The organism is Idiomarina sp. PL1-037 (assembly GCF_034422975.1).
In the GTDB taxonomy this organism is placed as follows: domain Bacteria; phylum Pseudomonadota; class Gammaproteobacteria; order Enterobacterales; family Alteromonadaceae; genus Idiomarina.
The window spans coordinates 1,148,075-1,205,126 of the sequence record NZ_CP139873.1 but is presented as its reverse complement, the minus strand read 5'-3'; the positions used below and the strand labels follow the sequence as shown (position 1 = coordinate 1,205,126).

The 57,052-nt window shown below is 46.5% G+C and carries 59 protein-coding genes and 1 pseudogene (2 of these 60 cut by a window edge); 21 read left to right on the top strand and 39 right to left on the bottom strand.

Annotation, left to right across the window (positions count from 1 at the left end):
• From U0358_RS05540 to rcsF, 7 genes are all read left to right on the top strand, one after another.
• Positions 1–1,804, top strand: the 3' portion of a protein-coding gene (locus U0358_RS05540; RefSeq protein WP_322407330.1) for an acetyl/propionyl/methylcrotonyl-CoA carboxylase subunit alpha. Its footprint begins 167 nt before the window's first position; the window shows 1,804 of its 1,971 coding nt (coding positions 168–1,971); its start codon lies off the left edge, out of view; the stop codon is at positions 1,802–1,804.
• A 32-nt stretch (positions 1,805–1,836) separates the two neighbouring features.
• Positions 1,837–2,736 carry a hydroxymethylglutaryl-CoA lyase gene (locus U0358_RS05535; RefSeq protein WP_322407329.1) on the top strand — a complete coding sequence of 300 codons (900 nt, stop codon included), beginning with the start codon at positions 1,837–1,839 and terminating at the stop codon, positions 2,734–2,736.
• Positions 2,737–2,758: 22 nt separating this feature from the next.
• Positions 2,759–4,702: an acetoacetate--CoA ligase gene (locus tag U0358_RS05530; protein ID WP_322407328.1), complete on the top strand. Its 1,944-nt coding sequence runs from the start codon at positions 2,759–2,761 to the stop codon at positions 4,700–4,702.
• Positions 4,703–4,705: 3 nt separating this feature from the next.
• Complete coding sequence (locus U0358_RS05525) at positions 4,706–6,922, top strand: putative bifunctional diguanylate cyclase/phosphodiesterase (protein ID WP_322407327.1); 2,217 nt, start codon at positions 4,706–4,708, stop codon at positions 6,920–6,922.
• 17 nt (positions 6,923–6,939) lie between these two features.
• The gene (locus U0358_RS05520) at positions 6,940–8,589 is read left to right on the top strand and encodes an electron transfer flavoprotein-ubiquinone oxidoreductase (RefSeq protein ID WP_322407326.1); all 1,650 of its coding nucleotides are present in this window, start codon (positions 6,940–6,942) and stop codon (positions 8,587–8,589) included.
• 324 nt (positions 8,590–8,913) lie between these two features.
• Positions 8,914–9,330 (top strand): H-NS family histone-like protein, encoded by a 417-nt coding sequence (locus tag U0358_RS05515; RefSeq protein WP_322407325.1) that lies wholly within the window; start codon positions 8,914–8,916, stop codon positions 9,328–9,330.
• Positions 9,331–9,512: 182 nt separating this feature from the next.
• Complete coding sequence (gene rcsF / locus U0358_RS05510) at positions 9,513–9,809, top strand: Rcs stress response system protein RcsF (RefSeq protein WP_317496642.1); 297 nt, start codon at positions 9,513–9,515, stop codon at positions 9,807–9,809.
• Here rcsF and U0358_RS05505 read toward each other — a convergent pair.
• The gene (locus U0358_RS05505) at positions 9,806–10,447 is read right to left on the bottom strand and encodes a hypothetical protein (RefSeq protein ID WP_317496641.1); all 642 of its coding nucleotides are present in this window, start codon (positions 10,445–10,447) and stop codon (positions 9,806–9,808) included. The genes rcsF and U0358_RS05505 overlap by 4 nt on opposite strands.
• A 211-nt stretch (positions 10,448–10,658) precedes the next feature.
• On the opposite strand from U0358_RS05505, the gene tsaA reads away from it, so the two are divergent.
• Both tsaA and U0358_RS05495 read left to right on the top strand, forming a co-directional pair.
• Entirely contained in the window at positions 10,659–11,366 is a 708-nt protein-coding gene (tsaA, locus tag U0358_RS05500; protein WP_317496640.1) for a tRNA (N6-threonylcarbamoyladenosine(37)-N6)-methyltransferase TrmO, read from the top strand.
• Between the two features lie 78 nt (positions 11,367–11,444).
• Entirely contained in the window at positions 11,445–13,148 is a 1,704-nt protein-coding gene (locus U0358_RS05495) for a proline--tRNA ligase (RefSeq protein ID WP_317496639.1), read from the top strand.
• Positions 13,149–13,227: 79 nt separating this feature from the next.
• Here the strand turns inward: U0358_RS05495 and gpt are convergent, their stop codons facing one another.
• Complete coding sequence (gene gpt, locus U0358_RS05490; RefSeq protein ID WP_317496638.1) at positions 13,228–13,713, bottom strand: xanthine phosphoribosyltransferase; 486 nt, start codon at positions 13,711–13,713, stop codon at positions 13,228–13,230.
• Between the two features lie 7 nt (positions 13,714–13,720).
• Positions 13,721–15,013 (bottom strand): NCS2 family permease, encoded by a 1,293-nt coding sequence (locus tag U0358_RS05485; RefSeq protein WP_322407324.1) that lies wholly within the window; start codon positions 15,011–15,013, stop codon positions 13,721–13,723.
• A 108-nt stretch (positions 15,014–15,121) separates the two neighbouring features.
• Between U0358_RS05485 and U0358_RS05480 the strand changes: the two genes are divergently transcribed.
• Complete coding sequence (locus U0358_RS05480) at positions 15,122–15,442, top strand: 2Fe-2S iron-sulfur cluster-binding protein (protein ID WP_317496636.1); 321 nt, start codon at positions 15,122–15,124, stop codon at positions 15,440–15,442.
• 12 nt (positions 15,443–15,454) lie between these two features.
• On the opposite strand, the gene U0358_RS05475 is transcribed toward U0358_RS05480, so the two are convergent.
• From U0358_RS05475 to prmB, 5 genes are read right to left on the bottom strand one after another with little or no spacing between them, the layout of a single operon-like run.
• Positions 15,455–16,597, bottom strand: a complete 1,143-nt coding sequence (locus U0358_RS05475) for an ATP-NAD kinase family protein (RefSeq protein WP_317496635.1) — start codon at positions 16,595–16,597, stop codon at positions 15,455–15,457.
• Between the two features lie 2 nt (positions 16,598–16,599).
• Positions 16,600–16,728, bottom strand: coding sequence for an entericidin A/B family lipoprotein (locus U0358_RS05470; RefSeq protein ID WP_110012565.1), 129 nt, complete (start codon positions 16,726–16,728; stop codon positions 16,600–16,602).
• 20 nt (positions 16,729–16,748) lie between these two features.
• Positions 16,749–17,288: an elongation factor P hydroxylase gene (locus tag U0358_RS05465; protein WP_322407323.1), complete on the bottom strand. Its 540-nt coding sequence runs from the start codon at positions 17,286–17,288 to the stop codon at positions 16,749–16,751.
• Between the two features lie 6 nt (positions 17,289–17,294).
• The gene (aroC, locus tag U0358_RS05460) at positions 17,295–18,383 is read right to left on the bottom strand and encodes a chorismate synthase (RefSeq protein ID WP_322407322.1); all 1,089 of its coding nucleotides are present in this window, start codon (positions 18,381–18,383) and stop codon (positions 17,295–17,297) included.
• Positions 18,383–19,312 carry a 50S ribosomal protein L3 N(5)-glutamine methyltransferase gene (gene prmB, locus U0358_RS05455; RefSeq protein WP_322407321.1) on the bottom strand — a complete coding sequence of 310 codons (930 nt, stop codon included), beginning with the start codon at positions 19,310–19,312 and terminating at the stop codon, positions 18,383–18,385. The genes aroC and prmB overlap by 1 nt, the downstream gene beginning before the upstream one ends.
• A gap of 86 nt (positions 19,313–19,398) precedes the next feature.
• On the opposite strand from prmB, the gene smrB reads away from it, so the two are divergent.
• On the top strand, positions 19,399–19,962 hold the full coding sequence (gene smrB / locus U0358_RS05450) for an endonuclease SmrB (RefSeq protein ID WP_317496631.1): 564 nt from the start codon (positions 19,399–19,401) through the stop codon (positions 19,960–19,962).
• A 3-nt stretch (positions 19,963–19,965) separates the two neighbouring features.
• Here the strand turns inward: smrB and sixA are convergent, their stop codons facing one another.
• Genes sixA through U0358_RS05435 form a run of 3 tightly spaced genes read right to left on the bottom strand, consistent with a single transcriptional unit; the run spans position 19,966 to position 21,246 of the window.
• Positions 19,966–20,448, bottom strand: a complete 483-nt coding sequence (sixA, locus tag U0358_RS05445) for a phosphohistidine phosphatase SixA (protein ID WP_114981509.1) — start codon at positions 20,446–20,448, stop codon at positions 19,966–19,968.
• Entirely contained in the window at positions 20,445–20,822 is a 378-nt protein-coding gene (locus tag U0358_RS05440) for an RnfH family protein (RefSeq protein ID WP_322407320.1), read from the bottom strand. The genes sixA and U0358_RS05440 overlap by 4 nt, the downstream gene beginning before the upstream one ends.
• Positions 20,800–21,246 (bottom strand): type II toxin-antitoxin system RatA family toxin, encoded by a 447-nt coding sequence (locus tag U0358_RS05435; RefSeq protein ID WP_153849005.1) that lies wholly within the window; start codon positions 21,244–21,246, stop codon positions 20,800–20,802. Before U0358_RS05435 ends, U0358_RS05440 begins: the two co-directional genes overlap by 23 nt.
• Before the next feature lie 107 nt (positions 21,247–21,353).
• On the opposite strand from U0358_RS05435, the gene smpB reads away from it, so the two are divergent.
• Positions 21,354–21,833, top strand: coding sequence for an SsrA-binding protein SmpB (smpB, locus tag U0358_RS05430; RefSeq protein WP_034820895.1), 480 nt, complete (start codon positions 21,354–21,356; stop codon positions 21,831–21,833).
• Here smpB and U0358_RS05425 read toward each other — a convergent pair.
• The 13 genes from U0358_RS05425 to queE form a co-directional block, all read right to left on the bottom strand.
• Positions 21,775–22,287: a hypothetical protein gene (locus tag U0358_RS05425; RefSeq protein ID WP_322407319.1), complete on the bottom strand. Its 513-nt coding sequence runs from the start codon at positions 22,285–22,287 to the stop codon at positions 21,775–21,777. The genes smpB and U0358_RS05425 overlap by 59 nt on opposite strands.
• Positions 22,241–22,633, bottom strand: a complete 393-nt coding sequence (locus U0358_RS05420; RefSeq protein WP_322407318.1) for a DUF192 domain-containing protein — start codon at positions 22,631–22,633, stop codon at positions 22,241–22,243. Before U0358_RS05420 ends, U0358_RS05425 begins: the two co-directional genes overlap by 47 nt.
• A complete protein-coding gene (locus U0358_RS05415) occupies positions 22,630–23,418 on the bottom strand; it encodes a type II secretion system F family protein (protein WP_322407317.1) in 789 nt (262 codons plus the stop codon). The genes U0358_RS05420 and U0358_RS05415 overlap by 4 nt, the downstream gene beginning before the upstream one ends.
• A complete protein-coding gene (locus U0358_RS05410) occupies positions 23,415–24,266 on the bottom strand; it encodes a type II secretion system F family protein (protein WP_317496626.1) in 852 nt (283 codons plus the stop codon). The genes U0358_RS05415 and U0358_RS05410 overlap by 4 nt, the downstream gene beginning before the upstream one ends.
• Positions 24,248–25,471, bottom strand: coding sequence for a TadA family conjugal transfer-associated ATPase (locus U0358_RS05405; protein WP_322407315.1), 1,224 nt, complete (start codon positions 25,469–25,471; stop codon positions 24,248–24,250). The genes U0358_RS05410 and U0358_RS05405 overlap by 19 nt, the downstream gene beginning before the upstream one ends.
• Positions 25,468–26,682, bottom strand: coding sequence for a type II and III secretion system protein family protein (locus U0358_RS05400; RefSeq protein ID WP_322407314.1), 1,215 nt, complete (start codon positions 26,680–26,682; stop codon positions 25,468–25,470). Before U0358_RS05400 ends, U0358_RS05405 begins: the two co-directional genes overlap by 4 nt.
• Positions 26,667–27,374 (bottom strand): Flp pilus assembly protein CpaB, encoded by a 708-nt coding sequence (cpaB, locus tag U0358_RS05395; RefSeq protein ID WP_317496623.1) that lies wholly within the window; start codon positions 27,372–27,374, stop codon positions 26,667–26,669. The genes U0358_RS05400 and cpaB overlap by 16 nt, the downstream gene beginning before the upstream one ends.
• A 184-nt stretch (positions 27,375–27,558) precedes the next feature.
• Positions 27,559–28,065 carry a hypothetical protein gene (locus U0358_RS05390; RefSeq protein ID WP_322407313.1) on the bottom strand — a complete coding sequence of 169 codons (507 nt, stop codon included), beginning with the start codon at positions 28,063–28,065 and terminating at the stop codon, positions 27,559–27,561.
• Positions 28,066–28,154: 89 nt separating this feature from the next.
• Entirely contained in the window at positions 28,155–28,655 is a 501-nt protein-coding gene (locus U0358_RS05385; RefSeq protein WP_322407312.1) for a hypothetical protein, read from the bottom strand.
• Positions 28,656–28,657: 2 nt separating this feature from the next.
• Positions 28,658–29,035, bottom strand: a complete 378-nt coding sequence (locus U0358_RS05380) for a hypothetical protein (protein ID WP_322407311.1) — start codon at positions 29,033–29,035, stop codon at positions 28,658–28,660.
• Positions 29,036–29,183: 148 nt separating this feature from the next.
• The gene (locus tag U0358_RS05375) at positions 29,184–30,407 is read right to left on the bottom strand and encodes a TadE/TadG family type IV pilus assembly protein (RefSeq protein WP_322407310.1); all 1,224 of its coding nucleotides are present in this window, start codon (positions 30,405–30,407) and stop codon (positions 29,184–29,186) included.
• Complete coding sequence (locus U0358_RS05370) at positions 30,404–30,682, bottom strand: Flp family type IVb pilin (protein ID WP_011234161.1); 279 nt, start codon at positions 30,680–30,682, stop codon at positions 30,404–30,406. Before U0358_RS05370 ends, U0358_RS05375 begins: the two co-directional genes overlap by 4 nt.
• 95 nt (positions 30,683–30,777) lie before the next feature.
• Positions 30,778–31,449, bottom strand: coding sequence for a 7-carboxy-7-deazaguanine synthase QueE (gene queE, locus U0358_RS05365; RefSeq protein WP_416183000.1), 672 nt, complete (start codon positions 31,447–31,449; stop codon positions 30,778–30,780).
• A gap of 62 nt (positions 31,450–31,511) precedes the next feature.
• On the opposite strand from queE, the gene queC reads away from it, so the two are divergent.
• Positions 31,512–32,168, top strand: a complete 657-nt coding sequence (gene queC / locus U0358_RS05360) for a 7-cyano-7-deazaguanine synthase QueC (protein ID WP_322407308.1) — start codon at positions 31,512–31,514, stop codon at positions 32,166–32,168.
• Between the two features lie 15 nt (positions 32,169–32,183).
• Here queC and nagZ read toward each other — a convergent pair whose 3' ends face one another.
• The gene (gene nagZ, locus U0358_RS05355; RefSeq protein WP_322407307.1) at positions 32,184–33,176 is read right to left on the bottom strand and encodes a beta-N-acetylhexosaminidase; all 993 of its coding nucleotides are present in this window, start codon (positions 33,174–33,176) and stop codon (positions 32,184–32,186) included.
• 130 nt (positions 33,177–33,306) lie between these two features.
• Between nagZ and U0358_RS05350 the strand changes: the two genes are divergently transcribed.
• Complete coding sequence (locus tag U0358_RS05350; protein WP_322407306.1) at positions 33,307–34,659, top strand: S41 family peptidase; 1,353 nt, start codon at positions 33,307–33,309, stop codon at positions 34,657–34,659.
• Positions 34,660–34,690: 31 nt separating this feature from the next.
• On the opposite strand, the gene U0358_RS05345 is transcribed toward U0358_RS05350, so the two are convergent.
• The 10 genes and pseudogenes from U0358_RS05345 to hemA all read right to left on the bottom strand — a co-directional run bounded on the left by U0358_RS05345 (position 34,691) and on the right by hemA (position 46,565).
• Entirely contained in the window at positions 34,691–37,030 is a 2,340-nt protein-coding gene (locus tag U0358_RS05345; protein WP_322407305.1) for an acyl-CoA dehydrogenase, read from the bottom strand.
• Positions 37,031–37,093: 63 nt separating this feature from the next.
• Positions 37,094–37,720 (bottom strand): TetR/AcrR family transcriptional regulator, encoded by a 627-nt coding sequence (locus U0358_RS05340; RefSeq protein ID WP_011234169.1) that lies wholly within the window; start codon positions 37,718–37,720, stop codon positions 37,094–37,096.
• A 116-nt stretch (positions 37,721–37,836) separates the two neighbouring features.
• Positions 37,837–39,324, bottom strand: a complete 1,488-nt coding sequence (locus tag U0358_RS05335; protein ID WP_322407304.1) for a TrkH family potassium uptake protein — start codon at positions 39,322–39,324, stop codon at positions 37,837–37,839.
• Between the two features lie 10 nt (positions 39,325–39,334).
• On the bottom strand, positions 39,335–40,177 hold the full coding sequence (gene kdsA / locus U0358_RS05330; RefSeq protein WP_416182997.1) for a 3-deoxy-8-phosphooctulonate synthase: 843 nt from the start codon (positions 40,175–40,177) through the stop codon (positions 39,335–39,337).
• Between the two features lie 15 nt (positions 40,178–40,192).
• Positions 40,193–41,463 (bottom strand): annotated as a pseudogene (locus U0358_RS05325) (DUF819 domain-containing protein).
• Between the two features lie 15 nt (positions 41,464–41,478).
• Positions 41,479–41,853 carry a SirB2 family protein gene (locus U0358_RS05320; protein ID WP_322407302.1) on the bottom strand — a complete coding sequence of 125 codons (375 nt, stop codon included), beginning with the start codon at positions 41,851–41,853 and terminating at the stop codon, positions 41,479–41,481.
• A 24-nt stretch (positions 41,854–41,877) separates the two neighbouring features.
• Positions 41,878–43,350, bottom strand: a complete 1,473-nt coding sequence (locus U0358_RS05315; protein WP_322407301.1) for a DUF3369 domain-containing protein — start codon at positions 43,348–43,350, stop codon at positions 41,878–41,880.
• The gene (gene prmC, locus U0358_RS05310; RefSeq protein ID WP_322407300.1) at positions 43,350–44,198 is read right to left on the bottom strand and encodes a peptide chain release factor N(5)-glutamine methyltransferase; all 849 of its coding nucleotides are present in this window, start codon (positions 44,196–44,198) and stop codon (positions 43,350–43,352) included. The genes U0358_RS05315 and prmC overlap by 1 nt, the downstream gene beginning before the upstream one ends.
• Positions 44,195–45,289, bottom strand: coding sequence for a peptide chain release factor 1 (prfA, locus tag U0358_RS05305; RefSeq protein ID WP_404398775.1), 1,095 nt, complete (start codon positions 45,287–45,289; stop codon positions 44,195–44,197). Before prfA ends, prmC begins: the two co-directional genes overlap by 4 nt.
• Before the next feature lie 4 nt (positions 45,290–45,293).
• A complete protein-coding gene (gene hemA / locus U0358_RS05300; RefSeq protein WP_317496607.1) occupies positions 45,294–46,565 on the bottom strand; it encodes a glutamyl-tRNA reductase in 1,272 nt (423 codons plus the stop codon).
• Between the two features lie 132 nt (positions 46,566–46,697).
• Between hemA and lolB the strand changes: the two genes are divergently transcribed.
• The 6 genes from lolB to ychF all read left to right on the top strand — a co-directional run bounded on the left by lolB (position 46,698) and on the right by ychF (position 51,651).
• Positions 46,698–47,333, top strand: a complete 636-nt coding sequence (lolB, locus tag U0358_RS05295) for a lipoprotein insertase outer membrane protein LolB (RefSeq protein ID WP_322407299.1) — start codon at positions 46,698–46,700, stop codon at positions 47,331–47,333.
• Positions 47,315–48,175 carry a 4-(cytidine 5'-diphospho)-2-C-methyl-D-erythritol kinase gene (gene ispE / locus U0358_RS05290; protein WP_322407298.1) on the top strand — a complete coding sequence of 287 codons (861 nt, stop codon included), beginning with the start codon at positions 47,315–47,317 and terminating at the stop codon, positions 48,173–48,175. Before lolB ends, ispE begins: the two co-directional genes overlap by 19 nt.
• Before the next feature lie 15 nt (positions 48,176–48,190).
• Positions 48,191–49,138 (top strand): ribose-phosphate pyrophosphokinase, encoded by a 948-nt coding sequence (locus U0358_RS05285; protein ID WP_016341307.1) that lies wholly within the window; start codon positions 48,191–48,193, stop codon positions 49,136–49,138.
• A gap of 138 nt (positions 49,139–49,276) precedes the next feature.
• A complete protein-coding gene (locus U0358_RS05280; protein ID WP_317496604.1) occupies positions 49,277–49,942 on the top strand; it encodes a 50S ribosomal protein L25/general stress protein Ctc in 666 nt (221 codons plus the stop codon).
• A gap of 14 nt (positions 49,943–49,956) precedes the next feature.
• Entirely contained in the window at positions 49,957–50,553 is a 597-nt protein-coding gene (gene pth, locus U0358_RS05275; protein ID WP_322407297.1) for an aminoacyl-tRNA hydrolase, read from the top strand.
• A 6-nt stretch (positions 50,554–50,559) separates the two neighbouring features.
• Positions 50,560–51,651, top strand: coding sequence for a redox-regulated ATPase YchF (gene ychF, locus U0358_RS05270; RefSeq protein ID WP_322407296.1), 1,092 nt, complete (start codon positions 50,560–50,562; stop codon positions 51,649–51,651).
• Between the two features lie 45 nt (positions 51,652–51,696).
• Here the strand turns inward: ychF and U0358_RS05265 are convergent, their stop codons facing one another.
• The 4 genes from U0358_RS05265 to U0358_RS05250 are packed head-to-tail and all read right to left on the bottom strand — an operon-like array spanning position 51,697 to position 55,928.
• Positions 51,697–52,104, bottom strand: coding sequence for a group I truncated hemoglobin (locus U0358_RS05265; protein WP_322407295.1), 408 nt, complete (start codon positions 52,102–52,104; stop codon positions 51,697–51,699).
• Between the two features lie 9 nt (positions 52,105–52,113).
• Entirely contained in the window at positions 52,114–52,968 is an 855-nt protein-coding gene (locus tag U0358_RS05260) for a DUF3034 family protein (protein ID WP_317496601.1), read from the bottom strand.
• A 6-nt stretch (positions 52,969–52,974) separates the two neighbouring features.
• The gene (locus tag U0358_RS05255; protein WP_322407294.1) at positions 52,975–55,272 is read right to left on the bottom strand and encodes a bifunctional diguanylate cyclase/phosphodiesterase; all 2,298 of its coding nucleotides are present in this window, start codon (positions 55,270–55,272) and stop codon (positions 52,975–52,977) included.
• Positions 55,272–55,928 carry a methylamine utilization protein gene (locus tag U0358_RS05250; protein WP_322407293.1) on the bottom strand — a complete coding sequence of 219 codons (657 nt, stop codon included), beginning with the start codon at positions 55,926–55,928 and terminating at the stop codon, positions 55,272–55,274. Before U0358_RS05250 ends, U0358_RS05255 begins: the two co-directional genes overlap by 1 nt.
• A gap of 197 nt (positions 55,929–56,125) precedes the next feature.
• Here U0358_RS05250 and U0358_RS05245 point away from each other — a divergent pair, with 197 nt between their 5' ends.
• Positions 56,126–57,052, top strand: partial view of a class II fumarate hydratase gene (locus U0358_RS05245; protein WP_322407292.1) — the 5' portion only. The gene runs 456 nt beyond the window's last position; only the first 927 of its 1,383 coding nucleotides appear in the window; the start codon lies at positions 56,126–56,128; the stop codon falls past the right edge of the window.

Genomic DNA, 57,052 nt, shown 5'->3' with positions numbered 1-57,052 from the left:
CACTGACAGTTATCTGCGTGCCGATAAAATTATCGCCGCTGCTAAACAAACCGGTGCTGAAGCCATTCACCCGGGCTATGGTTTTCTCTCAGAGAACGAAGACTTCGCTGACCAATGTGAGCTGAACAACATCATTTTTGTGGGACCACCGGTATCGTCTATTGCCGCTATGGGCTCTAAGAGCGCGGCTAAATCCATTATGCAGGACGCCGGTGTACCTCTGGTTCCGGGTTACCATGGCAGCGAACAGGATATTGAAACGCTAAAAGCCGAAGCTGAGAAAGTTGGCTTCCCATTACTACTAAAAGCGGCGTACGGCGGCGGTGGTAAAGGTATGCGTGTGGTAGAAAACATGGGCGAATTCGACGACGCCCTGAATTCTGCCAAACGCGAAGCGAAGTCCTCTTTCGGTAACGATAAAATGCTGATGGAGCGTTTTATTCGTAACCCCCGTCACGTGGAAATTCAGGTGTTTACCGACGAACATGGTAACGCCGTTTACCTGGCGGAACGCGACTGTTCGGTGCAGCGCCGTCACCAAAAGGTGCTTGAAGAAGCCCCTGCTCCGGCATTGACTGAAAAAACGCGCACAGAAATGGGCGAAGCTGCAATTCGCGCAGCCCAGGCAATAGATTATGTTGGTGCTGGAACGGTTGAGTTTTTGTTTGATCAAAGTGGCGAGTTCTACTTCATGGAGATGAACACTCGCTTACAGGTTGAGCATCCGGTTACGGAAATGATCACCGGCCAGGATTTAGTCGAATGGCAATTGCTGGTCGCTTCAGGTCAACCACTACCTCTGGCGCAAAATGACATTCAAGTAAACGGTCACGCATTCGAAGCACGGATATACGCCGAAGATCCGGACAACGATTTCTTGCCCTGCACTGGTACTATTAAACATTTACGTACGCCTGCAGAAAAGAGCGGCATCCGCATTGACACCGGCATTGAAGAAGGCGACGAGATATCTGCTTTCTATGACCCAATGATAGCCAAACTGATTGTCTGGGACACCGACCGTACCCGCGCCCTGTTGCGTCTGCAAAAGGCTTTGCGTGAATATCGTTTAACCGGCTTAACGACTAACGTCGACTTTTTACATCGTTTAGCTTCACATCCCGAATTTGTGAAGACCAACCTCACTACTGAGTTTATTCAACAACATCAAGAGGAGTTGCTGCCCGATAGTTCAGTGAATTATCAGCAAATTGCGACGGAAGCGGCTTTATTTGATATTTGTCAGCGCCAACAGCAACGAGGCAGTTCACCATGGCAAAGTGGTAATGCGTTTAGAATGAACTCAGCAGCCACACATACAGTTTCACTGCAATTCGGCGAAGAAACTTACCCTATTTCACTAGTCGAAGGCGCTAACGGAGAATTCCTGCAGCAAATTGATAACGAAAGCATACAATGGCAGGCGTCTTTAACCGACGACAAACTCACGCTAACTTCCGGTAGTATGCGCTATCATCGCTACGTCAGTGCCGACCACCAGCAAATTACGGTATTCACTGATAACGGCCCTATGACTTTCCATCGACACCGTGTGGCTGATACGCTGTCGGATGAAGCGGCTCACGGTGGTCACGTTGCCCCAATGAACGGAACCATCATGGAAGTACTGGTTGAAAAAGGTGACACGGTCAAGAAAGATCAGCCGTTGGTCATTATGGAAGCCATGAAAATGGAGTACACCATTAAAGCTGGCCATGAAGGTGAAGTCACCGATGTCTTTTTCGCCGCAGGAGATTTGGTCAGTGACGGCGATGAACTGCTTGCAGTGAACGAAACCGAATAATAAAAAATAATCAGAAGTGATCAGGAGTGACTATGGCTATTGCAGAACAGATAAAAATCGTCGAAGTTGGTCCTCGTGACGGCTTGCAAAATGAAACTGCTGTTTCTGTTGATGCAAAAGTTGCCTTAATTGGAGCGCTGGCAGAAGCCGGCGTTTCTTATATCGAAAGTGCCAGCTTTGTCAGCCCCAAATGGGTGCCACAAATGGCTGACAGCACTGCCGTTATGGAGCAGATTAAACGTCGTCCGGGAATCACTTACGCCGGTCTAACGCCAAATTTGAAGGGCTTTGAAGCGGCAGTTGCAGCCGACATGGACGAAGTCGCAGTGTTCGGTGCAGCGTCGGAAGCTTTTACCCAAAAGAACATTAACTGCAGTATCGACGAGTCGCTGGAGCGTTTTAAGCCAGTTATTGCCGCAGCTAAAGAAAAAGGCATTCCCGTCAGAGGTTATGTTTCCTGCGTTTTAGGTTGTCCCTACCAGGGTGAAGTTCCGCTAGAAAATGTGGTTAAAGTTGCAGAAGCCTTATACCACATGGGCTGTTATGAAATATCGCTGGGCGACACCATAGGCGTCGGTACGCCGTTAAAAGCCCAGGAAATGCTTGCCGCTGTTGCAGAGAAAGTCCCCATGGACAGGCTAGCGCTGCATTTTCACAATACTTACGGGCAAGCTTTGGCTAATATCATAGCCTGCCTGCCACTAGGCGTTGCAACTATTGACTCAGCCGTAGCTGGTCTGGGTGGCTGCCCATACGCTAAAGGCGCCAGTGGCAATGTTGCCACTGAAGATGTGGTTTACATGTTAAATGGTATGGGCATAAAAACCGGTATTGACCTGAACAAGTTAATCGCGGCCGGAGCAGGTATTTGCCAGCATTTATCGCACGGCGCTCGCTCTCAGGTCGCAATAGCAGAATTGGCAAAAGCTTAATTAGCAAAATAAGGGGATTAAAATGACTTCAGAAGCTTTATGGCAACCGTCAGCAGATACCATTGCTAATGCCCGCATGACAGACTTTCTACAACAAGTGAATACCGAAAAATCTGCCGCGCTGGCCAATTACCACGACCTTTATCAGTGGTCCGTCGACAACGACGAAAGTTTCTGGTCTATGATATGGGACTACTTTGATGTTATTGGTGAAAAAGGCACTACGATAGTCACCGATAAAGAAAAGATGCCCGGCGCTCAGTGGTTTCCTGATGCCAGCCTAAATTTTGCCGAAAACCTGCTGCGTCATAAAGACGACCATATTGCTCTAATTTTTCGCGGTGAGAATGGCACACGCCAACAGCTAACTTATGCCGAACTCAACCACGAAGTTGCTGCTTTTGCCGAAGGCTTACGCCAACGCGGAGTTGAAGCCGGTGACCGTGTTGCTGCCATGATGCCTAACTGCATTGAAACCATCATTGGTATGCTGGCAACCACCAGTATCGGCGCTATCTGGTCGTCTTGCTCGCCAGACTTTGGCGTTCAGGGCGTACTTGACCGTTTCGGTCAGATAGAGCCTAAAGTTCTGATTACTGTTGATGGTTATTTTTATAACGGCAAAAACATCAATATAAAAAACAAAACCGCCGATATCATCAAACAAATTCCAAGCATTGAAGCCACGGCATTGGTTAATTTCAGTCAACAAAAAGACCGTATAGAAGGCGACAATGTGTTTTCATGGAGCGATTTTGGAGATGCCGAACAAACACAGATAGATTTCGCTCCGCGCAACTTTAATGACCCCCTCTATATTATGTTTTCGTCGGGCACTACGGGCGTTCCTAAATGCATTGTTCATGGTACGGGCGGTACTTTATTGCAGCACTTAAAAGAGCACGGTCTGCATACCGACCTAGACCGTGACGACAATCTGTTTTACTTCACCACCTGCGGCTGGATGATGTGGAACTGGCTGGTCAGTGGTCTGGCTGTGGGCGCGACCCTAACCTTATTCGATGGTTCGCCCTTTGCGCCTGAGCCTGAGTTTTTATGGGACGTAGCTGACGAAGAAGGCATTACCGTATTTGGTACCAGTGCCAAGTATTTAGCAGCGCTTGAGAAAGAAGGCGTTAAACCGGGAGAAAGTCATAACCTGGAAAACCTGCGCAGCATCTTAACCACGGGGTCGGTACTACCTCCAGAAAGCTTTGACTACGTTTACCGCGACATTAAAACAGACCTGTGTCTTTCCTCAATATCAGGTGGTACAGACATTGTCTCCTGCTTTGCCCTTGGCTGCCCTATTCTGCCGGTTTACCGGGGCGAACTACAATGCCGGGGCCTTGGTTTAGCCGTTAACGTTTATGACGAGAACGGAAAACCGGTTAAAGGTGAAAAAGGTGAACTGGTTTGCGAAAACTCGTTCCCCTGCATGCCCGTAAGCTTCTGGAACGACGAGAATGGCGAGCGTTATTTTAATGCGTATTTCGATCGATTTAAAAATACCTGGGCACATGGTGACTTTGCCGAGCTCACCAAGCATGACGGCGTTATTATTTACGGTCGTTCCGATGCCGTTCTTAACCCGGGCGGCGTGCGTATTGGCACCGCTGAAATTTACCGTCAGGTAGAAAAGGTTGATGACGTGCTGGAGAGTATTGCTGTCGGTCAGCAGTACGAAGATGACGAACGCGTCGTTCTCTTTGTAAAACTCAGAGACGGCAGAGAGCTAAATAACGAACTTCGCCAAACCATTGCGAAAACCATTCGTGCTAACGCGACTCCACGGCACGTACCTGCTGTAATTTTGCAGGTTGACGACATACCCCGTACTATAAGCGGTAAGATAGTCGAATTAGCGGTACGTAATGTGATTCACGGTGAGCCCGTGAAAAACACGGATGCTCTGGCAAACCCAGAGGCACTGGATTACTTCCGTGATAGAGAGGAGTTGCGTTAATCCATGATGTTCCTGCACGGATCACGGCAGGCTGTTATAGCAGCCCTTGTTGGTTTGGTTATTACGGTTACCGCTTTTAGCTATTTGCGTTATCAGGAAAATCAAGTTGTCCACGATGCCCTCGAAGCGGAAACTTACAACTTGCAACGAGACATTCGGCAAAGCCTGGTCTCTCATTTATTTGTAGCTGAACTGTTAGCGCGCGAGTGGGAACGCAATGCTCTTTCTATAGAAGAACGCTGGAAAGACAACGCCGATATCGTGACTCTTTACTATCAGAACGTAAAAGGCATCACTTGGCTCAATGATGAACTGGATATTGAGCTTATCTACCCTCCAAACGGGCAGCCTGAGCTACTGGGAACGCCTTTTGCTAAGACACCATTGCTGGAAAAATTAAAAACGTCTGAAGGAAACCGTCATGCGATGATGGGCCCTGCCGGCAATTTAGGCCGTATTAGCAGCGACATAGCTATTTTCGTCCGTGTAGAGCAAGAGCAAACCCACGGCTTTCTGGGGTTTGTGATAAGTCTGCAAAGCCTGTTTAATAATGTTGTGCGCAGCAACATCAGTGAAGGCTTCCAACTCAGTGTTCGCAGTAACAACGACATACTGTATCAATTTGCCGGCGATACCTCATTACGCGAAGAATGGTCGCATTTTCATTCACTGCAATTGGTGGGGAATAGCTGGGAGCTCTCAGTCTGGCCAACCGCTGATCACCTGGAGCAACTCCGTGGGGGCATTTCGGTAGCTGCGTTAATTGCCAGCTTACTCGTCACTGGCATGCTAACTTTTGTACTTTATATTTTAGGTCAAAGCCGCTTTAAGGCACAGCAGCTCGCCGATTCCAATATTGAACTTTATAGTGAAATTGATGAGCGCGAACGCATTGAAAAGCAAATGGCTTACCTTGCCGAACATGATTCTCTTACCGGCCTTGTAAACCGAAACGCCTTAAAACGCATTCTGGGTGAGTGGTTAGAAACCGAGTCACCCTACAAAAAAGCCGCTTTGTTGTTTATTGATTTAGATAGGTTTAAAGAGGTCAATGACGCATTGGGTCATACAGTTGGTGACGAATTGCTCCGCCGGGTTGCGCGGCGCATCACAAAATTAGCGCCTAAAGGTAGTGTTCTGGCAAGATCCGGCGGTGATGAGTTTTTACTGGCAATAGCAAAGCCTGATAGTCGTGAAAGTGTTATTAAGCTTTCGGAACAACTGCTTCAGGCGCTCGACACGCACTTTTTCGTGGACGTCTATGAGCTCTTTATTAGTGCCTCTATTGGCGTCACTTTTGCGGATGATGCCGATTTCAACGCTGAATACTTTATTCGTAATGCAGACACTGCGCTTTATCAGGCAAAAGAACATGGCCGCAATACCTATAAAGTTTACGATAAAGCCATTCATCGTGACTTAACCAAAAAACTGGAGCTGGTTAAACGGCTACGCCATGCCGTTTCCAAGCAGCAGCTTACCGTTTATTACCAGCCTAAAGTCGAACTTGGTAGTCGCCGTATCAGTGGTTTGGAGGCTCTGGTTCGCTGGGTTGATGACGATGGCAGTATCATTCCTCCGGATGAGTTTATTCCACTGGCTGAAGATACCGGCCTCATTATTCCAATATCGGAATATGTGATGGAAGAAGCCTTTCTCCAATTAAAGCAATGGCACCAACTTGGCTTCGAAGAATTGAGCATTGCCATCAATATATCAGGAAAGCAGCTACACTTAGCTGATTTGGTCGATGACATTATGGAACGGGTGAACGAAGCCCAGATACCGCCAAACAAAGTAGAATTAGAGCTAACTGAGCAAGTGTTTATAGAAAACATTCAGTCTCATACCCGCTTCATGCACTCGGTGCGTGAACAGGGAATGTCACTGGCTATAGACGATTTTGGTGTGGGCTATTCATCACTGTCATATTTAAAGAATTTCCCGGTTACTTCGTTGAAAATAGATCGCTCTTTTGTCAGAGATTTACCACACAACGAAGACGACGCAACCATTACCCAGGCCATTATTAGTCTGGCACGTAATTTAAATCTGCAATTGGTTGCTGAGGGTGTTGAAACCGAAGAACAAGTCGAATTTTTATTACAACGTGAATGCAGTACCGGACAAGGCTTTCTTTTCAGTAGACCGGTTCCGGCGCGGCAAATCACTGAACTATTGCAGCAGTATAAAGGGCTTATCCCTATCCAGATAGCCTGAATATAGTGGAGGTTAACGTGGAACGCGAAAGCATGGAATTTGACGTCGTTATAGTCGGTGCGGGCCCCTCGGGGCTGGCAACCGCTTGTCGACTCGGACAACTCGCACAGGAAAATGAGCAAGAGCTCATGATATGCGTGGTTGAAAAAGGTGCTGATATCGGCGCTCATATCTTATCCGGCGCGGTGTTTGAACCACGAGCCCTGAACGAGCTTTTCCCTGACTGGAAAGATCGCGGCGCTCCGCTCAATACCGAAGTTACCGGCGATGATGTTTTATTGCTAAAAGACGAAAATAACCACAGTCGCCTGCCGGACTTTAGTGTCCCTAAAACCTTCCATAATAAAGGCAACTACATTGCCAGTATGGGTAACCTGTGTCGCTGGATGGCAGAACAAGCCGAACAACTGGGTATTGAAATATTCCCGGGATTTGCGGCCTCTGAAATTCTGTATAACGATGATGGCAGTGTTGCCGGCATTCAAACCGGAGACATGGGCGTTGCTAAAGACGGCAGCGAAAAAGACGGCTATATGCCGGGCATGGAACTGCGTGCTAAATACACCTTATTCGCAGAAGGTTGTCGCGGTCATTTAGGCAAAGAGCTGATTAGCAAGTTTGAACTGGACAAAGACAGCACCCCGCAACATTACGGTTTAGGCTTTAAAGAAATTTGGGATGTGCCAGAAGACATGCACGAGCCCGGCAAAGTGGTTCATACCGCCGGCTGGCCACTAACCGACAGTGACGCCACTGGCGGGGGTTATCTTTATCATGCCGAAGACGGACAAGTGTACTTAGGCCTTATTGTTGATCTTAACTACGCTAACCCTTACCTGAATCCATTTCAGGAGTTTCAGCGGTTCAAAACTCACCCGGCTATTAAGCAAGTTATAGAAAATGGTAAGCGAGTGTCCTACGGCGCGCGTGCTATTGCGAAAGGTGGCTATTATTCGTTACCGAAAATGACCTTTCCCGGAGGTTTGCTGGTTGGCTGTAACGCAGGCACCTTAAACTTTGCCAAAATTAAAGGAAACCATACCGCAATGAAGTCGGGGATGGTGGCTGCTGAATGTGTATTTGAACAGCTAAAAAATGGTAAAGCCAACGACGACATTACCCGCTACAAAGAGGCGTTTGAAAAGTCCTGGGTATTTGATGAATTGTATCGCTCACGCAATTTCGGTGGTGCTGTACATAAGTTAGGCACAATACTTGGTGGCGCTTACAATATGGTCGATCAAAATTGGTTTGGCGGTAAATTACCCTTTAAATTTAAAGAGTGGACGCCAGATTATAAAGCGACAGGTAAAGCCGAAAACTATACGGAAATCGACTATCCAAAAGCAGATAATAAACTGACATTTGACCGTCTGTCATCGGTATTTTTGTCGAATACTAATCACGCAGAAGATCAACCCTGCCATTTAAAGCTTAGTGACGCTAATATTCCATTAGAGGTCAATTTGCCGAAATATGCGGAGCCTGCACAACGCTATTGCCCTGCTGGGGTTTATGAAGTTGTTGAAGAGGACGGTAAACAAGTTTTTCAAATTAACGCGCAAAACTGCGTACATTGTAAAACTTGCGATATTAAAGATCCTAGCCAAAATATCACCTGGGTTGTACCTGAAGGTGGCGGCGGACCTACCTACCCTAATATGTAAATAAACACTTCGTAAAATGAATAACAAAAAACACCAAAGCATGATAAATGTTTTGGTGTTTTTTCGTTTTTGGAACTGAAAATTATAATTTTTCGACTTATTTAAGTGATAGATTTACTTGCAAATGAAGCACACAAAGGAAGCGAGAGCAGTATTGATAGTAATTATAAATAATTGTTAATAAATAACACTAGACTGTGGCTTTAATCCATTCCCTCTATTTCTATGTACTTATTCAATAAAAAGAAGTTTCAACTTAAACTGTAATAACAGCTACAATGAAGAGAAACCAATATTTAAGCAATCAAATAAGGTAAGCAAAAAATGAGTGAAGTCATTAACATTCTTCGTCACGAACGCCGTTTAAAAGCCGCATTAAAAGAACTGGACTTAAACGAGCTGGAAAGTATTAAAGCTAAATTTGATTCTGTTATTTCTCAGCGTCGTGAAGAAGAGGCTGAAAAGCAACGCAAGAGCGAAGCAAAGCAGAAAAAGATTAATGAATTTAAAAATGCCATGGCTGATGCCGGTATTGAGCTATCCGATATATTAGAGCAAGAGCTGGGTGGCGAACCTATTGTTAAAACTACTCGTAAAAAACGAGCACCTAAGCCTCCTAAATACGAATACACTGACGAAAATGGCGAGAAACAAACCTGGACCGGCCAGGGACGCATGCCAAAAGCCATAAAAACGGCCGTTGATAGTGGCACGCCCTTAGAAAGGTTTTTAATTAAATAGCATAAATACGGCGTAATCGATACGAATAGGGAGTATTGATTACGCTTTTTGTTGAACAATAGGCTCAGCTTGATTAGGCTATAGAAAATTCAAACTGGCAAGGATCGACATTGCGCTATCGTTTCATAGCATTCGTATTAACGCCATTATTCGGCCTTTCTGCCTGTAGCATCTTACCTCAGATGTCAGGAGGGTCTCATCGGATCGATTCAGGTGACATTGAAATTTACCGTGACGACGATAAGCCATCGCGCGCATACGAATTAATCAGTATTGTAAATGGTGAAAGCTGCCAGCGACAATTTAAAGGCGCAGAAGCCTCAGCTAACGATGCAGTTAAAACCCTGCGGGAAGACGCTGCGCGGTTTAAAGCTCATGCGGTTATCAGCACTCAGTGCTTTTCTTTTAAGCCCGAAGCCGACTCCATCTGTTACAGTGAAGTCAGCTGCGTAGGTCGTGCTGTTCAGTGGCGTGATTAATGACCTTGTTTCAAGGTCACGTCGCCAACGCCAACTTCCACCTGAACTCTGACAGAGCCATTACCCTGATAACGCGACTCAGATGTCACTATCATTCTGTCTTCCTGAGTATTACCGAAGTTCTTTAAACTAGTATCGCCGACTCCTACTGAAGCTTCTACCTGCTTGTAGTTTCCCTTCGCCAGATTCAAAGATACATCACCAACACCTAAATCAACTTTTAAATCGTTGAATGGTACGTCACCTTCAATCTGCCCAACACCGAGGTCTATCTCCAGCAACCGGCTACGCGGTACCGATACTATCCAGTGTTGTGACATGTCGTCATCCGGCGTAGCAGAAATCTCCAGACGATTCCCGTCTCGCTCACCTTTTATAATCACTTTGTCGAGCTCACCACCACCGACAAACCAGCCGTCGTCATCCGACTCTACAAGAAGCTCAATTCCAACCGTATCACCGTCGGTTACATTTAGCTCAACCGTTCCCACTGTTGCGTCTAAATGAATTTCGGTGTCGTCGCTAACGATGTAACTGCTACTTAACGTACGTTCACTTTCAGCAGAAAACGCAGCTGTACTTACCGTAACCAAACCAATAAAGCCTAAAGTTAAAGGCCAAATTTTGTGTTTCATCATTTTTCTTTTCCTATTGTTATTAAAGGTATTCATGCTAACCCCTAAAGCACTAAAAGTTGCTTATTACTAGCTTTTGCAACGCCTGTGCCAAAAATAAAAACTATTTAAAATCATGCGGTTAAGATATCTTTAATTTTAGTGGTTAGTGAATTTGCAAACTATGTGGTGAAATTGGCTACCACAGTTTTGGATATTCACTAGCGGAGGCAGAATGAAAAGCCAGCAGCAATTAACACCCATCGCTATCATTCGTACGCCTTTTCCCGAAAAGTTTAGTGTTCCCCGGCAACCTGGTTTGGCCCCCTCTGCATTGGCTCAGATTGAGTTAGTTGGAAATTACCAACATGCACAAGCCATAGCGGGAATAGAGCAGTTCTCTCATCTTTGGTTAACCTTCGAGTTTCATCAGCACAGTTCGTGGCAAGAGCGCGTTCGCCCGCCCCGGCTTGGCGGTAATGAACAGCTGGGCGTCTTTGCCACCCGCTCGCCCTTTCGGCCGAATCAATTAGGCTTATCTGTGGTTGAGTTAGTTGCAGTAGAAACCGAACCTAAGGTGGTGTTGACGGTACGCGGAGCTGACTTAGTGGATAACACCCCTATTGTTGATATAAAACCTTACATTCCCTATGTAGACGCCATTAGTGACGCTCAAGCAGGGTTTGCTCAGCAAAAACCGGAAGAAAGCTTAAAGGTGAAATTTTTGGAGGCTGCGGAATCGACTCTTACCAGAGAGTCAGAGCGCACTCCTGAGCTTAAAGCGCTGATTACTGAGGTACTAAGACAGGACCCCAGACCCGCTTACCATAAGTCACAGGAAAATCAGAGAAATTACGGCACAGCGCTTTTGAATTACAATATTCGCTGGTATGTACAACAAAACACCGTTTTTGTTGAAGAAATCTCATTAAAACAGCTGTAAAAGGCTTTTGGGCTGAGTCAGACACTGCTAAACTTCGCTCTAATTTCTGACCACTATAACTTGCAGAGACGCCGGACTATGCGCAGCAGCAAATATTTATTATCAACGCTTAAAGAGACACCTTCTGATGCTGAGATCGTGAGTCATCAGCTGATGTTGCGGGCAGGTATGATCCGTAAAGTCGCCGCCGGGTTGTATACCTGGACGCCAACCGGTTTGCGTGTAATGCGCAAAGTTGAAAACGTTGTGCGTGAAGAAATGGAAGCCGTTAACGCGTTGGAAATTTTAATGCCAATGGTGCAACCCGCCGATCTTTGGCAGGAATCAGGACGCTGGGATGACTACGGCCCGGAGTTACTGCGTATAAAAGATCGTAACCAGCGTGACTTTTTACTGGGGCCAACCCACGAAGAAATTATCAGTCAACTTGTACGTAAGGAAGTGAGCAGCTACAAGCAACTGCCGTTAACCTTATTCCAAATACAGACTAAATTTCGTGACGAAATCCGCCCTCGGTTTGGCGTGATGCGTGCGCGCGAATTTCTGATGAAAGACGCCTACTCTTTCCATTTGACCGACGAATCTCTGCAGAAAACGTACGACGATATGTATCAGGCCTACTGCCGTATTTTCGAGCGTCTTGGTTTAGATTATCGTCCGGTCATAGCCGACACAGGCTCAATTGGCGGAAGTCACTCGCATGAGTTTCATGTGCTGGCAAGCTCGGGCGAGGACGCCATCGCGTTTTCTGACTCTTCAGATTACGCGGCAAACGTGGAAATGGCAGAAGCGCTGGCTCCTGCCGGTAAGCGCCCTGCTCCGAATCAAAAAGTAGAAAAGCATGAAGTACAAAGCGACGAGCTTGCTGCTGTTCTGCAGCCTTTGTCGGTAGAAAGTCAGCAGGCAACCAAGTCTTTTATTGTTAAAGCAGCGGACGACATTGATTCTGAATACGTTCAACTCGTTCTTCGCGCTGACCATGAACTGAACACAGTAAAAGCCGAGAAACTGGCTCAAGTCGCGGCTCCGCTGGAAATACTGACTGAAACAGAGAAAGCCACCGGCGCAGAAGCCCCTTACATTGGTGTTGTAAACGCGAAATTACCTCTGTTAGTTGACAGCAGTGCAGCGCACCTTGCCGATTTTGCCTGTGGTGCCAATGAAAATGGTCAGTGGCTAACCGGTGTTAACTGGAACCGTGACACGGGTGATTTCAGCGTTGTCGATATTCGCAACGTCGTTGCCGGTGACCCGAGTCCTTGTGGTCAGGGCAAAGTCAAAATTGCTCGCGGTATTGAAGTTGGTCATATTTTCCAGCTCGGAAAAAAATACAGCGACGCTATGAAAGTTGGAGTGTTGTCTGAAAGCGGTAAGCACGAAACCTTAACCATGGGCTGTTATGGTATAGGTGTTTCGCGCATAGTCGCTGCCGCCATAGAGCAGAATAACGATGAGCGCGGTATTTGCTGGCCTGAAGCTTTAGCGCCTTTCCAGGTTGTTATTGTGCCAATGAATATGCACAAATCGGCACGAGTACAGGAAGCCGCTGAGAAGCTTTATACTGACTTGAAGGCTAAGGGTATTGATGTTCTGTTTGATGACCGTAAGGAACGCCCTGGGGTCATGTTTACCGACATGGAGCTCATAGGTATTCCTCATCAAGTCGTGGTTGGTGAGCGTAACCTTGATGAAAACCAGGTTGAGTACCAAAGCCGTAAAGGCGGAGAGAAGCAGAAAATCAATTTAGATGACTGCATTAGCTTCATACAGCAGCAACTCTAGCTTATGCTTTTAATAAAAATGGCCTGATAGTTTTCGCTATCAGGCCATTTTTTTGACTTAACTTTTTTAACAAGAGAGTCTAAGACTCCTGGCCCGCCAAAGGTTCAATGTAATGTAAGTGCATATCCCACGGAAAGTGGATCCAGGTGTCCTGGGCTAAGTCGGCAACGAAATCGTCGACCATTTCCATACCACTGGGTTTTGCGTACACCGTTACAAACTTAGCTTTCGGTAAGCGTTCCCGCAGGAATTTCAGCGTATTGCCGGTATCCACTAAGTCATCAACGACCAGAAAACCTTCGCCGTCTTCCGTTGCCGTTACGTCTTTCATTACCTGTAAATCGTCACGCTGTTCTGTGTGGTCATATGAGCTAACAGCAACACAGTCAACAACTCGAAGATTAAGCTCGCGCGACACAATTGCCGCCGGAACTAAGCCGCCCCGGCTAACCGCAATAATACCTTTATATTGCTCCGCTGGTAATTGGCGACGTGCTAGTTCGCGCGTTGCGCGGTGCAACTCTTCCCATGATACAAAAAACTCGCGGTTTGAATGCCATCCCATAATTTCGTTACCCTAACCAAATAAATTTAGCGACAAAAAGTGCGCCCAAGAAAACGACGCTTGGTGTTAAATCCTGATAGCGTCCGCCCAGTAATTTCACCACAACGTAACTAATAAACCCTAATGCAATGCCGTCAGCTATCGAAAATGTCAGTGGCGTCATTAGTAAAACCACTGTTACCGGCGCGGCTTCGGTAATGTCGTCCCATTCGACATCTTTTAGCGTAAACAGCATTAACACCGCAACATAAATGATTGCACCTGCGGTTGCGTAGGCAGGGATCATACCAGCCAGCGGCGCAAAGAACATGGCCAATAAAAACAAAATGCCGACCACCACCGCGGCAAGCCCCGTTTTACCACCCGATGCCACTCCTGCAGCTGACTCGATATAACTGGTGGTGGTTGAAGTACCCAGCATGGACCCGGCAACGGTAGCCGTACTGTCTGCCATTAATGCTCTATTCAAACGTGGCATTTCACCATTGGATTTTGCCAGCCCCGCTTTCTGCGCCACCGCCAGTAAAGTGCCGGACGTATCAAACAGATCGACAAACAAGAAAGCAAAAATAACCGATAACATGCCAATATCAAAAGCTGCCGCTAAATCCATTTGCATAAAGGTTGGCAGCAAACTCGGTGGTGCAGACACAATACCATTGTATTCAACCAACCCCATTGCCCAGGCAATAACGGTTACCAGCAAAATACTGATTAAAGCCGCCCCCTGTATTTGCCGCGCAACTAACCCAATAATGAGAAAGAACCCCGCTGCAGCTAGCAATACGGAGGGCTCAGACAAAGAACCTAAAGTCACCATGGTGTCGGCGTTGGCCACAATAATATTTGCATTTTGCAAGCCAATTAACGCCAGAAAAGCCCCGATACCTGCAGCAATAGCTAAACGTAATGTTGTTGGAATGGACTTTATTATCCATTCACGAACACGCAAAGCCGAAAGCAAGAAAAATAAGCAACCGGAAAAGAACACGGCTCCAAGGGCTGTCTGCCAAGTGTAACCCATGCTAAAAACAACAGTGTAGGTAAAAAAAGCATTGAGCCCCATACCTGGCGCCAGTGCCACCGGATAATTCGCCCACAGCCCCATGACCAGACAGCCAATAGCCGCCGCCAAACAGGTAGCGACAAATACGGCTCCGTAATCCATACCGGTATCACTTAAAATGGACGGATTAACAAAGATAATATAAGCCATAGTCAGAAAGGTTGTGAGCCCTCCAATAACTTCAGACTTAACCGAACTACCACTTGCTTTTATTGAAAACAGCTTTTCCAGCATGAGAAACCTTGAAAGTTTGGCGTTGTGGTTAAAGGACAGGTATTTTATCCTAACTGCTACAGAATTTGTTGCTCACTTTTTATTTTTTAACAGGATACAGAATTTATCATGCCAACCGTTTACTTTGTTGATGCCGATGGTAACCAATTTGAAGCATCTGTCGATGCAGGAACCAACGTTATGGAAGCCGCTGTCGAAAATTTTATTGACGGCATTATTGGCGAATGCGGCGGCGTTATGTCGTGCGCAACCTGCCATTGTTACATACCGCCAGAATGGCAAAACAAAATTCCTGCCCCGTCGGAGCAGGAAGAAGACATGATAGATATGGTTTTAGAGCCGCAGGACAATAGCCGCTTAAGCTGTCAGATAGAAGTCACTGACGAATTAGACGGCTTAGTTGTACACATGCCGAAAACTCAGTTCTAAATAAGCCTGAAATTAATACACGGCTGCCACCGGCATAAGAACTTCGTCGTGGTAGCCGGTAATAACCCGAATGGTACCTGAGAGTTCACGGTCTAGTTCAGAATCGCCCGTATCGACTCGTAGTGGTTTGTTATTCAGAGCCTGCAACTTAGTTTTAGTGGCAACCACCCAAATGTTCTCTTTGCCAATATGCCGAATAACCCGAGGACTTAACTGCTGATTTCCACGACCCAATAAATGTCCCTGCCCGCCAATTAAGGTTATAACCAATTTGACGCTTCCGGTTTCGCGCTGAGCCACAGCTTCGTATAAACGGCTCTCGGTTACGTCACCGGCTAGCAGGTTATTCTGCTGGACTAAGTCAACACCAAGCAAGGTGTTCTCGTGACCCATAGACTGCATAATAGCTTCTACTGTAGAGCCAGACCCCATGACTAAAAGCTCGTCGTCAATGCGCTCAGTTACTTCAGCAGCAATATCATCCAGTACCATCTCGTCGCTTTCTTTACCGCCCATTTTTACCGCCTGAACGTATTCAAGTTCGGCTGGTACCGACATTTCACCGAAACGGCGGGCCTTTACTGTGCCTTTTCTGAAAGCATCTTCATCAATATCCATTACATCGGCGTTATGAATACTGGATAACTCGCCTTGCAGGATCTTCTCAATAACCCGCCCGGCGCCGGTTGGACTGATAGCGTACACACCCGAATGAATTTTAACGCCAGCCGGTATACCCAGAACTAACTGTTGTTCGGGAACCACCTGATAGATATCGCGCGCAGTACCGTCTCCGCCGGCGAATAAAAGAATATCGACGTCATGAGTCACTATTTCAGACACCGCTTTTTTTGTATCTTCTGGTGAGGATGGCGTTTCAGAAGCTTTGTAGACCGAATCAAATGAAAAACCCAGCGCTTTGAGGCTATCAGCGCCCATTTCATTATCGGCAGTAACAAAATGAAGTTGCTGTTTGTATGGCTGCAGTAACTTTAATGCGGTCTCAGCTCTTTTAGCAGCCTTTTTCTCAGCCCCGGCCGCCAATGCTTTTTCCCGAATATCGGCGCCATCGCTTCCTTTCAAAGCTAAGGCGCCACCAATACCCGCGTACGGATTAATAATAAAACCAACGGTTAATCTACTACTTGTTTCCATTACTACTCGTCATCAGCCTCATCTTCAATCGCTTCACCGGCATTTTGCAAGTCGCGGCCAGCGCCTTCTATTGTTTCACAAGCGCTTAACCCCAGTATTGCAACGGTGACTAACAATGCTCTTAAAAACATAGATAACTCCTTATCAAGGACTAAAAATTGACGGATTGACCGTTTGGCCAGCTACAATTAAAGTCGTGACAGAGCGCTTTTGCAAACTGTGCCGCGCGTGGCGGTATGGTATTTTCTTCCAGTAAACGACTTAACTGCGCAGCCACTTTTTCTGTAAACGCCTGCCTGTCTACCTCAACGCCATTTAAATGATCCACACTTACCTGAAATGGAAAGCCGCAACACAAAGAAAACAGCCATTCCAGCGCCTGTGGTTTTTGCTCAACCTGTTCAAAAGACTTTTGCTGAGCTTCGTTGCGCCCATCCGGCTCGTACCAGTAGCCATAATCAAACTGCTTTCGGCGCGCTTCACCGGCTATACACCAATGCGCGGTCTCGTGCAGCGCTGACGCAAAAAAGCCATGAGCAAACACCACTTTATGCGGTTCACCCTCTTCCGATGCCGGCTGATAATACGGTTCATCGTCACCGGCAACCAGTATTGTGTTGTAATCTTCACTGAAACAGCGCTTAAAAATATCAATTAAGCGCTCATAATGGTGTTCTGACGTATCACTCATATTCGCTTAGCGACTAATATCCGGTGTTTCAGTTTGCGCTGTTAAATTATGCGCACGCTGGCGTAACCAGTGGTCGGCTAACACCAGGCTGGTCATAGCTTCAACAATAGGTACCGCACGTATACCAACACAAGGATCATGACGACCTTTCGTTACTATGGCCTGTTCGTTACCCCAGCGGTCAATTGTGCGCCCGTTAATAGCAATACTTGAGGTTGGTTTCAGTGCGATATCTGCGAAAATCGGCTGGCCACTGCTAATACCGCCTAAGACTCCGCCGGCATGGTTTGATAAGAAACCGCCAGGCGTCATTTCATCACGGTGTTGGCTGCCTCGCTGGCTCACCACCTCGAAACCGTCGCCAACACTCACCGCTTTTACCGCATTAATACTCATCAGTGCTTTGGCTAAATCTGCATCCAGCCTGTCAAAAACCGGTTCACCCCACCCTGGTGGCACACCGGTAGCCTGCACCCGAATTTTAGCGCCAATTGAATCGCCTTCTTTTTTCAGCTGACGAATAAGCTCCTGCATAGCTTCAACGGCATTGGCATCGCCGCAGAACAATTCATTTTCGCGAACCTGCTGCCAGTCAATGTTACTAGCCACAACATCGCCCATTTGCGTTAATGCAGCTTGCACTTTTATGCCCTGCTGCTGCAGTAATTTATCGGCTATAGCACCAGCGGCTACCCGCATTGCGGTTTCACGCGCTGAAGAGCGCCCACCACCGCGATAATCCCGCACACCATACTTATGTTGGTAGGTGTAATCGGCATGGCCGGGACGGAAGGTATCTTTGATGTCAGAGTAATCCTGACTGCGCTGATCGGTGTTTTCAATCAACAAACCAATGGAAGTCCCGGTTGTCACGCCTTCAAATACCCCAGAGAGGATCTTAACTTGATCGGCCTCACGACGTGCCGTGGTATAGCGATTTTGCCCGGGCTTGCGGCGGTCTAAGGCTTCTTGTAAGTCGGTTTCGGTTAACTCTAAACCTGCAGGACAACCGTCAACAACGGCACCCAGCGAGGGCCCGTGGCTTTCACCAAAGGTGGTCACTTTGAATAACTGCCCAAAACTGTTTCCTGGCATTAGCTGGCCTTACTTTCACGTTGTTTATGTTCAATGAGTTGCTGTTTCGTCAACAGGAATACACCGTCGCCGCCGTTAGCAAATTCAAGCCACATAAACGGCGTTCTTGGATACTTTTCAGCTAAAGCCGGCATTGAATTACCCACCTCACAAACAAACAGGCCGCCATCGTTCAGTAATTCCGACGCCTGCATCAGCATTTTATCTACCAAAATTAAACCATCTTCACCGGCAGCCAGCCCAAGTTCCGGTTCATGGTGATACTCAGCCGGTAGATCAGCCATATCCTCGGCATCAACATACGGAGGGTTCGTAACAATTAAATCGTATTTTTCTGCTTTTACCGCGTCGAATAAGTCCGACTGAATAGGCGTAACCCTATGAGTTAAACCGTGCTGCTCAATATTGAACTCCGCCACTTCCAGCGCTTCCGTGGAAATATCCAGCGCATCGACCTCGGCTTCAGGAAACGCATAGGCGCAGGCTATAGCGATACAACCGCCGCCGGTGCACAAATCCAGAACACGGTGCGGGGCTTCGACTAACCAAGTCTGAAAGCCATTTTCAATAAGCTCGGCTATTGGAGAGCGTGGCACCAGAACCCGTTCGTCGACATAAAATGGTAATCCGGCAAACCAGGCCTGATGAGTCAGATACGCAGCCGGAATGTGCTGCTCAATGCGTTGCTTTAATAACTCGGTAAACTCTTGTTTCTCAGAGTTGAGCATACGGCAATGACCCATAGCGGCTAACTGAGCCGTTGTTAACTGTAACACGAAGCTTAATAAAGCCCGGGCTTCATCAATTGGGTTGTCGGTGCCATGGCCGTAATACACGTCAGACTGGTTCAGCTGAGTAACGCTCCAGCGAGTAATGTCGTCAATGCTTACTAACTCTTGAATGGCTTGTTCCAGATTACGCACTTGCAAAGGCTGTCTCCCGACCACTGAATGTTTTATACTGAATAAACTTAATGCCTTAAAGATACCTTAATTCAGCGCGGTTTTCATCAATCATGGTTGCAAACAAACGTCAGTCATCATCACTTTCGGAAGACGATATCGAGCTTTTTCGTGAAGCCGCAAAAGGTGCTGCCCGTATAAAGCAGGACAAACTGGCACCGGAACCACCCAAAATTGCTGAATTACGTAAACGCAGGCAGTTGTCGCAACACCCCAGCGCCCAGCAAATTGCCGATGCCAGCCGCTCGGCCAGTCATTATTTTTCCGATGATTTTGAAGCCCATTTTGCCGACGGCCCGGTTCGTTTTGCTGCGGAGGGGGAGTCTGGGTATTTGGTTAAACAGTTACGCCGGGGAGACTACACACCCGAGTTACTGCTGGACTTACACGGCATGACATTAGCCACGGCACGCCAGGAGTTAGCGGCGTTATTACTGGCATGTGAGCGCGAACACATAGACTGTTGCTGCATTATGCACGGGCACGGCAGTGGTAAATTAAAGCAGCAATTGCCACACTGGCTGGTGCAGCATCCGCATGTTCGGGCGTTCCATCAGGCGCCGCTGGAATGGGGTGGCGCGGCGTCGCTATTGGTACTGTTAAAAGTTGCGAGCTAGTAATTAGCCCGCACACCGCTCTGCTATTAACAGCTGCTGAAATTTGCCGCGTAAGGTTTCCGGAGAAAAGTCGACAACCGCAATACCCGCTGTCGGAAAAATAGGAGGCTGCACACTGGCATCCAGCTCATGCACTAAATAACTCACTAGCGGCATGTGCGACACCAACACCACACTTTCATAACCGTGCTGCTGAATTTCTGCGGCCAACCAACTGACAACCGAACCGGCATGACCATCGGGCGTAATGTCATCGCAATTTTGCTTCTGTCCGGTTTTCAGGTGCGACAATAAAATAGAAGCCGTTTGCTGAGCCCGTATATATGGGCTGACATAAACACAGTCAACCTTCGGCTGTTTGTCTATCAGCCATTTCGCCGTGGTTATAACTTCGTGTTCACCGTTAGTGGTTAAACGACGCTCGCGATCAGAATAACTGCCCTGTGGGTAGTTTGCTTCACCATGACGCATGATATACAGCTTCATTCTGGCTTAGACTCCTCGGCCTGCGTTCGGCGATTTGTGTCAGGTCGGCCACCGGTAACCCGATTAGCCCGGCCGGACTGTTTGGCTTCTTCCGCACGACGTTTGCGTACGGCTTTTGGATCGGCAATGAGCGGACGATAAATCTCAATACGGTCACCGTCTCGCGGCTGTGCATCTAATTTCACCGTCTTATTCCAGATACCCACTTTTTGCTGTTCAAGATCAATTTCCGGAAACTGCTCGAACACGTCCGACATTCGTATGCACTCTTCTACCGTTGCGCCCTCTTGCGGATGCACCGTTAGCAGCACTTGCTTGTCAGGAGTAGCGTATGCCACTTCAATGGTTAATTTATTGCCCATGCTGGTTTCCATACACCTGCTCCGCCCTTTTCACAAAGGCATCGACCATACGGGAAGTCACTTCTTTAAATATTTTACCAAAGGCCATGCCCAGCAAGCGACTGGAAAACTCAAAGTCCAGCTTAAGCTCAACTTTGCAGGCGTCGTCGGCCAGTGGCGTAAATACCCAGCCACCGGTTAATTTTTTAAATGGCCCGTCTACCAGGTCCATGTCTATACGTTCGGGTTCGTGCAGCGTATTGCGGGTGGTAAAGGTTTTGCTGATACCCGCTTTGCTTATGTCTAACGCAGCCACTTTTTGTTGGCTGGACGACTCCAGCACCCGCGCAGCAGCACATCCGGGCACAAACTCCGGGTAAGCTTCAACGTGGTTAACGAGGTCGAACATTTGTTTGGCGCTGTACGAAACTAAAGCACTTTTCTCGATACTCGGCATTTTTTTACCTACGACTAAAATCAACTGCGCAATAATAACGCAACCAGAAACGCTTTGAAGCCCTTAAAGCAATTTTCTTTTCAGTGCGCATAGGTATAATGGCTGTCATGAGTAAAAAGAAACCACAACAATCATCCAATACCATAGCTCGTAATAAAAAAGCGCGGCATGAATACTTCCTTGAAGACAAGTTCGAGGCGGGTGTCAGTTTGCAGGGCTGGGAAATTAAGAGCATACGGGCTGGCAAGGTCAACATTAGCGACAGCTACGTCATTATAAAAAATGGCGAGGCTTACCTTTTGGGTGCCGAAATTCAGCCACTTAACCAAGCCTCAAGCCATGTTTATTGCGAGCCAGACCGCAGCCGTAAACTGCTGCTGAAGCGCCGCGAGCTGGATAAGCTTATTGGCGCCTCAGAGCGTGAGGGCTATTCCATAGTTGCCACAACCATGTACTGGAAAGGCCCGTGGGCAAAACTGGAAATATTTTTAGCCCAGGGTAAAAAGTCACATGATAAACGCGACACCATTAAAGAGCGCGACTGGCAACGCCAGAAGGCTCGGATAATGAAGCATTCGGTGCGTTAACTGGAACTTCAGGTGCGTCATTCAGGCGTGCCTGTTGAAGTTTCAATAGTTGATTGAGTAGCCTTTCAAGCTCTCCGTCAAATGTATCCAGCTCGACCCGAGCATCCATAAGAATGTTGGTGGTCTGACGTAAGTTGAGTAATGCCAGGTTAAACCACACATTCCGGTCAGAGGAATTAAATTTCAGGGATCGCCCGTAAGCTGATTCACTAGCTTCAAAACGATACTGTCTAAAGTAAATATTACCGAGCAGAGCCCAACTTTTATCCGTTCCTAACCCCTTACGATGTAACCATTGCAAGTGCTGTTCTGCTGATAAAAGATCCCCATCCTTATACCAGTTAATGGCGCTTTCCAGACTCTGTTCCCTAACTTGCCTCTCTTCTACTGTCGCACTGCAGCCTTGATTAGTTAAGCTCAATAGCAATACAGCAATCAAAATGCTTGTTTTCATTTAGCTCTCCATGCTTATTAATAAACTTTAGTTTCTTCCCAACCCATTTTTCTAAAGGCCAAAAGTTTCCAGCAGCCATTTCAATTAATCCGTGAGCCCCTTTAAAACGGGCCATTTCGTTGGGACAAATGAATCGGCGAATCTCTATAATGTTGTTTCCTTTGTCAAAGGCTACAACATCAATTGGCTCTTTCATTCCCCAGGTGTGTATTGATTTACAAAATGGGAACCAAAAAGCCATCTCTGTCGTTGGTTGCTGCTCGCCCAGCATGCCAATCAACCTTTGATGAAACTTTTTCATGGCTTTTACTTTGGGCCATAATATAATTTCTTTCTCATTTGTCATCCAAACCCTCCTTGGCTTATTTGAACAATTACTGGCCCCAGAATAACCAGAAAATTTACCGGGAAAAAACAGGTTACAAGTGGAAAAAGAAGCTTTACTGGCGCCTCTTGCGCTCTCTTCTCCGCTGAGTTAAGTAAATCCTGTCTTAATTGATTAGCATAAAACCTTAACGACTTGGTTAGGCTAGTTCCTTGCTGATATCCTTTTATTAGCATCGAAGTCCACTCATGGAGCTGCTTTGCGTCATACCGTTCATTCAGTTCATCCATTGACCGAGCAAAACTTGTCCCTCGCCTTAGCCGACTAAGCATCGATGTGATCTCCCGCGCCAGCAGAAGATCGCTGCACGACGCAGATACCTTTTCTAAAGCGGAAATTAACGGAATACCTGAAGCAATCATCATAGAAATTAGATCACAAAAATCAGGAAGTTGGCGAACTATCGCTTTGTTATTTTTTAGAACTAACTGTCTTCTCTTATTTATGATCATTAGTAATAAGAGAATATAAGCAAGGCTTAAAAGCCAAAATCCAGAAAGCAGAGAGATAGAGACTGACACACATGCCATAAAAACCCAGAAACAAAATGATCTACCGGCTCCTTTTAGGAAATCTACTTCCAGGTAACGAACAGTCCATCTTTTGACATTTTCCGGTAAAACGGACCAAATTTTTGATACTGCATAATCAAGCTTTTGCCCAAGCCCCAGTATTTGCCAGACAGGGGGGACTAAAAGCGAAAAGCTAAGAGTAGCGAGAAATATTAAGGCAGCAACTATAATCATTTTTCATCTTCCGGATGCATAATTCGCTTAACCATCCACCCACCAATAACCATTAATATAAGGGCCACTATAAGCATAAAAATACCAACGCGTGACTCAGTAAAAAGTGCTGTATGTTCTGGTTTCATCCAACTTAAAAGAAAATACAATCCAACTGGCATCATAACGAGAATTTTAGCCTGCATCCTAGCTTGTGAAGTCAGCGTTATCTGCCGCTCTTTTATGTGCTGCTGTTGTTGGAGATTATCAGCCAATCTTAGAAATAAATCCGATTGTTGCCCTCCACTTTTCAAACCTAAAACTAAAGATTGAACCACCAGTTTAATGGAGAAAACAGGAACTCTCCGCTGCCAGTCTTCCAAGCAATCAGTTAATGGCTTACCCACTTTTTCCTGCCTCAACAGCTCGTCCACCTCTTGCCCTAAGGGAGGTAGTAACGTTCCTTTTAAATTCTTCAATGCTGATCCGACACTTGTACCACTTCTTAACTGGTTACTGAGGCCAATCAACATACCGGGCAACTGCTTTTCAACTTTTATGTAACGTTGCTTTTTAAAATGGTGATAAACAAATGGCGGAGCCAATAGAGTCATAACAAACGTCGCTACTGCCCAGGTTCTATTAACATAAAACCATACGATTAAGGGCGATAAAAGCGTGACTACCAAATAACTTCTGACCAAAATTGTTACCGGCATTCTCAAGAAAAACTCTTCTAAAGAGCGTACTGTTGATAGCGTCAATTTCTCTTCAAGTTGCTGATATCGTTTTGGTGTTAAATGCGAAAAGATCCATAGCCAGCAAAGTCCGCTGCAAACGATTAAGAACGCTAAAACGAAGATGAACATAACCCATCTCCCATAATCGATTCCCAGACCTCCTGGCGAATGTCGTCCCCTTGTTCGTCAGCAAACTTACATAACGTCTTATTACTTATTAATGACTGAGTCGTATTGCGCCTTTCAAATAGTGGTGACAGCTGTAAAACATTATCGTCTATACCCGTAACTTCACTGATACTAAGCACGGATCTTCTGCCATCAGAAAGACGCGCTATCTGAACCACAATATTAACGGCACTGGCTATTTGTTGCCGCAACGCAGAAATAGGAAGCTCTATTCCACCCATCAAGACCATAATTTCCAAACGTCTTAAAGCATCGCGAGCACTGTTCGCATGAACCGTGCTCAGAGATCCCGCGTGACCAGTGTTCATAGCCTGTAACATGTCTAAAGCTTCCGACCCACGGCACTCGCCTACAATAAGTCGATCGGGACGCATTCTCAGCGCATTAATAACGAGCTCGCGAATATTTATAGCGCCGGTCCCTTCTTGATTTTTGGGTCTGGCCTCAAGACTTATCAAATTATTGTGATCTAACCGCAGTTCAGCCGCGTCTTCGATACTTATAATTCTTTCATCTTCAGGAATTGCCTGAGACAGAATATTTAATAAGGTTGTTTTTCCCGTTCCAGTCCCGCCAGAAACAATTATATTTTGGCGACAACGAACAGCAAGCCTTAAGAATTCAGCAGCTTGCTCCGTTAATGAGCCACTATCTACCAAGTTCTTGACCGTTAAAGATTTCTTAATGAACTTTCGAATAGTGAGACACGATCCTTTGGTCGCTAAAGGTCCTAAAACAGCGTTTACGCGAGAACCGTCCGGTAAACGAGCATCGACCATAGGCGAAGCATCATCAACGTGACGACCTAAAGGCAGAACGATCTTATCGATAGTCCGCCGCAGAGAAAATTCGTTACTGAATTGTTCATCCGCTTTTTGCAACTTACCTGAGCGTTCAACATAGATCTGATCATAGCTATTAACCATAATTTCAGTTACTGAGTCATCTTCTAAAAGGCGCTCAATAGGGCCCAGACCAATCACTTCAGCCACTACATCTGCTATGTCTTTTCCGGACTCACCTGTAGTTTCCTTTAAATAGGATTCAGCATAGCGTCTCAACTCGCATTCACTCATAGACTCAAAACGCGGATCTCTGGTATCTAAATGCTCTTTGAGGCTGTTGATTAAATTTACTGATGTCATCGAAATGTCTCCCTTAGCTGTAAAATGGAGTCTTTCTGATACCAGTCGTGTTTTTGCGCTAATCGTTTTTGCTTATCATTCAATCGCTCTTTAGCCGTATCCATACGCTCAGCGGTAACCATAATAATTAATTCCGTGGTTTGCTCTCTGTTCTGCTGACTTCTGAAGGCATTTCCCAGAATCGGCAATGAATCTAAGCCCGGTATCTCGTCATCCTGAGCTGACTCATCTGTACTTAAAAGACCAGACAAAACCAGCGTGTCTCCGTCATTTGAAAGAAACACCGATTCCGTACGACGACTAAGTATGCCGGGGACACCTGAAACAGAAACAGCAGGATCAATATTGCTTAATTCGGCGTGAAGCTGAGTTTTTATTCTGTTGTCATCTAAAACGACCGGCTGAATAACAAGCTTTATGCCGTATTCGCGGAAAGTAACGTCCTGCATACCCTGCGCGACAACTTGAGGAATAGGCAGTTCCCCTCCCGCAAGAAACGTTGCCTTCTCACCGCTTTGGGTAGATAAAACAGGATTTGCCAATAGTTTGGCTAGACCGCGTCGCTGCATAAGCATCAGTTGGGAATTAATTTCGGCGTCCCACTCGAACAAACCAGATAAAGAGCTCGAAAATGTAGGGCCGCTCGTTGTCCCTTGCCATCTAATTCCAAGATCTTCGAGATACTGGCGCTTGGTTTCCAGAATATTGACTCTCAAGGTCAACATAGGCGGCTCTTCCTGAAAAGATTCAGTTAAATTTAAAATCTCTTCATGATTCTCGGAAATTTTCTCAAGCTCTTCGTAATTTCTTTTGGATACCTTGCCCGTTAAAACTGTAATTCCGGACTTTTCTGTTTTGTTAAGAGTCTGTTCTGCTTCAGATATAGCGTCTAAACGCCCCTCCAGGGAGAGCTCCAGGCTCGCTGTTACAATAACCTTTAACTCTTTTAATACCTCTTCGGATTTTAGCCAGATATCAGCTTTACCAACTCCCACCCCTCTTAAAATTGCACGGCTATTATCGAGCACATGAACATCTACAACAGTCTCGTCACTGATAAGAATGTCACTTCCTGGCTCTATACTGATAATTCGAGTCTCACCTTCTTCAAGATAGTAGGAGCTATGATTAACCTCAGCCCGAGCATTAAGGACGACGAACAATAACAGAGCCACGACTAAGTAATGTTTGAACTTTACTGAACCTTCCATGGTTGCACCTTGCTTTGTTTAGAATCTTGATGCCAAATACTTACTTGATCCAAATGGCGGCTTCTCGCCCACACCAACATTGGACTTCCAATAGCTTTCGTAAATGCCGCTACCTTCTCAGGCTCCACCAACAATGTCAGCGAATATGAACCATATCCCTCCTGCAATCCGTGGATATCGAAAACTTCAATTTTTTCAAAAGAAAGGTACTCTCGTGAACTTTCGAAAGAATCTCCGGCAAATACAATATCAACCTGATCTCCGACTTTCAGCAGCGCATTATGGTGGCCTAAATTATCCGTAGTGACCGTGATAGCGTAATAACCATTAGGCAGAACTTCCGACAAACCACTGTTCTGATTATTCGATAAAATTCGTTCAGAAACGGGTTCACCAGATTTAACAGAATTTCTTAGTTTCCTACCGATAACTAAACTAGCCGAGCTCTCCAGGTACCAATGCTCATTGATAAGTTCGTGCGGATATTTTCGAACCAGCAAGTCGCTTACTTCAAGAATATCTCCGGCATTAAGGTCTTTGGAAAAAACAACAACGCTACCAGCACTTCCTGAGGCCTCTTGAAGTCGTCGGGAAGTTTCTTTCTGTAGATATTGATGAATTAAAAAAACAGTCACCATCGAAATTATTGAACTAAAAATGACGGCAAAAATCCATTTCGCCTTTTTTGTCATGAGCCTCCTCCTGGTATTAGTACTAAATAGCGCCAAATAAAATAATAAAAATCTTTCGCGTTACGACCCGTCTCAATTAAATAATCAATCAGTGAAAATTGCTCTTCAAAAATAAGTAAAGTGGTCATTATTAAGAGAGAGATCAATAACCACTCTGTCGATGCCTGACCACTTTGTTTTCTTCTCATAGGACATGAACCAAAATCACATACTCACCTTGCTCGGAGAACATTAAGCGTCCCATATCTTCTTTAAAGATCCAAAAGTCATGAGGTTTCTCAATCGATTGAAAAGAATCGATTTTTTGGCTGTAAGTTAATTTTAATACGTTTTTTATATCTTTGAATTTGAATGTCGATAAATAAACCCAGACCTCTTTTCCATTTTTCTGGGTTTTTGAAATGGCATGAAAAGGCCCGTCAAGTTTAGGCTTTTCCATATACGGAAGAATTATTTTACTTAAAATCCATGAACCATATTTTCCTTTGAAGAAAGTCCAGTTGTCTTCTCCAATTGGACAAATCCAAAAATCTCCATGAGGAGCCGGACAGTAGGAGTAGAAATTTTCAATCACACTCCAGTCTGGAACATTAGGACTTTGTAAAAAATAGGCAGTAGCCGTCGCATTCTGAGAAATTGGCATTTCAGACCATTCCCATTTATCAAACCCTGCAGGAATATCAGCAATCATAAACACACCTTAGTTCCCGCCGCACTCGCAGGATTGTTAGCTAATAAGTCGGCTTCGTTGTTCGTACCGGGCTATGACTAGAATCTTCCTCATAAAAAATGAGCCAGAATCACATACTCGCCTTGTTCAGAAAAAATTACGCGCCCCATATTCTCTTTTAATATCCAAACATCATTTTCCTTCTCAATAGATTGAAAAGAATCAACTTTTTGACTGTAATAGGACATCATCGCGGTTTGTAACTGTTTAAACGGATATCTCGCCAAATAAATCCATATTTTCTCTCCATTTCTTTCATGTTCTGAAATGGGAGTAATAGGCCCTCTTAAAGATTCTTCATGTGCTGGAAAATTAGTCAGTGGCATTAGTATCCATTGTCCTTTTTCTACCTCAAACAACGTCCAATCGGTATTTTCTATGGGACAAAGCCAAAATATTATTTCTCCTCCGGGACAATATGGATAAAACAGGCTCAACTTTTTCCAGTCAGGAGTTTCTGGCTTTCTCAAAAAAAGAGCATCAATATTGATGGATGAACTAATCGGTTGCTCAGCCCAGCTCCAGTCATCTAAAACTACGGGTAAATCCATAACTATTCCTTTTTTTGAAGTACATCCTCTGGCACGACATCCGGAGATATCGTACCGAAAACTAAATAATCGGAACTAAGCTCTTTAGCCAAAAAAATTGAGCCAAGCCTATCTTGGATTAATTCTGTCATTTCTCCTGAGAGTAAGTTATTTACAACTAAAGACGCAGGCCTAGTCGATAGCTCCTCGCTGCTTTTTGCCTTCCAACTATCTGTTAGCCTACTCATTGGATAAAAAGGTTTTTTATCCATTTTCTTCAACTCTCTTAAGTTTTTTCCCTGGAGCTTTACGGGGAGAAGCTCATTTAGAGGAATAAATAACTTTTCTGTATGTTTATTTAACCGGTAATTTCCCGATAATTTAGCTCGATCAACATCCATAACCCTGCTCCAAATAACTTTACGAGCCTCAATAAGGTTAATGGTACTGTTGTCAACCACAGGTATAAGGACTTGATACAACGACAAATAAATAGCTAGCAAAATACCAATTGATAACAGGATCTCAACAGTAGCTTGACCTTTATATTTAGAGCACGTCACGACCTAAAATTCCTGTTTTATCTTTATAAGATATTGAAGTTAGCTGAGGCTCCCAGAGCGCATTAAACAAGTTATCCGTTTCATAAAGCTCATCTTTTCTAGAGAAGATTTTGTCTGGACGACTAAAATGCGTTTTTGCTTTAGCATATGCAACTTGGTTAATACCCCCCACTTTTATTATCACCGTATCCATGCTCATCTTTAAAAAGTTGCTTAGCCGCATATAGCTAAATTTTTGCGGATTCGAATTAAACGACTCCATCTGCGCTAACCCGAGTCGGGAAGACATTGAGTTCTTTTGAAAAGCGCCCCCGTAACCGGAACGATGATAACGTTTTTGTTTTTGTGCTTTCGCACCCCAACCTAATGGCAGTTGCTCCCTATAACTACCTACAAACCATTTTCGTCCGTGAAGCGAAACAGAATCCAGCGCGTGCCAATCCCAACCTCCGTGTCTGTTTCTTGATAATTCTGTTCCGCCACGCTTTACTATTTTATGAGTGAATATGTCTACCCAGTTGTATCCTCTACTTCTACTAAAAGGATCCAGACTATTTAAAGTAAGCTCTTCAAACTCTTTGGATTCCTTAGCGTTTTTAGTATTACGGACTTCTGTTTTGCGCCACCAAAGAGTTGGAAATGGCACAACACCACCTCCCTGATACGCTTCCCAACCTAGATCTCCTGAATGCTTATCAACGATATCTTGAATAAGAAGTGGTAGCTCCATGACGAAACTTGCATCTAAAAGTCTCTGTGCCGCTGATATTCCCTGTATCACAGCCGATTGAAAACGGATTAAGACACGCGCCAATTGCTGATAACCTTCCTCGACTCGGTCGAGAATGGTGGATAACACTCTGGTTATTTGCCCAATATAAGGAATGAATGACGTTACTGTCTCTAAGTTGTCCGCCGTCCGGTCTAACATAGACATATAGCTCGCTAGACCAACCCACTGAGCTATTGCTACCTGGTTTCCAATAAGTGCACGATTTGTTAAAGCTAGAAAGTTCATCTGCCGGGACATAGCAACAGCTGCGCTATAAGCCGCGTTATCAGCAACACTTTGCAAGTACCACTGGCGCCTGGCGTGCTTCCCCATATCGGTCACAGCGAAAAGCAACATCGAAACGAGTAACAAAACCCCGACCATTAAAATCAGGGTTTGTCCTTTTATTCGCGTGTTGGATTTTTCCAAAGCAATCATTTCTTCTTGCCTTGCTCAGTGGCCTCGTCATAATTTCCGAGGTTTACTTCAGTATTGGCCACAGTTCCGGCGCGTCTTGAAGACTGCCGAGCTCTGTTTAATTGTTGCGTAGATGATTGACCTGTCATTTCTTGAGCAAGTCCAGCCACCTGGTTACGTATGGACTTACCAAAAAGTGAATAGACTCCGATTGCAGCAACGGCAATCAAAGCGACAATAATGATGTACTCCGTCATTCCCTGACCACGAGAACGCCGAGCTAAATGCGTATTCATAATTCCCTCCTGGCAATAATCAACACCACAATTGGCGTTGAAGTCAGGAAGTATAGAACGAGTTTTAGAGGATCAGATCAGAAGTAGCAAATGTCTTACTCAATATTAAGATATTTATGCATCTGCACGGAAAGGCGCCAGTTGCGCGCTATGCAGGTTTTCATGGCAAGCTCTGTAGCGCGTGGGCGCTGGCTTATGGGTTGCAGGCAAATAATGGCGTCTGCTTTGGGTGGGCAGCGTTCTAGTAAGGAATCTAGCGCATCTATGTGCTTTTGCATGGCTATGGGGTGCTTTATTTCATTAGCGCGAGCCATGCAGTCGGGGCGCACTAAATAACCACCGGGCATATCCAGTTTGGGCGATACCGTTACCCAGGTGCTGTCGGTCACTTTTAGCTCAAAGGTACCGCTGGTTTCTATTTGCAACTGGTAGCCCTTGGCTTCTAAGGCTTTGCCAAGCGGCAGTAAGTCAAACATAGCGGGTTCACCGCCGGTTATTACTACGTGTTTGGCGGAGTAACTTTCTTGTTCAAAGCGCGCGATAATGTCCTCGGCGGTCATTTCTGACCATTTTACTGAAGCTTCGGTTTTTGCCATTAATGCGTCTATGCTCACCTGGTCGCTGGGGTTGGTTTCCCATGTGTGCTGGGTATCGCACCAGGGGCAGCCTACAGGACAACCCTGCAAACGCAGAAAAATAGATGGCACGCCGGTAAAGGTGCCCTCGCCTTGCAAGGTTTCAAAAATTTCGTTGATGCGGTAAGACATAGCTTCCGTTAAAATGGCTTTGGTTAACATGAGTGAATGCGGATTATACGGGGAGTTATAGCATGTCGCAAAAGGTCGTTGTTATTTATTCAGGCGGAATGGACTCTTTTACCGTTTTGCACAAAGCCCTGGCCGAGGGAAAAGAGGTACTGGCACTGTCGTTTAACTACGGACAACGCCATGTCAAAGAATTAGAAGTTGCGGCTAACGTCTGTAAACAGCATGGAATACCCCATAAAGTGGTGGATATTACCGCTATTAACTCGCTGCTGTCGGGTAGCTCGCTAACCGACAATATCGACATTCCTGAAGGCCACTACGAAGAAGAGTCAATGAAGTCCACTGTGGTGCCCAACCGCAATATGATTTTGCTGTCACTGGCCATTGGTTACGCGGTGTCTGAAGAGGCCTCTGCGGTGTATTACGGCGCACATTCGGGTGACCACGCTATTTACCCGGACTGTCGTCCGGAGTTTGTACGGCAAATGGATGTAGTGAGTAAAATGGCGAACTACGAACCGGTAGCGGTTCATGCGCCCTATTTAGACGTGGACAAAAACGCGATTTTAGCCGACGGCATAAAAATGGGGCTGGACTACAGCCAAACCTGGACTTGCTATAACGGGCGCGACAAAGCCTGTGGTAAATGCGGTGCCTGCCAGGAACGTTTAGAGGCCTTCGCCGCCAACGGCATTGAAGACCCCATTACTTACGAATGATAGTTTACGAATAACCTACAGCCAGCGTTGGGCTTGTTCCCAGCGCTCGGTGCGTTTTAACTCTTCCAGCGATACCGCCGACGATGACATCAGCATTCTATTTACGCGTTGTGCGCTTTCTGGCTCAGTTGCTGGCAAATCAGCATCCAACACTTGCACCGCTCCGGCTCTGTCATTGCATACCAGTATCATGTCGCAGCCAGCCTTTAGCGCCGCCACAGCGCGTTGTTCCATGTCACCGGCAACGGTTGCGCCCTGCATAGACAAGTCGTCACTAAAAATAGTGCCGTTAAACTGCAATTCGCTGCGCAGTATTTGCTGTAACCAGAACTCGCTAAAACCGGCAGGCTGTGGGTCTATTTGCGGGTATATAACGTGAGCCGGCATTATGCCGTCCAGTTTCTGGCTTAATGACAAAAACGGCTTTAAGTCGTGGGCGCGAATTTGCTCTAAGGTACGGTCGTCTTCCGGAATGGCAATGTGGGAATCAGCCTGAACAGAACCGTGTCCGGGAAAATGCTTACCCGTACAAGCCATACCGGCTTCATGCATGCCTTCAATAAAGGAGGACGCCACCTTAGAAATTTCCGACGGCACCGCAGAAAATGCACGGTCACCAATAACGTCACTGCAGTCGTCTACGTCCAGCACCGGCGCAAAGCTGATATCAATTCCCACAGCCTGAACTTCTGCTGCCATTAGCCAGCCTAAGTCACGCGCGGAGCGCTGGCGTTCGTCTTCATCTTCAATTTTTTGCAGCGATCCCATAGATGGAATGGCGCTAAAGCCTTGACGGAAGCGTTGCACCCGCCCGCCTTCGTGGTCAACTGCAATAAGCAACGGCTTAGCCGCAGCGGCTCGTGCCTCACCTATTAACTCCTGCAGTTGTTCCAGCGAGGCAAAATTCCGTGTAAACAGAATGAGTCCGTTTACGGCCGGTGCCGCAAGAAGTTTTTTATCCTCCGCGGTCAGCTCTGTGCCCGCAATATCTATCATTAGTTGTGCCATAACAGCGGCTTTCTCGTTTGGTTTTCAATAGTCAGCAGTTTGCCATGAGTTCAGTAAAGACGCCATGTTCCTTGTTTATCTTTTCGTTCGCTGTGCTAAATTAACATTATTACAACAAAAGAGGCGCGATATGAAACTCGAAAAATCGCTTTTATGTATTGGTATCACTTTAGCACTGTCGGCCTGCGGCGGTTCAGACAGCGACGGCTCGGACAGCGGCAGATCCGGTGGCTCTGCCGGTGGTGGTGACAATAATTACGCTTTTTGTTCCGCTGAATATCAAAATGAAGAGTTTTTCGAGTACATGAAAGAGGATTACTTCTGGGCAAGTCAGCTACAGGACAGCTTAGACCCTGAGGCCTTTGACGACGTTTATGCGGTTCTTGAAGAATTACGCGTACCGGAAGACACCTACAGCTATATTCTTACAGAGGAAGAATATGATCAGCTGTTTGTCAGTGCCACTTATTTCGGGTTTGGTTTTTCTATGGAGCAAATTAGCGCCAGCCGGGTAAAAATTCGTTTTGTTTATGACGGTTCGCCTGCTGCCTCTGCAGGTATGGAGCGTGCTGACGAAATTCTGGCTATTGATGGCGTGTCCGTTTCTGACTTACTGGCAAATGATGAATTTAACCAAGCCCTGGGGCCGAGTGAGCAAGGTCTGAGCCGTGAAATTACCTGGCAAAAGCCGGATGGAACCGAGCAGACCGAGTTGTTGAGCAAAGTTGAAGTAGAAACCAATACCGTTATGGGAGCTCAAACTTACGAGCAAAATGGTGACACGGTTGGTTACTTTGCACTGGACTCATTCATTAACCGCACTGGCGCAGATTTAAATACCGCATTTGACCAATTTGCCAGCGAAGGCATTAACCATTTAGTCATTGACGTGCGCTATAACGGCGGGGGCTTAATTCGTTATGCCAATCAAATTGCAACTCAGACTGCGGGCACGAATGTTGAGGGGAAAACCTTTTTGCAATACCGCTTTAACGAGCAGAACAGCGACCAGAACCAGACACTCCCTTTTAGTTTGGTCGATGGTGTCGAGCAACTTGATTTAGACCGGGTGTTTGTGTTGACCACCGGCAGCAGTTGTTCGTCTTCAGAAATCATTATTAACTCTTTAAAACCTCATATAGAGGTAGTCACGTTAGGCCAGCCAACTTGCGGTAAACCAGTTGGACAACAGCCCGCCGAGTTGTGCGATAAAGTCACTTTTGCCATTAACTTTGAAACTGTCAATTCAGAAGGTGAAGGGAAATACTACAATGGTCTGACACCAACCTGTTCGGTTGAAGACCAGTTGGTCGCTGACTGGGGAAGCCCAGAGGACCCATTAACGGCGGCAGCCAATACATACATTAGCACCGGCAGTTGCCCGGTAGACTCCGCCAGCGCAGAAATAAAAAAGAGCGCTCAGGCGCGCTCTTTTGTTAAACCTATTCACAACATGAAGGATAAGCGCGAGTCCCTGCAGTAAGTTTATACGCAGGAACCCGATGCAGCAGCGGTTAATCTTTAACCGCTGCTTTTCTTATGTCGCCTTTAGCCGTGTAAAACTGGTTGTTTTCGATAATACCGGGAGCAAAGCTGTCCACGCCAATGGCGGTTAAACGAAGCTCTTCGGTTTCTGCCAGTTTTTCAGCAGTGTCTTTATCAATTAAGCCTTTCTCAAGCGCCACATCGGCAAGCTCTTTACCATTTAGGTTAGAAGACAATTCACCGCGTTTTTGCGCTTTACGCAGCGTTTTATAAACCGACTTCATTTCCAGCATCGAAATAAAGGCTTTTTCCATATGTCCGGTGGCATCACCAATACTGTCTTTCCAGTAACACAGGAAGGTATGACGGTCACGAGTAACGCCCGGCTCCATCATGCTGACACTGATGTCCTGTAAAATTTCATCAGACGGTTTTTTGAAATGATTGCCCAGTGGGAATATCAAAATACGCATTACCCACGCCATGAAGCGATTCGGGAAGTTATCAAAGAAACCGTAAAACGCATCGGCAATGCTGTATAAATGGTGCTTCAACGCATAATGAACGTAAGGTAAATCAGCTACCTGACGGCCTTCGTCTTCAAAGCGCTTCAGTACTGCCGAACCCATATATAAATGACTTAAAATGTCACCTAAGCGGGCTGAAATCATTTCTTTACGTTTCAAATCGCCGCCCATCATCAGCATAGAAATATCTGATGCTAAAGCTAAACCACGACTCATACGACCCAGCTTACGATAATAATGCGCAGTTTCACCACTCACCGGAGACTCGCTAAAGCGTGCGCCGCTCAGACCCAGCCATAAGCTGCCAAAGACGTTACTGGCGGCAAAACCGATATGTTTCATCAGCAGACCGTCGAACTCACGCATGCCCTCGTCTTCATTCGGGTTAGCCGCAGCTTTCATTTCTTTAAGTACGTAGGGGTGACAACGCGTTGCGCCCTGACCAAATATCATCAAGTTTCGGGTCAGAATATTTGCGCCCTCAACCGTAATAGACACTGGTGTCGCCATGTAGGCGTGGCCCAGATAATTATGCGGACCTAATTGAATGCCTTTACCGGCGTGAATATCCATTGCGTGCTCTAATACTTCACGACCCATTTCGGTCATGTGGTATTTGGTCATGGCGGTTACCACCGAAGGACTCTGCCCCTGACATAAAGCAGAAATGGTCAGACGACGCATAGATTCGAGTGTGTAGTTGGTTCCGCCAATTTTACCCATTGATGACTGAACACCTTCGAACATACCAATTGGCATGCCGAATTGCTGACGCACATAAGCGTAAGCGCCAGTCATACGCTGAGTTACGTGGCCTGATGCAGCAGCCAGTGCCGGCAATGAAATACCACGCCCTGCTGACAAACATTCAACCAGCATACGCCAGCCTTTACCGGCATAATCTGAACCACCAATAATCCATTTCAACGGAATAAAGACGTCTTTACCAAAGGTTGTACCGTTCAGAAACGCCTGGTTCAGAGGGAAATGACGATCGCCAATTTCAATACCTTTGTGCGATGTCGGGATTAACGCACAAGTAATACCAATTTCTTTTTTATCACCTAATAAGGCTTCCGGATCGTAGAGCTTAAATGCCAGACCCAGAACTGTTGCTGAAGGCGCTAAGGTAATGTAACGCTTCGACCAGTTAAGACGAATACCAACAACTTCTTCACCCTCGTGCTCGCCTTTACAAATAATACCTTCATCCGGAATTGAACCAGCATCGGAGCCAGCTTCTGGTCCGGTTAAGGCGAAACACGGAATGTCAGTGCCATCAGAAAGACGCGGCAACCAGTAGTCTTTTTGTTCTTTAGTACCATAATGCGTTAGTAGTTCGCCCGGCCCCAGAGAGTTCGGAACCATAACAGATACCGCAGCACTGATAGAACGACTGGCAATGCGCGAGACGATGTAGGAATTTGCCGCCGGGGTAAAATCAAGGCCGCCGTAATCTTTACCAATAATCATGGCGAAGAATCGTTCTTTGCGCAGATAATCCCAAACTTGTTTGGGCAAGTCGCGATCCTGCTGAACAATTTTGAAATCGTCAAGCATATCCAGCAGCTTAGCCAGCTGGTTATCGACAAACGTCTGTTCCTCGGCGGTGAGCTTAGGTTCAGGTACATCCAGCAATTTCTGCCAGTCCGGGCGTCCGCTGAACAGTTCTCCGTCCCACCAAACATCACCCGCCTCCATGGCCTCACGTTCTGTATCAGACATGGGCGGCAAAATGCGTTTAAAAATAGCAAAAACGGGCTTAGTTACCAGGCTGCGACGGATATCTCCGACTGCAAACACCAGTACCACTAAAACCACTAACAGAATAAGAATTTCCATAGGTATCTCCAGTGCACCATCACAATAAAAGTGTAGTCAAATCTCAAACTTACGACAGGTTATTTACGCTTCTTCCAGCCCGCCGGAAACAAATGGGATCAGATGATCGATAACGTCCTGCGCTCCCACCTTTTGATTGAATTCCGCCTCCGCAATTTCAATCAGAGCTTGTCCCGATACTTGGGCAAAAACTGCCGCTCCCAAAATAAAGTGTAGACGCCAGAACATTTGTTGCTCATCCAAATGTGGATTTGCGCGCTTTAATAAAGCCATTAAATGCTGCAATACCTCACCAAACTCCTGCTGAGTGTATTTACGTAAATGGCCCTGAATTTCAGAGTAAGCAAAGCCCAGTAACCTCAAAAAGATATCGGGACCGTGTTTATTGACCTCGGTTAACTTTGCCAGAGGTATTTTAAAGCGCTTAAACAGCTCTTCTGTTTTTAGCTCGCTCTGCTGCTCTGCCAGTTTCAACTGTTCCTCCAAAACGGGCATGAAAACAACCAAGTAACGCGCCATTACGGCCTGAATAAGTGCTTTTTTTGAGCCAAAGTGATAGTTTACAGAAGCAAGGTTAACCCCTGCTTCCTGCGTAATTTGCCGTAATGAAGTCTGCTCAAACCCATCGCGGGAAAAGAGCATTTCTGCGGCATTAAGTATTTTCTTTTGAGTCGGAATTCGGGCTGCCATGAAATAAATAAACGCATGATTTAAACATGCGTTTAATTTAATTCATGTGGTTTCAGCGTGCAAGTGTTCGCTGAATTTATTTTTGGTGAGAGTGTAAACCTTAGTAGGCTACACTATTAGTGCCGCCAGTAATGACGGTGGAACAAAATAAGTACGGTCATAATTTCCAGCCGCCCTGCCAACATAGCAAAAATTAGCAACAACTTAGCACCAGCATCAAGGCTGGCGAAGTTACCAGCCGGGCCAATAATGTCACCTAATCCAGGTCCAACGTTACCTACTGCGGAAGCTGCACCAGATATTGCCGTCATAAAATCCAGTTCAAATAATGACAAACCTAATGCAATAACGGCTATCAGCAAAAAGTACATAAAGCAAAAAGCGACCATTGAACCAAGTAAAGAGTCATTTACCCGACGATCCTGATAGGTTTGGACGCTAACGAGGTTAGGGTGAATTAGTTGGCTGAACTGCTTTCTTAATAAAAGCTGCGACAACTGAAAACGAAAAATCTTCATACCGCCAGAAGTGGAGCCGGTACATCCCCCAATAAACATTAAGTAGAAGAACGCCATTAATGACCAGCTTCCCCAGTTTCCGTAATCTTCGGTTGCGTAGCCGGTTGTGGTCACTACCGAAACAACATTAAACGCGGTATGCATTAATGCGTCACCAAGTTCCCGCCCTTTAACTATCTGAACCAAGGTAATCAATGCAATAACAATGAAAAGGAAGGTAACAAAAGCGCGTACTTGGCTATCCTTCCAAAGTGGCCCAAAGTCACCTTTTAAAAAGCGAATGTAGAGCACAAAAGGCAAAGCGCCTGCGACCATAAAAAGCGTGCCGGTTATGACCAAAAAGGGTGTATCAGAGAAATGCCCAAAAGACGCATCGTAGTTCGAGAAGCCGGCTGTCGCTATGGTGGTCATGCCGTGAACGAAGGCATCAAAACTGCCCATGCCGCCAATCAAGTACAAACTAATAACGGCAGCCGTCAGAATGAGGTAGACCCGCCCTATTGCCAAAACCATATGGCTGGAACGCGGCATAAATTTCCCCGACATGTCCGAGGATTCAGCCTGGAACAACCGCATGCCGCCAACTTGCAAAAACGGCAAAATGGCCATAGCCATAACGATAATTCCAATTCCGCCCAACCATTGCAGCATAGCGCGCCACAACAAAACACTTGCGGGTAAATCGTCCAGCCCGGATATAACTGTCGCTCCGGTAGTGGTAATGGCTGACATGGCTTCAAACCAGGCACTGGAGAAGTCCAGATAAGGGCGTGCAAAAATAAATGGCAAAGTTGCAAATAAGCTGGCCGAAACCCAGCACAAGGAGGTTAACAGGAAAACCTGTCTTGCCCGCAGCTTGGCATCACCCGCTGGCTGCAGGAACAAAACCAAACCAAAAACCAAACCTAAGCTGGACAGCGTCAGATAGGTCCACTGCTCTTTTTCACCATTGACCACCGCCATAACAAAAGGCGCGAGCAAGGCGATAGAAAGCAAGGCGATGAGGCCGCCAATGGCTTTCAGCAATAACTTAACAGCCTGACGTTTATCAAGCGGAGTCTGACGCAATGACTGGCTGGCTTGCATTGACATCGTTCTAGTTAGACGTGTCTAAAGGAGCAAATGATTTTACCAAATCATCAATCGCTTTCATCTGCTGAAGGTAGGGTTCCAGAGCATGCAGAGGCAAAGCACAGGGACCATCACATTTCGCTTCATCGGGGTTCGGGTGTGCTTCAATAAACAATCCTGAAATACCCAGCGACATACCAGAACGAGCCAGCTGTGCTGCTTGTGCGCGGCGTCCGTCAGCAGAGTCAGCTCGGCCACCAGGACGCTGCAAAGCGTGGGTTGCGTCAAAAATAACCGGCGCCATGGGCTTCATTTCGTCCATGCCGAGCATATCAACAATAAGATTGTTATAGCCAAAGCTTGAGCCGCGCTCACACAGCATCAGTTTTTCATTACCAGCCTCGGCAAACTTTTTAATGATGTGCTTCATTTCCTGTGGTGCAAGAAACTGTGGCTTTTTAATATTCACCATAGACCCGGTTTCAGCCAGTGCTACCACCAGGTCAGTCTGACGGGCAAGAAACGCCGGTAACTGCAATACGTCAACCACTTCAGCGACCGGAGCGGCCTGATGCGGTTCGTGTACATCGGTAATTAAAGGCACATTAAACTGCTGTTTCACTTCTTCAAAAATGCGTAACCCTTCTTCCAGACCGGGGCCGCGAAAAGAGTGAATAGATGACCGGTTGGCTTTATCAAACGACGCCTTAAACACGTAAGGTATGCCAAGTTTACTGGTTACCTCAACGTAATGCTCGGCAACTCGCAACGCTAAATCACGAGATTCCAACACGTTCATTCCGCCAAATAAAACAAAGGGTTTATCATTTGCTATTTGAATGTCACCAAGCTGTAACTCTTTAATCATCATAAACTCCCGCGGTTAACTACCGACAACTCGTAGAATCTGTCCGGCGAAATACGCCATATAGGTTCCAAGCGCATAACCCATTACCGCTAATAATACACCAACCGGCGCCAATGACGGATGAAAAGCTGAAGCGACAACCGGTGCCGACGCTGCGCCCCCCACATTAGCCTGACTGCCCACCGCCATATAAAACACAGGAGCACGAAGCAGTTTGGCCACAAGTAACATAAGCCCGGCGTGGATCAACATCCAGATAGCACCAATTAAGAAGTACTTAGGCGCCTCGACAATTTTAGTCACGTCCATATGTAAGCCGATGCTGGCAACCAATATGTAAACAAAGACCGAACCTATTTTAGACGCCCCCGCAGCTTCCAAAGAACGAGCCCGGGTAAAGGAAAGCGCAATACCGCCAGCAGTGGCTAACACGATGACCCAGAAAAACAGACTGTCGAGACTGAATTTACTTAATGCAGGATAGTTCGTTGCTATTCCCGGTGCTATCCAGTCGGCCAGAAAATGCGCTATCCCGGCCACACCAAAGCCAATAGCCAGAATTAGCATTAAATCACGTAAGCTTGGGTTTCTGACGTGCTCCGCTTCATACTGCTCCACTTTACGACGGATGTTATCGATAGCGGATGTGTCAGCGCCGGTGCGGGCATCAATTTTCTTGGCATTTGCGGCCATATAAAGCAGTACAGCCATCCATAAGTTGGCAACAATAATGTCGACAGTCACCATAGCTGAGAAAATATCACCGCCAACTTCGTAAACTTCTTTCATGGCAGCTTGGTTTGCGCCACCGCCAATCCAGCTTCCGGCAATGGTTGTCATGCCACGCCAAACTGCATCGGGGCCAGCGCCACCAAGCATTTCAGGGAATATAGCAGACACCAGTAACAAGGCTATAGGGCCGCCAATGACAATACCGAAAGTACCGGTTAAAAATAGAATAAGAGCCTTTGACCCGAGACCCACTACGGCTTTTAAATCCAGACTTAAGGTAAGCAATACCATACAAGCCGGTAACAGATAATCCATTGCTATATCTGTTACGGCGGTTTGATTTCCGTCGACAATACCAAAAGTATTCAGTAAAGACGGTATGAAATAGCAAAGCAATAAAGCCGGAACAAAGCGATAGAACTTCTTGAAAAAGGATGCTCGCTGCTATTGGTGTAAAATACAAAACCAAGGATGGTCAGCAATAAACCAATAACAACCCCATCGTTAGTGATTAAGGCATTCGTTTCCGAAACAACAGACTCAGGCGCTAACATAGGTACTCCCTTAACTTAACCGGCAATAAGTGCTTGTTTGGACACGGCCACATGCAACAGGAAGGCTATCCAGCCACAAGCACCAATAAAACCAAGCCAGCGCGCACCCGCTGTTTTTCCTTTCATAGCTAAGACACCAAAGCCAATATAAGCAATAACACCTATGACTTTATCGGTTAACCATGGAACCTGAATTGGGTACATGCTTAACGTCACCATGATACCCACAGCACTGAGTAACAATAAGGTATCGTTAATGTGAGGGACTATCTTCAGCCACTTCTTTTTTAATAAAGGAGAGTCAAGAAGCAAAAGCACAAAACGGAATAAAAAAAGGCTGATCGAAATCAGCACAAATAATACATGCAGGTGTTTAAAAGCAGTGTACACAGTAACCTCTTATTTTTAATTTAATTAAATGGTTCTCAGCTCAGGCAGGGATTTTATAACAACATCAAGAAACTTAGGTGAATAATAGCGGCCCCGCTCGTCTTTCAGGCGCACAGCAATATCGCTGTCACTAATGCCACTTTCCCACCAATCCAGCAACTGCTCAGTCAACAGAAGAACCTGAGTGCTTATCGCAATATCCGAGCCTTGTTTACCTTCGGGTAAACCCAGGCCGTCCCAGCGTTCCAGTCTCTCGATAAGTGCTCTGTGCGCACTTTGTGTTGCTTCGTGCTCACCGTGCCCCAGCGCTCGTAATGAGCGGGCAACTCGTTGCTGGCAGGTAGTTTCAACCGCTGCAGCCGCATCCGAAGCGCAGTTAAGCAACGGGCGCGCCTGCGCAAATAAAGACCAGGCCAAAGCGGTTGTCTCAGCGTCTTCTGCCGCGACTTTTTGAGCTAAAGCGTACGCCAGACGGACTTCACTATTTTGCTCGAGAATGCCGTTAAAATGGCTGGCATGGTGCAGCATAAGTTGATCGGCTAAACGCGCCAGAAACTGGTCGGAGTCTTCCAGACAGACCACGTTATCCTGTGCCAGTTGTACATTTTCGGAGAATAGTTGAAGCACATGGTGATCATCGGCCGTAAGTGCTCTGGACAAGCCGCCGATAAACAAAACAGAGCCGTGCGACCGGCAATGACTGCGGCAATATAACAAAACAAAGTCGTCACCATAATACGAGCCATGATTTGCGATAACATGCTCTAGCTCGGCTAAGGCTTTTGACGGAATAACCGAACGTAACGTCTGACCAACACACACCCCAGAGTCCTCTCCGTGAGCGGCTAGCACTTTATAGGACGAGCCGTCTTCGTTAGAGGTAGCATACAAGGTTTGTTTGGCACCGCCGATGACCCAGCTCAACTGCTGCACTAAACCATCAACAAAACTGTTCATTGGTTGCAGAGCATAAAGGTTAGCCGAAGCAGCGATGATTTTTTCAAGCCCGTGACGACTTTGATCAATGGACATGATATCGCGGTACGAGCGCAGCGATGACATTACTGCAGTAAAAAGCTTCTGTGCAGTAAGTTCAGTTTTGGATTTGTAGTCGTTGATGTCGTAGTTAACAATAACCGTGCGTTCAGGTGCCTGACCCGGCTGCCCTGTTCGCAAAATAATACGGGTAAAATGGTTGTCAGCTTCTTCACGAATATAACGAGCTACCTGCAGTCCGGCATCATCGGTTTCCATAACAACATCCAGCAGTAATATGGCTGCATCAGGATGCTCATCAATTAACTGCTTTGCCTCTTCACCAGAAAAAGCACTGTAAAACTTTAAGCCACGACCTAAAAAATTAAAGTCGTTGAGTGCCAGTTTGGTTACCGCATGCACCTCTGGTTCATCATCGACAATCAGAATTTTCCAGTATTCTGTCGGTAATTTTGTGGTTTGCTGGCTGCCTTCGTCAGCAAACATAAACTGATTGCTCATTATTCGTCTCTCCCCGCCCTGGCTTTTGTCCCGCCGGTAACTCGTTCTACCCTAGCATAATCCTGCCAGCGGTTAACCTTTTTGTAACCACTTTTAAACAGTAGCTCTGCAACACTATCAGCCTGTTGCCATCCCTGCTCAAGTAGTAACCACCCCTGGTCTGCTAAATGGTTGTTGGCTTCTTTTATAATAGTCTCTATATCGGCTAAACCGTTATTTTCCGCAATTAACGCCGTCTGGGGCTCAAATCTGACATCTCCCATACTCAAGTGCGGATCGCCTGCGTCAATGTAGGGAGGGTTCGATAGAATCAAGTCAAATTTAAGAGACTTTGGCACAGATTGAAACCAGTTACTGCACAAAATATCAACATTTAAACCTAAAGCTTGACTATTTCGGCGTGCCAGTTCCACCGCATCGCGGCTTTTATCACACGCCCAAACTTGCCAGCCGGGACGTTCAGACTTCAAAGCCAGCGCAACAGCACCTGTACCCGTGCCTAAATCCAGTACGCGCGCCTGTTCGGGAAGCTCCAGGCTAAGTGCCGTTTCAACCAGCGTTTCAGTATCGGGACGGGGAATTAACGTGCTGTCGTTTACCTCAAGCATCAATGACCAAAACTCGCGGCGACCAGTGATATGAGCCACGGGCTTGCCTTTCTGCCGGGCTAAAATACATTCCTCATAATGGCGGTGCTGCTCTTCCGTCAGCAGCTTTTCCGGCCAGGTCATAAGGTACGTTTTTTCTTTATCCAGCACAAAGCAAAGTAAGGCAGAAACATCCGCAGCAGCGTCTTCAGTCTGCTTTAACTGCTGCCGCCCCCAGTTTATGGCTTGCTCCAGCGTCATTGCTGTCCTTCAGACAGAGCCGCCAGTTGATCCGCCTGATGCTCAGTAATAATGGCATCCAGTATCAAATCGATATCGCCGGTAAGTACTTCATCTAACCGATACAGCGTCAGGTTAATACGGTGGTCTGTTACCCGGCTTTGCGGGTAATTATAAGTGCGAATACGCTCTGAACGATCACCACTTCCTACCAGGTTACGACGGGTACTGTCTTCTTCTGCCTGACGTTTTTCATCTTCCAGACGTTGTATTCTTGCCTGTAAAACCGACATGGCTTTAGCCCGGTTTTTATGCTGCGAACGCTCTTCCTGACATTCAACCACCACACCGGTTGGTATGTGGGTAAGACGAATAGCAGAATCGGTTCGGTTAACGTGCTGACCACCAGCACCGGAGGCGCGATAAGTATCGACACGTAAGTCGGCCGGATTAATTTCAACGGCCTCGGCTTCTGGAATTTCCGGTAACACAGCAACAGTACAAGCTGAAGTATGAATACGCCCTTGCGATTCAGTTTCCGGAACACGTTGTACGCGGTGCCCACCAGACTCAAACTTCATGCGTCCGTAAACACCGTCACCACTCATGTGAGCAATGATTTCTTTATAGCCACCATGCTCACCTTCACTGGCACTGACTATATTGACCTTCCATCCATTTTTTTCAGCGTAGCGGCTGTACATACGAAACAAGTCACCAGCGAATATCGAAGCCTCATCACCGCCAGCTCCGGCACGAATCTCCAAATAGCATGAACGATCGTCGTTAGGGTCTTTAGGTAGCAACAGAAGTTGTAAGCGGTTCTCCAGCTCTTCTTCGGCTTTTTTCGCCTCTTTTAGCTCTTCTTCCGCCATTTCACGCATGTCAGCGTCATCATCTTCAGCCATATCTTTTGCGGCTGTCTGATCCTCCTGATTCTGGCGGTACTCTTCAAAGCAACCAACCACCTCTTCCAATTGAGAGTACTCACGCGACAATGAGCGAAAACGGTTTTGATCACTGATCACATCGGGTTCACCCAATAAAGCCTGCACTTCCTGATAACGCTCAACTAATCCTTCTAGTTTACGTTCAATGGATGGATTCAACATGTTTTTATTTGCCTTTTGATGAGTCAGAGGATGGCTCTGACCAAAGTTGTTGCAAAACGGCCAGCGTATATTGGTCGTTATTTTCGCCGGCAGATTTCAATAAGCTTGTCGGTTTATGCGTTAACTGCTGCACCAGCCTATGACTGAATCGCTGCAGCACTTCGGCCGGGTCTTTGCCCTGCTCTATTTGCGCTATCGCTTTCTTTAACTGCTCGTCGGCTAAGTTTTTTGTGTGCGTACGATACTCCCGCACCAGCTCGACACTGTTCAGCGACTTCAGCCAGTCATTAAACTCTTTCGTTTGCTGTTGAATAATAACCTGAGCTTCACGAGCGGCCTGCTCACGGTTACGGATATTTTCACTAATAATACTTTGCAGATCGTCAACGGTATAAAGATACGCGTCATCGAGTTCATTAACCTGCTCTTCAATGTCTCGTGGCACAGCCAGGTCAATTAACAGCATGGGTCTATGCCGACGCTTTTTCAGTGCTTTTTCAATGCTTCCTTTACCAACAATAGGCAAGGTACTGGCGGTTGAACTGACGACAATATCGGCCTGCGGTAATAACTCTGATAGCTCAGACAGACTGTGAGCCGTTGCACCAACACGCTCGGCCATCTCACTAGCCCGTTGCAAGGTTCGGTTTGCCACCAGAATTTCACTAACGCCTTGTTGTTTTAGATGCTGAGCAACCAGCTCGGAAGTATCACCCGCTCCAATCAGCAGCACCTTCGATTTTTGCAAATTGGCAAAGATATGACGCGCCATAGAAACCGCAGCATATGCAACCGAAACCGCGTTTTGACCTACCGCCGTTTCATTTCTAACGGTTTTCGCAACACGAAAGGTTTGCTGAAATAAGCGTTCAAGAATACCGCCGACAGAGGCCTGACGCTTCGCCGCCTGATACGCTTGTTTTACCTGACCAAGAATTTGTGGCTCGCCCAATACCAGCGAATCTAAACCACTAGCAACCGACATAAGGTGAGTAATGGCCTGCTCGCCCTGAAAATGATAGTGATGATTTTCCAGAGCCTTTGGTGCCAATTTGTGGAAACCGGTTAACCAGCCCAGGAGCAAGTCGCCAGACACTTCCCCTCGGCAATAGAGCTCGGTTCGGTTACAGGTAGAGACGATAACGGCTTCTTCAACACCTTGAAGATTACGCACGGCCTGCAGCGCAGCATCAAGCTGTTCAGCACTGAACGCGACTTGCTCGCGCAAATCGACTGATGCGGTTTTATGATTAATTCCGAGAGCTGAAATGGTCATCTGACTGTGAAACTCGTTATCCCAACGCGGCCAAAATCTAAGTTGCCCGATTGTACGTGAAAGCCTTAGTCATTGAAAGTGACAGCGCTTTCTGGTCAACTAATTACATTCCGATTGCAGCAATTGAAAAATATGATTCAACGCCGACTATTCTGGGTTTGCCTGGTTGTTATTACATCGTTAACCGGGTGCGCGCTGCCGACGCCATCAGAGCAAGCAAGCAGTGCCGAAGTTAATCAACGTATTATTGACTCCCATCAACAAAAGCTGGAGCAGTTGCAACAATGGTCTCTAAGTGGTCGCATGGCGGTTATCCAGAAGCAGAATAAGGAAAGAGACAGCTTTTACATTAACTGGCGTTACCAGCCCCACCAGCAAGTCATTCGTTTTTCTCATCCGCTAAAAGGCCAACTGGCTAAACTGACCGTCGACGACAGCGGCGCTTTGTTGACTGACTCCGATAACCAGGAACGCTGGGCTCCTTCAGCCGATGCTTTGCTATACCGTCTGCTGGGTGCGACTGTTCCCTTTGAACAGTTACACAACTGGGTTCTGGGAAAAAAAACAAGTACGTTAGAGTCCGTGAGTTATCATAAAGATGGAACCTTAGCTCAGTCGACGATATTTCATCAGGGGCAAAACTGGCAGCTCAGTTGGTTCTACGATCAGAACAAAGCACAAACAGTAACCTTACCGGAACAAATCCATTTGGAAAGTCCTGAGCTACAGATAAAGGTGCAAGTGAACGAATGGCAGTCAATACATTAACGCTCCCCGCTCCGGCGAAACTTAATCTGTTTTTGCATATTATCGGACGCCGCGCCGACGGGTACCACAATTTACAGACCGTTTTTCAGTTTCTGGACTACGCTGACACCCTGAAGTTCTGCACAGCCGATGACAACCAGTTTGATTTAGTTGACCGCAACAGCCTTATTCCCCGCGAAGAGAATTTAGTCTGGAAAGCGCTAACAGCGCTGAAAAAAGCTTACGAAGAAAAAGGCATGACGCAATTACCCGGCTGCTCGGTTGAATTAATTAAGAGACTTCCTCAGGGTGCCGGGTTAGGTGGGGGGTCATCCAATGCGGCAACTGCACTTGTTGGGCTGAATCAGCTTTGGGGCAGTCATTTAAATAGCACTGAATTACAGGCAATAGGTCGCAAGATCGGTGCCGACGTACCGGTATTTATTCATGGACATGCCTGTTTTGCTGAAGGTATCGGCGATGTATTCACTAATATAACACCACCTACCCCGTGGTATTTAGTGGTTAAACCCAATGTTTCTATCAGCACGGCAGCACTGTTCTCTCACCCTGAACTACAGCGCAACTGCTCGCCAGTTACCGCGGAAAACTGGCAACAGCAAAAAGTAGCGAATGTGTTTGAACCGGTGGTCTGCGATCTACACACCGAAGTTGCTATGTTACGCCGTGCCTTGCTAGAATACGCTCCGACTCGGCTCACTGGCAGTGGAGCATGTCTTTTTTCAATATTTGAGACAAGACAAGCCGCAAAGGAAGCGCAACAGCAGGTTCCCAAAGAACTTTGCTCATTTATCGCTCAAGGCCAGAACCGTTCACCACTTATCCAGACATTAACCCAATAAAAGTCGAGGTATGTTGTGCCTGACATGAAACTTTTCGCCGGCAACGCCACTCCTGAGCTAGCCCAGAAAATCGCCGATCGCCTTTATATCAAACTTGGTGAAGCTTCCGTTGGTCGCTTTAGTGACGGCGAAATTAGCGTCGCCATTAATGAAAACGTCCGCGGTTCCGACGTCTTTATTCTTCAATCTACTTGCGCCCCAACCAATGACAATTTAATGGAACTCATTGTTATGGTGGACGCATTACGTCGTGCATCAGCTGGTCGTATTACTGCAGTGATGCCTTATTTTGGTTACGCTCGTCAGGATCGCCGGGTTCGTTCAGCTCGTGTTCCTATTACGGCTAAGGTTGTTGCTGATTTCTTATCCAGTGTTGGTGTTGACCGTGTGCTGACTGTCGACTTACACGCAGAACAAATTCAAGGCTTTTTTGACGTACCTGTCGATAACGTTTTTGGTACTCCGGTATTGTTAGAACACATGCGTCAGCAAAACTTCGACCATCCGGTTGTGGTTTCCCCTGATATTGGTGGTGTTGTACGTGCCCGTGCTTTTGCCAAGCTTATGGACGACACCGATTTAGCCATCATTGATAAGCGCCGTCCGTCAGCCAACGTGTCGCAGGTTATGCACATAATTGGTGATGTTAAAGGCCGCGACTGCATTATTGTCGATGATATGATTGATACTGGCGGAACGCTTTGCAAAGCCGCAGAAGCACTTAAGTCTCACGGTGCAAAACGTGTGTTTGCTTACGCTACCCACCCGGTATTTTCCGGTAATGCGGTGCAGAACATTAAAGATTCTGAAATTGACGAATTTATCGTTACCGACAGTGTTCCGCTAAGCGATGCGATGAAAGCCACGGGTAAAGTTACTCAGTTGACCTTGTCCGGTATGCTTTCAGAAGCACTGCGCCGCGTCAGTAATGAAGAATCTATTTCAGCAATGTTCGATTACTGATTGTTGTAATTATTCGTACCCAGTGCTAGTATTGCGCGCCCTTAGAAACCGGCCTCGTTGTCGGTTTCTAAGTTTCTGGGTCAGCTCTTGGTCGCGAGTGCTGACAAATAAAAACTTTAAACATTGAGAGGCCAAATCATGGCTGAATTAGATTTTAACATCCAAGCTACCGTCCGCACGGACAAAGGGAAAGGTGCGAGCCGCCGCCTGCGTCATGAGGACAAAGTACCAGCGATTTTATACGGTGGTAAAGGCGAGCCAATCGCATTAGCACTAGACCACAACAAAGTGAATAACATGGCCGACTACGAAGCCTTTTATTCGCACATTTTGACGCTGGAATTTGATGGTAAGAAACATCAGGCAATTCTAAAAGACATGCAGCGTCACCCGTACAAGCCTAAATTGACTCACCTGGATTTCCAGCGCGTTGAGAAAGGCCACAAACTGCACACTAACTTACCTCTGCACTTCTTAAATGAAACAACTGCGAAGGGCGTTAAAGAAGAAGGTGGTGTTGTTGTTCACCACGTAAATGACGTGGAAATTACTGTATTACCGAAAGACTTACCAGAATACCTGGAAGTTGACATTGCTGAACTCAGCGTTGGTGACACCATTCACCTGACTGACTTAAAACTGCCTAAAGGCGTTGAGTTAGTTGAACTGACTAAAGGTGAAGACCACGACCAGGCGGTTGTGTCTGTTACTGCTCCTCGCGTCGAGAAAGAAGAGACCGAAGAAGATACAGTAGCACCTGGCGACGTTCCTGCTGAAAACAGCAAAAACGCTGACGAAGAATAAGTCAGTCTCCTGTTATGGGAACTGAAGTAAAACTGCTTGTGGGCCTGGGAAATCCGGGCCCCGAGTATGAACGAACTCGCCACAACGCTGGTTTCTGGTTAGTTGATGACTTTTGCAGACGCCACGCGATTACGCTCTCCCCTGATTCAAAAAGCAAAGCTCTGATTGGACGCTGGCAACAAGGCGCTCATGACCTGCGCATTGTATTACCACAAAATTTTATGAACCGTAGTGGCTTCTCTGTTGCGGCTCTGGCTAATTTTTATAAAATACCGGCTAATGAAATTTTAGTGGCTTACGATGAGCTCGATTTACCCCCCGGCATTGCTAAGTTTAAGAAAGGCGGAGGTGCCGGCGGGCATAACGGAATTAAAGACATTATTGCTCAGACTGGTAAGCAGGACTTTATGCGGTTGCGCATTGGTATTGGTCACCCGGGCGATAAAACAAAAGTAACTGGCTTTGTTTTAGGCAAAGCTTCAGCAAATGAACAGCGGCTTATTGATGACTGTATCGATGAAGCCAGCCGCAGTATCGACACATTAATGGCGGAAGGCTGGGGAACTGCGTTGCAGCGCCTGCACAGCTACCGCCCTGAACAGAAAGGCTAAACTCTCATGGGATTTCGATGTGGTATCGTTGGTTTACCTAACGTAGGTAAATCCACTCTCTTCAACGCACTGACCAAAGCAGGCATTGAAGCTGCAAACTTTCCATTTTGTACCATCGAACCAAACACTGGCGTTGTGCCTGTTCCTGATCCTCGTCTTGATAAACTAGCCGCTATTGTTAACCCGGAACGAGTCATTCCAACAACCATGGAGTTTGTGGATATCGCCGGGTTGGTTAAAGGTGCTTCAAAAGGCGAAGGCTTAGGTAACCAGTTTTTAGCAAACATTCGTGAAACTGACGCTATTGGCCATGTTGTTCGCTGTTTTGAAGACGACAACATAGTTCATGTCAGCGGCGGCATCGACCCTGCCGATGACATTGACACTATTAACACCGAGCTGGCATTGGCCGATTTAGACTCAGTTGATAAGTCTTTGTACCGTTTGAGTAAAAAAGCGAAAGGTGGTGACGCACAAGCCAAAGCAGAAATTGCGGTACTGGAGAAACTGAAGCCGGCACTTGATGAAGGTAAAATGGCTCGCTCTGTTGAGTTAAGCCAAGATGAGCGCGCCACGATTCGTTCATACAACCTGCTGACTTTAAAGCCGACTATGTATATTGCTAATGTCAACGAGGACGGCTTTGAAAATAACCCTCATCTTGACAAAGTTCGTGAAATTGCTGCAACCGAAAACGCGGTCGTCGTTCCGGTATGCGCCGCTATCGAATCAGAAATTGCCGAGCTGGACGAAACCGATAAAGAAGAGTTCTTAAGCGAGCTGGATCAGGACGAACCCGGTCTGAACCGCGTTATTCGTGGCGGCTATGAGCTATTAAACCTGCACACTTACTTCACTGCCGGCGTAAAAGAAGTTCGCGCCTGGACAGTTAAAGTAGGCTCAACGGCACCGCAGGCAGCCGGACGCATTCACACCGATTTTGAAAAAGGCTTTATTCGTGCCGAAATCGTCGGTTATGACGACTATATAGCCAACAACGGTGAACAAGGTGCAAAAGATGCCGGTAAATGGCGTCTGGAAGGGAAAGAGTACATTGTGAAAGACGGCGATGTCATTCACTTCCGCTTTAACGTTTAAATACCAATTAATGGCTCGCTCTCAGCGAGCCATTTTTTTAACCCATTATTTTTCAACGATATCGCTATGCATTGGCGCCAGCACGCCCAATAGCTGGTTCTGCGCTGAAACCGGCACATCCTCTTTTTCCATTGCGGCAATCAGGTGTTCCACTAAAGCGTTAAAATCCGAATTATTGACTCCCATATTACGATGGGAGGTTTTCATATCTTCGCCACTGTAATTACAAGGGCCACCACTTAAGTCACACACTTGTTCACTGATGAGCTTATGCACACGCATAATATCAACACCATCAAAATGATGCGCAATACGATCGTCACCACCCACCCGATAAAGCATTTCTTCGACGATAGTCTCTATGCCCTGCTGCTGTCCCAGTTGCTGATACAAACTCTGAGCAAAACTCAGCGGCGAAAGAAACAATACCGCCAATAACAAAACGATTTTCATAGTCTCTCCTTAAAAGGCCGCCTGAACCGATAAATACCAACCCGTTTGATCATCCAGGCCGGCAATAGAGCCCAGATCGGTGTAGGCACCAACAACCGATACCTGTTTGTTTGGAAAATAAGCAACAAAAAGATCTTTCCAGTCCTGCTCTTTCGCAAAACTTAAGTTGTCCGGTTTCTGTCGGTACTCAACGCCCACAGCCCAATAACGATTAATAAATGCAGCTACGGACGCTTCAGCCAGCCACTCACGGCTATCTTCTTTATCGCCGCCAAACCCCAGTAAGCCCAGTTGGTTAGCTTTACTTGAACGCAACGTCAGATTGGCAACCCAGGTACGGTGGAAAGGCCCGTCTAGCCAGGCTTTTGCCGCACTGACATACCAGTCAGTGCTACTGTCATCCTGAGAGCCTACCGCCGCGGGCAACTCATAGTCCTTGTTCTTCTTGTGTTGTAAACCCAGGCTAATTTGCGGTAGGTCACCATAAATGAGGTCCCCTGCTAAACGTACTTTTGCACCAATAATGCTTTGGCTTAATTCGCCGCCAATAGTCGAGAGATCAAAGGTTTGTTCGGCATATGACAGCTCAATACGGTTATTCCAGCTCAAACTGGCGCCCTGAACGCTTAAGCGAAAATCATCAACTGACACTTCACTTAAATTAACCGTCGCGCCAAACTGGCCTTCACCGGCATAACTGCTTAACGTAGCCCAGGGCACTATGCCTCCGCCACCAGAGCCCTCAAGACTACTGGTACCGCCGGTTGCCAGTAATCGGGCTCCCTGATCCGCTGCTACAGGCGGAGTTAAAGCTAAAACACCGGTCAGCAAAAAACAGCCGCCATATAAACACTTGTTCATCATTCGTTATCATCCATTGGTTTCATGGTTATTTATATTTAAGTACTCTATAAAGCCTGAAATTGGTAAGGGTTTGCTAAAGAAATAGCCTTGCAACTCATCGCAATGCATCGACTGCAACACTCTCCAGCTATCCTCATTTTCCACACCTTCGGCAACAACACGAAGACCTAACTCGTGAACTAAGTGTATGGTTGAACGAACAATAGACTTGTCCTTAGACTCCTCGCTCAAATGCTGTACAAAGGCTCGGTCTACTTTCAACTCCTCTACCGGTAAACGCCGCAATTGCGCCAATGACGAATGCCCGGTACCGTAGTCGTCAATAGATATTGAAAACCCAAGACGCTTTAAGGTTTCCAGCCGGGCAATGGCTTTTTCCGGATCTTTCATTACCGCACTTTCTGTAATTTCCAGTACCAGTAATTTTGGCAACTCAGGAAAATCAATAATGAGTTGTTCAAACAGCAAGGGTAAGTCGTCGCTCAATAAGTCGACTGTCGACAAGTTGATGCTCAGTTTTAGAGTCCGGCCCTGCTCATGCCAGCTCTGAAGCAGTTTGGTCGACTCTCTGCACACCCAGTTGGTCAACTCAGTAATGGCTCCGGATTGCTCGGCTAACGGAATAAACTCATCCGGGCCTACAAATCCAAGCTTGTCACTTTGCCACCTTAACAATACCTCAGCCCCCACGACTGAACCCGTCTGGCAATTAATTTTAGGTTGCAGTACAAGATGTAGCTCCTTATCCGCTACCGCACCTTTAAGTGACTCGATAATTTGCAGGCGGCGCATGTATTGTTCGTCCAACCCACTCTTATATTCAACATAAAAGATTTTCTGGAGTTTGGACTGCTGAACACTGACTTGCATACGACGAATAAGTAAATCGACTTCACTGCCCTGCTCAGGAAAATAAACAACACCGATATTAAAGGCCAGAGGATAATCACTGTCGCCAACTTTAAAGGGCGTATCAAGGAAAGAGTGAAGCTCTTTAATTTTGTTGTCGAGATCGAATTCGGACTTATCAGAAGCGTATAAAACAGCAAACTCGTCGCCACCGATGCGAGCCAATAATTCAGCGTTGCCACAACACCACTTCAGCCGGGCAGATAACTGACGCAGGATGTCATCACCGATTTCCTGCCCCACACTGTCGTTGAGAACTCTGAATTGATGAATATTTAACAATAAAAGACACCCGGAGCTGGTCTTACCGTCTAAACGGAACTGCAACTGCTCGCGAAAAAAAGAGCGATTCGGTAAATCGGTTAAATGGTCATGAGATGCCTGATAAGAAATTCTTTGTTCACGTTCCGAAATAGCCTTACGCATGCTGCCAAAGGTATTGGCCAGTTCTCCGAACTCATCGTCGTTCAGCGACAACTCGGATTCGCTGTAGTCGCCTTGCTGTAATTTCCTAGCCGCTCCCGATAACTGCTGTAACGGACGGGAAACCCCTCGGGCTATAATCGCCGCCAAAAGCATCGCTATAACCAGAGCGACAATTGCAATTAAAGCAATTTGCCAATGCAGCCGTGTGAACTCGGCGGCCGCCGTTTCAAGTGACGTTGTCAATGCCACATGAACGGCGTCATCGGAACCGGCATCAAGCACCACTTCACTCCCCGCCAGTTCCTGGCTTAACAGCCAGTTATCAAGAGTATGACCGTCTTTGTTCAGGGCTTTTGCAAACGAGGACACTTGTCGGGCCTCCAGACTGGAAGCAATGACTTTTCCCGAGTTTTCCAGCCACAGGGTGATATCGGCATTAGCCAGGTTTTTTAACTCTTCTGCTAACCCCGAATCCACTTCAAAACCTAAGGTTGCCCAGGCAATAAGATTTGGAGCATTAACCGGTACTGTAACCAGTTGAAACAGTTCTCCTTCGACAACCGCCAGTTCACTGTTCGAGCCTGCCCCACTATGGCTAATACGTAGCTGATCAAAAGCATGAGATGACGCAATCTCTTCACCTTCGGGAGTTTGCAACACCATCAACTCCGCTTCAATACGCTCACCGTAGTTGACCAAAGCTGACACTATGGTTTCCCGATCTTTTGAAGCCACCGCGCGTTTAAACCCAAAATCGTCGGTAAGAACTTCTGCCGCTTGTAACAACTGAGCGCTACGGCTATCCAGAAGCTCCCGAAAAACTCTTTCACTGACACTAAGCTCACGTTCAATGGAGCGACCTAACTGATTCTCCGTAGCGACCCAAACCGCGGCCAAAGCAACCAACAAAGCGCCCGCTACGAGCCCTGCAAGGATGAGAATTAAACGGGTTCTGAACCGTGTTATCATCAATTCCCCCTACGATTAAATCGCTGTTCCAGCCGCGAGGGCTCTTTATCTTCCTGCACCGGCGGTGATACTTGCACCTGCGCAGTTAGCTTCCCTGAATCTGAGGTTAATTGCACGCTCTGTGCTTTAGACAGTTTGTCCCCCATCCAATAGTGCCACACCCTGACTTCTGTGGGAGCTTCACTTTCTTCCAGAGTGAGCTCAACAATACCCTGCTCATTTGTTATAGCAACATCGTATGCGTCACTTACCAGCACGTAGGCAACCATCTGGTCGTGGATATTACAGCCCAGAGTCACTATCCCAGCTTTATCAAAATTAACACTTGGTTTTTCTTTATCTGAATAGAGTTTTAACTCAAAATTCTTAGCCTCAGAGAAAGAGTAAACATGATGCCGAATGTTATCGCTGTTAGGAAATACGACGTCGGTGCCAGGCTCTACTGCGCTAACCGTGGGAGTAAACTGTTTGTCCACCTGATCAACTACTGCCGACGTCTCGGGCACTTGGACAGACACTTTTTTACTTTCAATTAATAGCGCAGCATTTGCCAACGGCTGACCATCTCCAGCCAAAATCTCAATCCGTACGCTATCTGCAACCACGTTTGAAACCACAAATACCATAAAAAGAACACTAACAAATAATCGCTTCACACAGGATCCTCCACAAAATCACCCTTGGATACGCGCACATTGATCAACCGTAACCGAAAAACTGAAACTGCGCTATGATTGCAGGACGTATTAATGATCCACTATGGTTCATTATTGGTACTTGAAATATATAAGTGTCAACACACGAATTTAGACGCCAAGCTTTTACTCTTAGCTTAATGACAGGAGGGCTATTAATGAGTCAGGATTATCGCACAGAGAAGGACAGCATGGGCGAGGTCAAAGTCCCCCAAAAAGCACTTTACGCCGCACAAACTCAACGCGCCGTTGATAACTTTTCCATCAGCGGGTTAACTTTTCCAACTCAACTGATACAAGCCATAGCAATGGTCAAAGCGAGCGCCGCCGGTGCAAACGCTAAAATCGGTCAGTTAGAAAAGAAGCAGGCCGACGCCATTATTAAAGCCGCTAAAGAAATTATTAATGGCCAACATTTAGATCACTTTCCTATTGATGTATTCCAGACCGGTTCAGGCACCAGTTCCAATATGAATGTGAACGAGGTTATTGCCAATTTGGCTAAGCAAAACGGTGTTGAAATTCACCCCAATGACCATGTGAACCAAAGCCAGTCAAGCAACGATGTAATACCTACCGCGATTCAGGTGGCGAGTGTGCTGGCTGTAGAGAAAGCGTTAGCACCGGCTTTAAAAGGCCTTATTGATGCCATTCGCAGTAAAGCCATTGAGCTGCGTAATGTGGTAAAAACCGGCAGAACTCATTTAATGGACGCTATGCCAATGACCATGGCACAAGAACTTGAAGCCTGGGCCGGTCAGTTGGACGTTACCGCTGAACAGCTTCCGCAACTATTGCAACGCAGCCGCGTGCTTCCTCAGGGCGGTACAGCAATAGGTACCGGAATAAATGCCCCAAAAGAATTCGCAGCCGAGTTTGCTGATCAGTTGACCCAGCTTAGTGGTAGCGACTTTAAACACTCAGCGAACCCTTTTACAGGTATTGCCGGACAGGAAATCAATTTACAACTCTCGGCACAACTGAATACGCTGGCAACTACCTTACTCAAAGTCAGTAACGACTTACGCTGGATGAACAGTGGCCCGCTAGCGGGCTTAGGTGAAATTCAACTAACTGCATTACAA

What these genes read in the sequence shown, in the direction of transcription:
- U0358_RS05535 (WP_322407329.1), top strand. Translation starts at nt 1,837, where the DNA reads ATGGCTATTGCAGAACAGATAAAAATCGTCGAAGTTGGTCCTCGTGAC.
- U0358_RS05530 (WP_322407328.1), top strand. Translation starts at nt 2,759, where the DNA reads ATGACTTCAGAAGCTTTATGGCAACCGTCAGCAGATACCATTGCTAAT.
- U0358_RS05525 (WP_322407327.1), top strand. Translation starts at nt 4,706, where the DNA reads ATGATGTTCCTGCACGGATCACGGCAGGCTGTTATAGCAGCCCTTGTT.
- U0358_RS05515 (WP_322407325.1), top strand. Translation starts at nt 8,914, where the DNA reads ATGAGTGAAGTCATTAACATTCTTCGTCACGAACGCCGTTTAAAAGCC.
- rcsF (WP_317496642.1), top strand. Translation starts at nt 9,513, where the DNA reads ATGTCAGGAGGGTCTCATCGGATCGATTCAGGTGACATTGAAATTTAC.
- U0358_RS05505 (WP_317496641.1), bottom strand. Translation starts at nt 10,447, where the DNA reads ATGATGAAACACAAAATTTGGCCTTTAACTTTAGGCTTTATTGGTTTG.
- tsaA (WP_317496640.1), top strand. Translation starts at nt 10,659, where the DNA reads ATGAAAAGCCAGCAGCAATTAACACCCATCGCTATCATTCGTACGCCT.
- U0358_RS05495 (WP_317496639.1), top strand. Translation starts at nt 11,445, where the DNA reads ATGCGCAGCAGCAAATATTTATTATCAACGCTTAAAGAGACACCTTCT.
- gpt (WP_317496638.1), bottom strand. Translation starts at nt 13,713, where the DNA reads ATGGGATGGCATTCAAACCGCGAGTTTTTTGTATCATGGGAAGAGTTG.
- U0358_RS05485 (WP_322407324.1), bottom strand. Translation starts at nt 15,013, where the DNA reads ATGCTGGAAAAGCTGTTTTCAATAAAAGCAAGTGGTAGTTCGGTTAAG.
- U0358_RS05480 (WP_317496636.1), top strand. Translation starts at nt 15,122, where the DNA reads ATGCCAACCGTTTACTTTGTTGATGCCGATGGTAACCAATTTGAAGCA.
- U0358_RS05475 (WP_317496635.1), bottom strand. Translation starts at nt 16,597, where the DNA reads ATGGAAACAAGTAGTAGATTAACCGTTGGTTTTATTATTAATCCGTAC.
- U0358_RS05470 (WP_110012565.1), bottom strand. Translation starts at nt 16,728, where the DNA reads ATGTTTTTAAGAGCATTGTTAGTCACCGTTGCAATACTGGGGTTAAGC.
- U0358_RS05465 (WP_322407323.1), bottom strand. Translation starts at nt 17,288, where the DNA reads ATGAGTGATACGTCAGAACACCATTATGAGCGCTTAATTGATATTTTT.
- aroC (WP_322407322.1), bottom strand. Translation starts at nt 18,383, where the DNA reads ATGCCAGGAAACAGTTTTGGGCAGTTATTCAAAGTGACCACCTTTGGT.
- smrB (WP_317496631.1), top strand. Translation starts at nt 19,399, where the DNA reads ATGGTTGCAAACAAACGTCAGTCATCATCACTTTCGGAAGACGATATC.
- sixA (WP_114981509.1), bottom strand. Translation starts at nt 20,448, where the DNA reads ATGAAGCTGTATATCATGCGTCATGGTGAAGCAAACTACCCACAGGGC.
- U0358_RS05440 (WP_322407320.1), bottom strand. Translation starts at nt 20,822, where the DNA reads ATGGAAACCAGCATGGGCAATAAATTAACCATTGAAGTGGCATACGCT.
- U0358_RS05435 (WP_153849005.1), bottom strand. Translation starts at nt 21,246, where the DNA reads ATGCCGAGTATCGAGAAAAGTGCTTTAGTTTCGTACAGCGCCAAACAA.
- smpB (WP_034820895.1), top strand. Translation starts at nt 21,354, where the DNA reads ATGAGTAAAAAGAAACCACAACAATCATCCAATACCATAGCTCGTAAT.
- U0358_RS05425 (WP_322407319.1), bottom strand. Translation starts at nt 22,287, where the DNA reads ATGAAAACAAGCATTTTGATTGCTGTATTGCTATTGAGCTTAACTAAT.
- U0358_RS05420 (WP_322407318.1), bottom strand. Translation starts at nt 22,633, where the DNA reads ATGACAAATGAGAAAGAAATTATATTATGGCCCAAAGTAAAAGCCATG.
- U0358_RS05415 (WP_322407317.1), bottom strand. Translation starts at nt 23,418, where the DNA reads ATGATTATAGTTGCTGCCTTAATATTTCTCGCTACTCTTAGCTTTTCG.
- U0358_RS05410 (WP_317496626.1), bottom strand. Translation starts at nt 24,266, where the DNA reads ATGTTCATCTTCGTTTTAGCGTTCTTAATCGTTTGCAGCGGACTTTGC.
- U0358_RS05405 (WP_322407315.1), bottom strand. Translation starts at nt 25,471, where the DNA reads ATGACATCAGTAAATTTAATCAACAGCCTCAAAGAGCATTTAGATACC.
- U0358_RS05400 (WP_322407314.1), bottom strand. Translation starts at nt 26,682, where the DNA reads ATGGAAGGTTCAGTAAAGTTCAAACATTACTTAGTCGTGGCTCTGTTA.
- cpaB (WP_317496623.1), bottom strand. Translation starts at nt 27,374, where the DNA reads ATGACAAAAAAGGCGAAATGGATTTTTGCCGTCATTTTTAGTTCAATA.
- U0358_RS05390 (WP_322407313.1), bottom strand. Translation starts at nt 28,065, where the DNA reads ATGATTGCTGATATTCCTGCAGGGTTTGATAAATGGGAATGGTCTGAA.
- U0358_RS05385 (WP_322407312.1), bottom strand. Translation starts at nt 28,655, where the DNA reads ATGGATTTACCCGTAGTTTTAGATGACTGGAGCTGGGCTGAGCAACCG.
- U0358_RS05380 (WP_322407311.1), bottom strand. Translation starts at nt 29,035, where the DNA reads ATGGATGTTGATCGAGCTAAATTATCGGGAAATTACCGGTTAAATAAA.
- U0358_RS05375 (WP_322407310.1), bottom strand. Translation starts at nt 30,407, where the DNA reads ATGATTGCTTTGGAAAAATCCAACACGCGAATAAAAGGACAAACCCTG.
- U0358_RS05370 (WP_011234161.1), bottom strand. Translation starts at nt 30,682, where the DNA reads ATGAATACGCATTTAGCTCGGCGTTCTCGTGGTCAGGGAATGACGGAG.
- queE (WP_416183000.1), bottom strand. Translation starts at nt 31,449, where the DNA reads ATGTCTTACCGCATCAACGAAATTTTTGAAACCTTGCAAGGCGAGGGC.
- queC (WP_322407308.1), top strand. Translation starts at nt 31,512, where the DNA reads ATGTCGCAAAAGGTCGTTGTTATTTATTCAGGCGGAATGGACTCTTTT.
- nagZ (WP_322407307.1), bottom strand. Translation starts at nt 33,176, where the DNA reads ATGGCACAACTAATGATAGATATTGCGGGCACAGAGCTGACCGCGGAG.
- U0358_RS05350 (WP_322407306.1), top strand. Translation starts at nt 33,307, where the DNA reads ATGAAACTCGAAAAATCGCTTTTATGTATTGGTATCACTTTAGCACTG.
- U0358_RS05345 (WP_322407305.1), bottom strand. Translation starts at nt 37,030, where the DNA reads ATGGAAATTCTTATTCTGTTAGTGGTTTTAGTGGTACTGGTGTTTGCA.
- U0358_RS05340 (WP_011234169.1), bottom strand. Translation starts at nt 37,720, where the DNA reads ATGGCAGCCCGAATTCCGACTCAAAAGAAAATACTTAATGCCGCAGAA.
- U0358_RS05335 (WP_322407304.1), bottom strand. Translation starts at nt 39,324, where the DNA reads ATGCAAGCCAGCCAGTCATTGCGTCAGACTCCGCTTGATAAACGTCAG.
- kdsA (WP_416182997.1), bottom strand. Translation starts at nt 40,177, where the DNA reads ATGATTAAAGAGTTACAGCTTGGTGACATTCAAATAGCAAATGATAAA.
- U0358_RS05315 (WP_322407301.1), bottom strand. Translation starts at nt 43,350, where the DNA reads ATGAGCAATCAGTTTATGTTTGCTGACGAAGGCAGCCAGCAAACCACA.
- prmC (WP_322407300.1), bottom strand. Translation starts at nt 44,198, where the DNA reads ATGACGCTGGAGCAAGCCATAAACTGGGGGCGGCAGCAGTTAAAGCAG.
- prfA (WP_404398775.1), bottom strand. Translation starts at nt 45,289, where the DNA reads ATGTTGAATCCATCCATTGAACGTAAACTAGAAGGATTAGTTGAGCGT.
- hemA (WP_317496607.1), bottom strand. Translation starts at nt 46,565, where the DNA reads ATGACCATTTCAGCTCTCGGAATTAATCATAAAACCGCATCAGTCGAT.
- lolB (WP_322407299.1), top strand. Translation starts at nt 46,698, where the DNA reads ATGATTCAACGCCGACTATTCTGGGTTTGCCTGGTTGTTATTACATCG.
- ispE (WP_322407298.1), top strand. Translation starts at nt 47,315, where the DNA reads ATGGCAGTCAATACATTAACGCTCCCCGCTCCGGCGAAACTTAATCTG.
- U0358_RS05280 (WP_317496604.1), top strand. Translation starts at nt 49,277, where the DNA reads ATGGCTGAATTAGATTTTAACATCCAAGCTACCGTCCGCACGGACAAA.
- pth (WP_322407297.1), top strand. Translation starts at nt 49,957, where the DNA reads ATGGGAACTGAAGTAAAACTGCTTGTGGGCCTGGGAAATCCGGGCCCC.
- ychF (WP_322407296.1), top strand. Translation starts at nt 50,560, where the DNA reads ATGGGATTTCGATGTGGTATCGTTGGTTTACCTAACGTAGGTAAATCC.
- U0358_RS05265 (WP_322407295.1), bottom strand. Translation starts at nt 52,104, where the DNA reads ATGAAAATCGTTTTGTTATTGGCGGTATTGTTTCTTTCGCCGCTGAGT.
- U0358_RS05260 (WP_317496601.1), bottom strand. Translation starts at nt 52,968, where the DNA reads ATGATGAACAAGTGTTTATATGGCGGCTGTTTTTTGCTGACCGGTGTT.
- U0358_RS05255 (WP_322407294.1), bottom strand. Translation starts at nt 55,272, where the DNA reads ATGATAACACGGTTCAGAACCCGTTTAATTCTCATCCTTGCAGGGCTC.